Annotated in this window: 54 protein-coding genes (1 of these 54 only partly in view); 35 read left to right on the forward strand and 19 right to left on the reverse strand. The window is 72.4% G+C overall.

Annotation, left to right across the window (positions count from 1 at the left end):
- Window positions 1-51: 51 nt before the first annotated feature.
- Window positions 52-228 carry a hypothetical protein gene (locus ACWGJ5_RS23285; RefSeq protein ID WP_228622693.1) on the reverse strand — a complete coding sequence of 59 codons (177 nt, stop codon included), beginning with the start codon at window positions 226-228 and terminating at the stop codon, window positions 52-54.
- 225 nt (window positions 229-453) lie between these two features.
- On the opposite strand from ACWGJ5_RS23285, the gene ACWGJ5_RS23290 reads away from it, so the two are divergent.
- The 4 genes from ACWGJ5_RS23290 (at window position 454) to ACWGJ5_RS23305 (ending at window position 4331) form a co-directional block, all read left to right on the forward strand.
- A complete protein-coding gene (locus ACWGJ5_RS23290; RefSeq protein ID WP_453311601.1) occupies window positions 454-1671 on the forward strand; it encodes an NYN domain-containing protein in 1218 nt (405 codons plus the stop codon).
- Between the two features lie 81 nt (window positions 1672-1752).
- Window positions 1753-2766 (forward strand): ABC transporter ATP-binding protein, encoded by a 1014-nt coding sequence (locus ACWGJ5_RS23295; protein WP_453311602.1) that lies wholly within the window; start codon window positions 1753-1755, stop codon window positions 2764-2766.
- Window positions 2767-2842: 76 nt separating this feature from the next.
- A complete protein-coding gene (locus tag ACWGJ5_RS23300; RefSeq protein WP_453311698.1) occupies window positions 2843-3664 on the forward strand; it encodes an ABC transporter permease in 822 nt (273 codons plus the stop codon).
- A gap of 34 nt (window positions 3665-3698) precedes the next feature.
- A complete protein-coding gene (locus ACWGJ5_RS23305) occupies window positions 3699-4331 on the forward strand; it encodes an AAA family ATPase (protein WP_453311603.1) in 633 nt (210 codons plus the stop codon).
- Window positions 4332-4362: 31 nt separating this feature from the next.
- Here the strand turns inward: ACWGJ5_RS23305 and ybaK are convergent, their stop codons facing one another.
- From ybaK to ACWGJ5_RS23325, 4 genes are all read right to left on the reverse strand, one after another.
- Window positions 4363-4917: a Cys-tRNA(Pro) deacylase gene (ybaK, locus tag ACWGJ5_RS23310; protein WP_453311604.1), complete on the reverse strand. Its 555-nt coding sequence runs from the start codon at window positions 4915-4917 to the stop codon at window positions 4363-4365.
- A gap of 13 nt (window positions 4918-4930) precedes the next feature.
- A complete protein-coding gene (locus tag ACWGJ5_RS23315) occupies window positions 4931-5671 on the reverse strand; it encodes an LON peptidase substrate-binding domain-containing protein (RefSeq protein WP_453311605.1) in 741 nt (246 codons plus the stop codon).
- An 11-nt stretch (window positions 5672-5682) separates the two neighbouring features.
- Window positions 5683-6735 carry a hypothetical protein gene (locus ACWGJ5_RS23320; protein WP_453311606.1) on the reverse strand — a complete coding sequence of 351 codons (1053 nt, stop codon included), beginning with the start codon at window positions 6733-6735 and terminating at the stop codon, window positions 5683-5685.
- Between the two features lie 170 nt (window positions 6736-6905).
- Window positions 6906-8483 carry an oxidoreductase gene (locus ACWGJ5_RS23325; protein WP_453311607.1) on the reverse strand — a complete coding sequence of 526 codons (1578 nt, stop codon included), beginning with the start codon at window positions 8481-8483 and terminating at the stop codon, window positions 6906-6908.
- A 163-nt stretch (window positions 8484-8646) separates the two neighbouring features.
- Between ACWGJ5_RS23325 and hisD the strand changes: the two genes are divergently transcribed.
- The 10 genes from hisD to ACWGJ5_RS23375 all read left to right on the forward strand — a co-directional run bounded on the left by hisD (window position 8647) and on the right by ACWGJ5_RS23375 (window position 16284).
- Window positions 8647-9972: a histidinol dehydrogenase gene (gene hisD / locus ACWGJ5_RS23330; protein WP_228622677.1), complete on the forward strand. Its 1326-nt coding sequence runs from the start codon at window positions 8647-8649 to the stop codon at window positions 9970-9972.
- Window positions 9969-11069: a histidinol-phosphate transaminase gene (locus ACWGJ5_RS23335; RefSeq protein WP_453311608.1), complete on the forward strand. Its 1101-nt coding sequence runs from the start codon at window positions 9969-9971 to the stop codon at window positions 11067-11069. Before hisD ends, ACWGJ5_RS23335 begins: the two co-directional genes overlap by 4 nt.
- A gap of 2 nt (window positions 11070-11071) precedes the next feature.
- Window positions 11072-11665 carry an imidazoleglycerol-phosphate dehydratase HisB gene (gene hisB, locus ACWGJ5_RS23340; protein WP_030783530.1) on the forward strand — a complete coding sequence of 198 codons (594 nt, stop codon included), beginning with the start codon at window positions 11072-11074 and terminating at the stop codon, window positions 11663-11665.
- A 4-nt stretch (window positions 11666-11669) separates the two neighbouring features.
- Window positions 11670-11834 carry a hypothetical protein gene (locus ACWGJ5_RS23345; protein WP_228622673.1) on the forward strand — a complete coding sequence of 55 codons (165 nt, stop codon included), beginning with the start codon at window positions 11670-11672 and terminating at the stop codon, window positions 11832-11834.
- On the forward strand, window positions 11825-12475 hold the full coding sequence (gene hisH, locus ACWGJ5_RS23350; RefSeq protein ID WP_453311609.1) for an imidazole glycerol phosphate synthase subunit HisH: 651 nt from the start codon (window positions 11825-11827) through the stop codon (window positions 12473-12475). The genes ACWGJ5_RS23345 and hisH overlap by 10 nt, the downstream gene beginning before the upstream one ends.
- Window positions 12476-12478: 3 nt before the next feature.
- Window positions 12479-13204 (forward strand): bifunctional 1-(5-phosphoribosyl)-5-((5-phosphoribosylamino)methylideneamino)imidazole-4-carboxamide isomerase/phosphoribosylanthranilate isomerase PriA, encoded by a 726-nt coding sequence (gene priA, locus ACWGJ5_RS23355; RefSeq protein WP_453311610.1) that lies wholly within the window; start codon window positions 12479-12481, stop codon window positions 13202-13204.
- Window positions 13201-13596, forward strand: coding sequence for a RidA family protein (locus tag ACWGJ5_RS23360; RefSeq protein WP_365716670.1), 396 nt, complete (start codon window positions 13201-13203; stop codon window positions 13594-13596). The genes priA and ACWGJ5_RS23360 overlap by 4 nt, the downstream gene beginning before the upstream one ends.
- A gap of 6 nt (window positions 13597-13602) precedes the next feature.
- Window positions 13603-14358 carry an imidazole glycerol phosphate synthase subunit HisF gene (gene hisF / locus ACWGJ5_RS23365; RefSeq protein WP_453311611.1) on the forward strand — a complete coding sequence of 252 codons (756 nt, stop codon included), beginning with the start codon at window positions 13603-13605 and terminating at the stop codon, window positions 14356-14358.
- Window positions 14359-14442: 84 nt separating this feature from the next.
- Window positions 14443-15030 (forward strand): ArsR/SmtB family transcription factor, encoded by a 588-nt coding sequence (locus tag ACWGJ5_RS23370; RefSeq protein WP_453311612.1) that lies wholly within the window; start codon window positions 14443-14445, stop codon window positions 15028-15030.
- A gap of 12 nt (window positions 15031-15042) precedes the next feature.
- Window positions 15043-16284 carry an MFS transporter gene (locus ACWGJ5_RS23375; RefSeq protein WP_453311613.1) on the forward strand — a complete coding sequence of 414 codons (1242 nt, stop codon included), beginning with the start codon at window positions 15043-15045 and terminating at the stop codon, window positions 16282-16284.
- A gap of 160 nt (window positions 16285-16444) precedes the next feature.
- On the opposite strand, the gene ACWGJ5_RS23380 is transcribed toward ACWGJ5_RS23375, so the two are convergent.
- Window positions 16445-17080: a TIGR03085 family metal-binding protein gene (locus ACWGJ5_RS23380; protein ID WP_453311614.1), complete on the reverse strand. Its 636-nt coding sequence runs from the start codon at window positions 17078-17080 to the stop codon at window positions 16445-16447.
- Between the two features lie 83 nt (window positions 17081-17163).
- Here ACWGJ5_RS23380 and hisI point away from each other — a divergent pair, with 83 nt between their 5' ends.
- Window positions 17164-17628, forward strand: a complete 465-nt coding sequence (hisI, locus tag ACWGJ5_RS23385; protein ID WP_453311615.1) for a phosphoribosyl-AMP cyclohydrolase — start codon at window positions 17164-17166, stop codon at window positions 17626-17628.
- Between the two features lie 11 nt (window positions 17629-17639).
- A complete protein-coding gene (locus ACWGJ5_RS23390) occupies window positions 17640-19118 on the forward strand; it encodes an anthranilate synthase component I (protein WP_453311616.1) in 1479 nt (492 codons plus the stop codon).
- A 6-nt stretch (window positions 19119-19124) separates the two neighbouring features.
- On the opposite strand, the gene ACWGJ5_RS23395 is transcribed toward ACWGJ5_RS23390, so the two are convergent.
- Entirely contained in the window at window positions 19125-20342 is a 1218-nt protein-coding gene (locus ACWGJ5_RS23395) for a S53 family peptidase (RefSeq protein WP_453311617.1), read from the reverse strand.
- 260 nt (window positions 20343-20602) lie between these two features.
- Between ACWGJ5_RS23395 and ACWGJ5_RS23400 the strand changes: the two genes are divergently transcribed.
- From ACWGJ5_RS23400 to lgt, 9 genes are all read left to right on the forward strand, one after another.
- Window positions 20603-21241 carry a TIGR02234 family membrane protein gene (locus ACWGJ5_RS23400; protein ID WP_453311699.1) on the forward strand — a complete coding sequence of 213 codons (639 nt, stop codon included), beginning with the start codon at window positions 20603-20605 and terminating at the stop codon, window positions 21239-21241.
- 170 nt (window positions 21242-21411) lie between these two features.
- Window positions 21412-21672 (forward strand): HGxxPAAW family protein, encoded by a 261-nt coding sequence (locus ACWGJ5_RS23405; protein ID WP_351618557.1) that lies wholly within the window; start codon window positions 21412-21414, stop codon window positions 21670-21672.
- 200 nt (window positions 21673-21872) lie between these two features.
- Window positions 21873-22280, forward strand: a complete 408-nt coding sequence (locus ACWGJ5_RS23410; protein WP_453311700.1) for a DUF2752 domain-containing protein — start codon at window positions 21873-21875, stop codon at window positions 22278-22280.
- 136 nt (window positions 22281-22416) lie between these two features.
- Window positions 22417-23226, forward strand: a complete 810-nt coding sequence (gene trpC / locus ACWGJ5_RS23415; protein ID WP_453311618.1) for an indole-3-glycerol phosphate synthase TrpC — start codon at window positions 22417-22419, stop codon at window positions 23224-23226.
- 21 nt (window positions 23227-23247) lie between these two features.
- Window positions 23248-23472, forward strand: coding sequence for a tryptophan biosynthesis modulator TrpM (gene trpM, locus ACWGJ5_RS23420; protein WP_453311619.1), 225 nt, complete (start codon window positions 23248-23250; stop codon window positions 23470-23472).
- Between the two features lie 79 nt (window positions 23473-23551).
- Entirely contained in the window at window positions 23552-24835 is a 1284-nt protein-coding gene (trpB, locus tag ACWGJ5_RS23425; RefSeq protein ID WP_453311620.1) for a tryptophan synthase subunit beta, read from the forward strand.
- The gene (gene trpA / locus ACWGJ5_RS23430) at window positions 24832-25650 is read left to right on the forward strand and encodes a tryptophan synthase subunit alpha (RefSeq protein WP_453311621.1); all 819 of its coding nucleotides are present in this window, start codon (window positions 24832-24834) and stop codon (window positions 25648-25650) included. Before trpB ends, trpA begins: the two co-directional genes overlap by 4 nt.
- A 129-nt stretch (window positions 25651-25779) precedes the next feature.
- Complete coding sequence (locus ACWGJ5_RS23435) at window positions 25780-26556, forward strand: DsbA family protein (RefSeq protein ID WP_453311622.1); 777 nt, start codon at window positions 25780-25782, stop codon at window positions 26554-26556.
- A 101-nt stretch (window positions 26557-26657) separates the two neighbouring features.
- Window positions 26658-27659, forward strand: coding sequence for a prolipoprotein diacylglyceryl transferase (gene lgt / locus ACWGJ5_RS23440; protein WP_453311623.1), 1002 nt, complete (start codon window positions 26658-26660; stop codon window positions 27657-27659).
- A gap of 58 nt (window positions 27660-27717) precedes the next feature.
- Here the strand turns inward: lgt and ACWGJ5_RS23445 are convergent, their stop codons facing one another.
- The 7 genes from ACWGJ5_RS23445 to ACWGJ5_RS23475 are packed head-to-tail and all read right to left on the reverse strand — an operon-like array spanning window position 27718 to window position 35471.
- Complete coding sequence (locus ACWGJ5_RS23445) at window positions 27718-28530, reverse strand: HpcH/HpaI aldolase/citrate lyase family protein (protein ID WP_453311624.1); 813 nt, start codon at window positions 28528-28530, stop codon at window positions 27718-27720.
- Window positions 28527-29723 (reverse strand): CaiB/BaiF CoA transferase family protein, encoded by a 1197-nt coding sequence (locus tag ACWGJ5_RS23450; RefSeq protein WP_453311625.1) that lies wholly within the window; start codon window positions 29721-29723, stop codon window positions 28527-28529. Before ACWGJ5_RS23450 ends, ACWGJ5_RS23445 begins: the two co-directional genes overlap by 4 nt.
- A gap of 10 nt (window positions 29724-29733) precedes the next feature.
- Complete coding sequence (rbsK, locus tag ACWGJ5_RS23455) at window positions 29734-30627, reverse strand: ribokinase (protein WP_453311626.1); 894 nt, start codon at window positions 30625-30627, stop codon at window positions 29734-29736.
- Entirely contained in the window at window positions 30624-32006 is a 1383-nt protein-coding gene (locus tag ACWGJ5_RS23460; RefSeq protein ID WP_453311627.1) for an ADP-ribosylglycohydrolase family protein, read from the reverse strand. The genes rbsK and ACWGJ5_RS23460 overlap by 4 nt, the downstream gene beginning before the upstream one ends.
- Window positions 31994-33187 carry an ADP-ribosylglycohydrolase family protein gene (locus tag ACWGJ5_RS23465; protein ID WP_453311701.1) on the reverse strand — a complete coding sequence of 398 codons (1194 nt, stop codon included), beginning with the start codon at window positions 33185-33187 and terminating at the stop codon, window positions 31994-31996. The genes ACWGJ5_RS23460 and ACWGJ5_RS23465 overlap by 13 nt, the downstream gene beginning before the upstream one ends.
- Window positions 33188-33204: 17 nt before the next feature.
- The gene (locus ACWGJ5_RS23470; protein ID WP_453311628.1) at window positions 33205-34323 is read right to left on the reverse strand and encodes an ADP-ribosylglycohydrolase family protein; all 1119 of its coding nucleotides are present in this window, start codon (window positions 34321-34323) and stop codon (window positions 33205-33207) included.
- Entirely contained in the window at window positions 34320-35471 is a 1152-nt protein-coding gene (locus ACWGJ5_RS23475; protein ID WP_453311629.1) for an ADP-ribosylglycohydrolase family protein, read from the reverse strand. The genes ACWGJ5_RS23470 and ACWGJ5_RS23475 overlap by 4 nt, the downstream gene beginning before the upstream one ends.
- Before the next feature lie 257 nt (window positions 35472-35728).
- On the opposite strand from ACWGJ5_RS23475, the gene ACWGJ5_RS23480 reads away from it, so the two are divergent.
- The 3 genes from ACWGJ5_RS23480 to ACWGJ5_RS23490 all read left to right on the forward strand — a co-directional run bounded on the left by ACWGJ5_RS23480 (window position 35729) and on the right by ACWGJ5_RS23490 (window position 43015).
- On the forward strand, window positions 35729-36460 hold the full coding sequence (locus tag ACWGJ5_RS23480) for a VIT1/CCC1 transporter family protein (protein WP_228622628.1): 732 nt from the start codon (window positions 35729-35731) through the stop codon (window positions 36458-36460).
- A 581-nt stretch (window positions 36461-37041) separates the two neighbouring features.
- A complete protein-coding gene (gene gltB, locus ACWGJ5_RS23485; RefSeq protein WP_453311702.1) occupies window positions 37042-41559 on the forward strand; it encodes a glutamate synthase large subunit in 4518 nt (1505 codons plus the stop codon).
- Window positions 41552-43015, forward strand: coding sequence for a glutamate synthase subunit beta (locus ACWGJ5_RS23490; RefSeq protein ID WP_453311630.1), 1464 nt, complete (start codon window positions 41552-41554; stop codon window positions 43013-43015). Before gltB ends, ACWGJ5_RS23490 begins: the two co-directional genes overlap by 8 nt.
- Before the next feature lie 111 nt (window positions 43016-43126).
- On the opposite strand, the gene ACWGJ5_RS23495 is transcribed toward ACWGJ5_RS23490, so the two are convergent.
- Both ACWGJ5_RS23495 and ACWGJ5_RS23500 read right to left on the reverse strand, forming a co-directional pair.
- Window positions 43127-43804, reverse strand: a complete 678-nt coding sequence (locus tag ACWGJ5_RS23495) for a hypothetical protein (RefSeq protein ID WP_453311631.1) — start codon at window positions 43802-43804, stop codon at window positions 43127-43129.
- Window positions 43805-43860: 56 nt separating this feature from the next.
- A complete protein-coding gene (locus tag ACWGJ5_RS23500; protein ID WP_453311632.1) occupies window positions 43861-44727 on the reverse strand; it encodes a rhomboid family intramembrane serine protease in 867 nt (288 codons plus the stop codon).
- A gap of 136 nt (window positions 44728-44863) precedes the next feature.
- Here ACWGJ5_RS23500 and ACWGJ5_RS23505 point away from each other — a divergent pair, with 136 nt between their 5' ends.
- Together ACWGJ5_RS23505 and ACWGJ5_RS23510 are read left to right on the forward strand one after the other, a co-directional pair.
- Window positions 44864-45589 carry a VWA domain-containing protein gene (locus tag ACWGJ5_RS23505; protein ID WP_453311633.1) on the forward strand — a complete coding sequence of 242 codons (726 nt, stop codon included), beginning with the start codon at window positions 44864-44866 and terminating at the stop codon, window positions 45587-45589.
- Window positions 45590-45612: 23 nt separating this feature from the next.
- Window positions 45613-46224 (forward strand): TetR/AcrR family transcriptional regulator, encoded by a 612-nt coding sequence (locus ACWGJ5_RS23510; protein ID WP_453311634.1) that lies wholly within the window; start codon window positions 45613-45615, stop codon window positions 46222-46224.
- 12 nt (window positions 46225-46236) lie between these two features.
- Here the strand turns inward: ACWGJ5_RS23510 and ACWGJ5_RS23515 are convergent, their stop codons facing one another.
- On the reverse strand, window positions 46237-46719 hold the full coding sequence (locus ACWGJ5_RS23515; protein ID WP_453311635.1) for a MarR family winged helix-turn-helix transcriptional regulator: 483 nt from the start codon (window positions 46717-46719) through the stop codon (window positions 46237-46239).
- A 123-nt stretch (window positions 46720-46842) separates the two neighbouring features.
- On the opposite strand from ACWGJ5_RS23515, the gene ACWGJ5_RS23520 reads away from it, so the two are divergent.
- Window positions 46843-48282 carry an MFS transporter gene (locus ACWGJ5_RS23520; RefSeq protein ID WP_453311636.1) on the forward strand — a complete coding sequence of 480 codons (1440 nt, stop codon included), beginning with the start codon at window positions 46843-46845 and terminating at the stop codon, window positions 48280-48282.
- Window positions 48283-48327: 45 nt separating this feature from the next.
- On the opposite strand, the gene ACWGJ5_RS23525 is transcribed toward ACWGJ5_RS23520, so the two are convergent.
- Together ACWGJ5_RS23525 and ACWGJ5_RS23530 are read right to left on the reverse strand one after the other, a co-directional pair.
- On the reverse strand, window positions 48328-49209 hold the full coding sequence (locus tag ACWGJ5_RS23525; protein ID WP_453311637.1) for a hypothetical protein: 882 nt from the start codon (window positions 49207-49209) through the stop codon (window positions 48328-48330).
- Between the two features lie 58 nt (window positions 49210-49267).
- Window positions 49268-51025 (reverse strand): glycoside hydrolase family 35 protein, encoded by a 1758-nt coding sequence (locus ACWGJ5_RS23530; protein ID WP_453311638.1) that lies wholly within the window; start codon window positions 51023-51025, stop codon window positions 49268-49270.
- Between the two features lie 126 nt (window positions 51026-51151).
- Between ACWGJ5_RS23530 and ACWGJ5_RS23535 the strand changes: the two genes are divergently transcribed.
- The 4 genes from ACWGJ5_RS23535 to ACWGJ5_RS23550 all read left to right on the forward strand — a co-directional run.
- The gene (locus tag ACWGJ5_RS23535; RefSeq protein WP_453311639.1) at window positions 51152-52069 is read left to right on the forward strand and encodes a helix-turn-helix domain-containing protein; all 918 of its coding nucleotides are present in this window, start codon (window positions 51152-51154) and stop codon (window positions 52067-52069) included.
- Window positions 52070-52074: 5 nt separating this feature from the next.
- Complete coding sequence (locus tag ACWGJ5_RS23540; protein WP_453311640.1) at window positions 52075-52422, forward strand: chorismate mutase; 348 nt, start codon at window positions 52075-52077, stop codon at window positions 52420-52422.
- Between the two features lie 788 nt (window positions 52423-53210).
- Window positions 53211-55727 carry an aminopeptidase N gene (gene pepN / locus ACWGJ5_RS23545; RefSeq protein ID WP_453311641.1) on the forward strand — a complete coding sequence of 839 codons (2517 nt, stop codon included), beginning with the start codon at window positions 53211-53213 and terminating at the stop codon, window positions 55725-55727.
- Window positions 55728-55838: 111 nt separating this feature from the next.
- A protein-coding gene (locus tag ACWGJ5_RS23550; RefSeq protein ID WP_453311642.1) for an NAD(P)H-binding protein crosses the window boundary here: on the forward strand, window positions 55839-56426 show its 5' portion. The gene runs 243 nt beyond the window's last position; 588 of the gene's 831 nt are visible here — the first part of the coding sequence; its start codon is at window positions 55839-55841; its stop codon lies beyond the right edge, outside the window.

Consider the following 56426-nt stretch of genomic DNA (forward strand, 5'->3'; position numbering starts at 1 on the left):
CGCACCCGTCAAGGGTGCGCCCCTTCTGTGTGCCTGGGCTTCAACTGCCCGTTAGTTGTGGCCGAAGCTCTTCCGCTTCTTGCCGGCAACATCCGCTGGGCTGCCCTGGATGTGCGACACCGGCGACTCGTGCGCCTCCGTCTGCCGCTGCGCGTGCTCCTGGCTCTGCTCGGCGTGCGACGCGCGGTTCTGCGGGCCGGCCTGCTTGCGGTTCTTGTTCTTGGCCATGGTGATCTGCCTCCTGTGGGGGATCTAGGGGCCAGGGCCGGGACCAGATTCACATACGCTGACATCAATCGCATGTCGGATAATTACCGTGCGTGACAGGGTCGGTGGGCCGACGGGATCCGCAAACGCCACGCCGAAGATCGAGTTCGGGCCGTTAACCCCCGCGCCGTCGGGCAGACTCGAAGGAAGTCCGAAGCAAAACCTCCCGGGAAGAGGGTGAGTCGCGTGGACCGCTGCATCGTCCTGGTGGACGCCGGGTACCTGCTGGGAGCCGCCGCCAGCCTCCTCGCCGGTGAGCCCTCACGGTCCCGGATCACCGTCGACCACACCGCGCTGATCCAGGCCTTGCGGGTACGTGCCGAGTCGGAGACCGAGCGCCCGCTCCTGCGCATCTACTGGTTCGACGGCGCCCCCGACCGTGTCCCCCAACCGGAGCATCGTCGCCTGCGCGTGATGCCCCGCGTCACCGTCCGGCTCGGCGCCCTCACCCGCAGCGACGGACGCTGGGCGCAGAAGGGTGTGGACGCCGCCATGCACGCCGAGCTGACCGAACTGGCCCGCAACCGGGCCTGCTCCGACGTCGTCCTCGTCACCGGCGACGGCGATCTGCTGCCCGGCATGATGGCCGCCAAGGAGCACGGCGTCGCCGTCCACCTGTGGGCCGTACAGGCCGCCGACGGCGACTACAACCAGTCGGAGGACCTGGTCGCCGAGGCCGACGAGCGGCGCGTGCTGGACCGTGCCTGGATCACCCAGGCCGTCCGCGCCAAGGAACTGACCGGCGTCTGCGCCCCGCCGCCCGCACCCCGGCCCGAGATCGCCGCGATCCTCTCCGCCCCGCTGCCCGAGTCCGCGCTCGCGGCGGCGGCCGAGCGGCCGGCCGAACAGAGCGCGCCCCAGCCGGCCGCGGCGGTGACGGAGAACGGCACCCAGGAGCGGGCCGGCGGGCACAAGGGCGTCCCCACTCCCAAGGACCTCGCCGCACTGCGCGCCCCCGGCGCCCAGTCCGCCCAGCAGCCGGCGACGGCGACCCTGCGCTGGTCCTCCGACAAGGGCTGGGTGGACCGGCCGGGCGTGGTCGCCGAACCGCCCGAGGTCGCCTCCATGCCGACGCTCGCCCAGCTCACCACGGCGGAGCAGCGGTGGGCCGACCGCGAGGAGGACATCACCACCGTCGGCGGCGACCCCTACGAGGTGGGGCAGGTCTTCGCCCGCCGCTGGATGTCCCGGCTCGGCGACCCGGGCCAGCTGCAGAAGCTCTCCCAGCTGTATCCGCGCATCCCGCACCGCATCGACGGAGAGCTGCTGCGCTACGCCGCGCGGTTCGGGCTGCTCGCCCACAAGGACGACCAGATCGACGAGCACGACCGCTACGCCATTCGGGCGGGGTTCTGGCGGGAGATCGACGTGCCGGCGGCGGCGGAGAGCGCCACGGGGGAGTGACGGCGGGCAGTTCTTACCTGCCGAGTACAGAAGTGCCCCCAAAGGCGAGTAAAGGGCCACGACCCCGTACTCTCGTCCCTTGTGAGTACGCGCGCGGCACAGGCACCTCGGTATGACGAGGTCGTACGCGTGCGCGGGCTCAACAAGACCTATCCGGCGGTGAAGGGACGGCGCGGTGCGCCCGGCACCCCCGAGGTGCGGGCCACCGACGGGGTCGAACTGGACGTGCGGCGCGGCGAGGTCTTCGGGCTGCTCGGGCCGAACGGCGCCGGCAAGTCCACGCTCGTACGGCAGCTCACCGGGCTGCTGCGGCCGGACACCGGCAGCGTCGAGATCCTCGGGCACGACATCGTCAGGCACCCGGAGCGGGCCGCGCGCCTCCTCGCCTACCTGGGGCAGGAGTCCTCCGCGCTGGACGAGCTGACCGTCTCCCTCGCCGCCGAGACCACCGGACGCCTGCGCGGCCTGGACGTGAGGCGGGCCCGGGCCGAGCGGGACGCCGTGCTGGAGGAGCTGGGGCTCACGCCGATCGCCGGGCGGGCGCTGAAGAAGCTGTCCGGCGGGCAGCGGCGGCTCGCCTGCTTCGCCGCCGCACTGGTCGGTGAGCGGCCGCTGCTCGTGCTGGACGAGCCGACCACCGGCATGGACCCGGTGGCCCGGCGCGCGGTCTGGGCGGCCGTGGACCGGCGGCGCGCCGAGCACGGTACGACCGTGCTGCTGGTCACCCACAACGTCATCGAGGCCGAGACCGTGCTGGACCGGGTCGCCGTCATCGACCAGGGCCGGGTGATCGCCTGTGACACCCCGGCCGGGCTGAAGGAACGGGTCGCCGGGGAGGTGCGGGTCGAGCTGGTGTGGCGGGACCGGGCGCCGCTTCAGGTGCCCGAGGTCGCCGCGCTGCGCGAGCGCGCCGTGGAGTCCGGCCGGCGCTGGACGCTGCGGCTCGCGCCCGAGGAGGCCCGCGCCGCCGTCGCCACCGTGACCGGCGGTGCCGCCTTCGCCGCGCTGGACGACTTCACGCTCGCCACGCCCAGCCTGGAGGACGTCTACCTGGCCCTCGGTGGTGCGGCCCGGCAGGGGTTGGTGAAGGCGTGAGCGCCGCGGACGTACGGTGCGTATGGGTCTGTACGCCGGTCTGCGCGACTGCCGCAGGGAAGAGGAGCAGCTCGACGTGAGTGTCGTACCCGCGGAGGTCCTGCCGGGCGGTGCCCAGGCCGTGCCGGAGACGGCACGGGGCGCGGCCGAGCTCGGGCCGGCCGTGCGGCTGTGGCCGTCGCTGGCGGCCGTCTACCGGGCGCAGCTGTCCCGGGCCCGGGTGGCGCGGATCCCGCTGCTGTTCGTGGCCACCTTCCAGTCCGTCGGCATCGCCGTGATGATGCGGGGTGTCGTCGACAGCGGCAGTGAGGCCCAGTCCGTGGTGGCGGGGTCGTCGGTGCTGGTCGTCGCGTATGTGGCGCTGAATCTGCTGTCGCAGTACTTCGGGCAGCTGCGGGCGAGCGGCGGGCTCGACCACTACGCCACGCTGCCGGTGCCGCCCGCGGCCGTGGTGCTGGGCGCGGCGGCGGCGTACGCCTCCTTCACCGTGCCGGGGACGCTGGTGACCGCCGTCTTCGGGTGCGTGCTGTTCGGCCTGCCACTGGGCAATCTGTGGATCCTGCTGGCCGTGATCCCGCTCGCCGGGGCCGCGCTGGCCGGGCTCGGCGCAGCCTGCGGGCTGCTCGCCCCGCGGCCCGAGCTGGCCACGCTGCTCGGGCAGCTGGGCATGTCGGCGGCGCTGCTGCTGGGTGTGCTGCCGGCCGACCGGATGCCGGAGATCGTACGGCTGGCACGCGATCTGCTGCCGTCGACGTACGGCGTGGAGGCGTACGCCCGCACCTTCGGGGCCCATCCGGACTGGGCCGTCGTCCTGGTCGACCTGGGGGTGTGCGCGGGTGTCGGAGTCGTCTCGCTGGCCGTGGCGGCCCGGGCGTACCGCAGGGCCGCCGTCCGGTGACGCGGCCCACAGCGCGACCTGGCACGATGTCAGGGTGACCGCACCGCTGACTCCACCACCGCACGAGAACTCCGCACACGACGTCCGGCAGGCGCCGCCGCCTGTCGGGGCGCCGGGCTCGGGCGGGTACGAACAGGACGGCCCCGGGATGAAGACCGAACTGCGGGACGCCGCCGTGATAACGGTGGCCATGGCGTTGGCCGGGGTGCTGCTGGGGCTGCTGTGGTGGTGGCTCGCGCCGCATGTACCGCTGGTCGGCGACGTGGCCGACAAGAGCTGGGTCGTGTACCTCAAGGACAGCGAGGGTGAGCAGGCGGTGGGGGTGGACGGCACGTTCGCCCTGCTGGGCCTGGGGTTCGGGCTCGTCAGCGCGGTGGCCGTCTTTCTGCTGCGGCGGCGCGGGGGCGTGCCGCTCGTGGTGGCACTCGGACTCGGGGCGCTGCTCGGGTCGGTGGTGGCGTGGCGGCTGGGGATGTGGCTCGGGCCCACGTCCGACGTGCTGGCGCACGCCAAGCAGGCGGGGAAGGGGATCACCTTCTCGGCGCCGCTGAAGCTGGGAGCCAAGGGGGCGTTGCTGGCTTGGCCGCTGGGTGCGCTGCTGGTCCACCTCGGGCTCACGGCGCTGTTCGGGCCCCGCGACCCCGAGATGCCGTACCCGCAGGCGTAGCCCGGGGCCGGGCCCCGGGCCCCGTGTCGCTTCAGCCCCGCCCGACGGGCGCCAGCACCGCTCCCGTCAGCTTGGCCAGGTCCGTCGGAGCCAGTTCCACCTCGAGGCCCCGACGGCCCGCCGACACGCAGATCGTCTCGTGGGCCTCGGCCGAGTCGTCCAGGACCGTCGCCAGCCTCTTGCGCTGGCCGAGGGGCGAGATGCCGCCCCGCACGTACCCCGTCGTCCGCTCGGCGAGCGTCGGGTCGGCCATCGTCGCCCGCTTGCCGCCCACCGCCGCGGCGAGGGCCTTCAGGTCCAGGGAGCCGGACACCGGGACCACCGCCACGGTCAGGGTGCCGTCGACGTCGGCCACCAGGGTCTTGAAGACGCGGTCGGGGGACACGCCCATCGCCTCCGCCGCCTCCTCGCCGTAGGAGGGATGGGAGGGGTCGTGGTCGTAGGAGTGCACCGTGAAGGCCACGCCGGCCGAGGACAGGGCGACCGTAGCGGGGGTGCGGCCCGCCCGTCGCCCGCCACCATCCCTGTTCGAATGCGCTTCGCGCGCCCCTTCGATTCCGTGCTGCTTCTTCGGCTTCTTCGCCATCGGCCGTCTTTCCTCAGTTCAGGCTCGTCGGCGCCCGCGTCAGCTCGAACGCGGGCAGCGACGGAAGACTACGGATGATGGCCGTCTCGGCGCGAAGGAGTTTCAGCTCGTCACGGAGCCGGGACGCGGTGTCGGGGGCTTGGAGAAGCCGCTGCTTGGTAGGCGTGTCGTGCACCATTGCCGCCGCCACCAGGTAGGAGACCACCGACGGGTCGTCGGGCAGCTCCGCGCCCGTCGACAGCGAGCGCTCGCGGGCGCCCGCCAGCCGCTTCTGGTACTGGCGGAAGGAGCGCAGCACCCCCTCGGCCAGCGCGCCCGCCTCGTCGCCCGGCTCCTCCGGCAGTTCCTCCAGCTCCGCCGTCAGGAACGGGCCCGACGCGTCGACGGAGAGCAGCCGTACCCGGGTCGTGCCCGTCGCCAGCACCTCGAACGTGCCGTCGGCCCGCTCCCGGATGGTCGCCGCGTCCGCCACACAGCCCACCTGCTGGAAGGCCTTGAGGGGGTCGGGGCCGAAGCCCGCGGCCGGTCCCCGGTCGGGCTGTGCCGTGGGATCCGGCATGCCGGGGGCGCTCGGCGCCACCTCGTAGCCGTCGCGGATGGCCACGACGGCGAACCGGCGCGGCTCGTCCTCCGGTGTCTTGAGCAATTCGCGCATCATCGCGCGATAGCGCTCCTCGAAGACGTTCAGCGGCAGCACGAGCCCCGGGAACAGCACCGTGTTCAGCGGGAAGAGCGGGAGACGGACGGTGGTCACGACGCACCAGCCTAGTGGTCACCGGCACCGGCGTGTCCGCCGTGTTCGCCGACGCGGTCGGGGGAGACCGGGATCAGCCCGGCCGGGGCGGGCGGGGAAGCCGCCGTCAGCAGGTGCTCGCGCAGCCGCAGGAAGTGCCCGAGCGGATCCTCGGAGAACCGCTCCCAGGGGAAGGACGTGGCATACGGCCCGATCAGGCGCAGCTGGTCGCGTGCGTCCTCCCAGCGGTCCAGGCGCATCAGGACGTACAGGAGCTTGTTGCGGATCTCGGCGGGCCACGGGTCGGTCGCCGGGAAGCGCGCGGAGAGCGCGATCGCGCGGTCGGCGGCCGTGTGCAGACGGGCGCGTGCCAGCTCGGGGCCGTGGCCGTCGGTCAGGTAGCCGAAGGCGGCCCGGGCCGGCAGCGCCTGGAGGGGCGAGTCGGCCGGGGCGTCCTGGGCGGCCCGCTCGGCGAAGTCGAAGCAGGCGCCGTGGGAACCGCGCCGGAAGGTGGCCAGGTAGCGCAGGGCGGCCACATGGCAGCCGTAGTGGTGCGGGGCGCGCCGCACCGCCGCCTCCCACAGCTCCTCGAAGTACCGGTGCCCGGCGCGCGAGCCGCGCGCGTGGTCCAGCGCGATCCGCCAGGGCACCGGGTCGCGGTCGTCGGCACGGGCGGCGGCGGTGATCAGCGGGCTGACCTCGCGCAGCAGCTCGGCGCGGGCCGGCGAGGGCCAGGCGCGGTTCACCGCCAGCTGGGCCCCGACCAGCAGCGCGCCGGGGTCCTCGGAGGCGTTCGCGCGCCAGGCCTCGAACCACTCCGGGCGCGAGCGGGCGAAGGCGGCCAGGCGCCGGGCGTACCGGTCGTGGTTCTCCCACTCGGCGCCGGCGCGGGTGGTCGCGAGCAGGTCGGCGGCGGCCCGGTACTCGCCCCGGCCGGCCCCGACCAGCGCGGGCGAGAGCCGGTCGTCGGGCGCGTCGAGCACGACCTCGTCCCCGGCCGGCTGTCGGCCGGCCGGGCGCGCGGAGCGTTTGGTCATCCGGGTCGGGCGGATGAACGAGGGAAGCGCAACCATGGTGCCGACCATTGAAAGACCGCAGGTCGGCGCAGCGCCAGAGGGTGTGGGGAAGTCGCGGAAAGTTGTACGGTCCAGGGTCAAGGACCGGTAAAAGGTGACTGTTCAACTTTTGTTCGGGTCGTCCGGATCCGCGTGGTCCCGGTCGGTTTCGTCCCGGTCCGGTTCGTCTCCCGTCCGCGTCAGCTCCGCCGCAGCAGTCGGGTCGCCCCCGCCGCCACCGTCGTGGCCAGGATCCAGCCGAGCAGGATCATCACCGCCGCCAGCCACTGCCAGCCGCCGCGCAGCTGCCACTGGCCGACCTGGCCCAGGTCGATCACCGGCAGCAACAGGTCCAGGGTGAACAGGGCCGGGCTCCAGTACGGGTGGGTGTCATGGTTCATCGGCGGATGGTCCGCATGGGTGAACGCCAGCGTGCCCGCCGCCCACAGCACCGCCATCCACACCGCGGCCCGGCCGGGCCGGTAACCGTAGGCGACCGTCCAGTCCTGGACGTATCCCCAGACCTTCGCGGCCGGCGGCAGCGTCTCGCGGCGCCGGCGCTGCTTGGCGAGCAGCACCTCCCGCGCGTCCTCGTCCTCCCCTGCGCCCCGCAGCACGGCCGCCAGCCGCTCGTACGGCTCCGGGGCGTACTCGGCGGTGGCCGCCGCCACCCAGTCCAGCCGGCCGGTCAGCGGGAACGGACCGCGCGGGACGAGGTTCTCGTAGACGAACCCGCCCATGTGCAGACTGCCGGGGCCCGGCCAGCTCGCCGCCCGGTCCACCAGGCTGACGATCCGCGCGCCGGACAGCACCACCTTGCCGCGCTGCGGCCCGTCCCCGAGGAAGCGCAGCTCCGAGGCGTGCACCCGGCGCAGCGACAGCTCCTGGTCGTCGGTGAGGGTGAACCAGGCCCGTTCGAAGTCGACGGCGTCCCCGAACCGTCCGTCGTCCAGCCGTATCCCACCCCGGCACTCGAAGCGCTGGATCCGCGTCCCGCGCGCCGGTGTCGTGCCGCTCAGCAGCGGGCTGCCCACGCCGGCCGGGGTCAGGTACAGGGTGCGCTCGACGGTCAGCTGGGGTGCGTTCAGGGCGTAGCGGGAGTAGGGGTTGTCCAGGTTCGCGCCGCGCAGGCTGAGCGACACGCCGACCTTGGCGCCGCGCAGCCGCAGCTCGCCGTGCGACTGCAGCATCTCCGCCTGCAGGTCCTGGCCGACGGTCATGCCGTCCGCCGAGATCGACCGCCCGCTGCGGTCCCGGTACGCCACCGCCTCGTTGAGCATCAGATCGGTGCCGATGCGCGCGTCCGTCAGCCGGGCCCCGTTCTGGAACCGGCAGCGCGGCAGGTGCAGGTCGCCCTCGGTGTGCACCCGGGCCGCCTCCAGCCGGGGCACCGCGCAGTCCACCATGCGCAACGTCGTGAACCGGGCCTCCGGCAGCAGGACCTCCTCGTCGAAGCGGCAGCCGCGCAGCTCGACGTACGGCCGTACGGTGCCGCCCGAGAGGTCCAGCGTGCCGGCGATCCGCACGCCGGTCAGCTTCAGCGAGGACACCCGGCCCGCGAGCGCCGGCGGGCCGTCAAGCAGCAGCCAGGCCACGATCCGCGCCCGCACCGTGCGCTCCGGACCCCAGGGGTGTCCGCCGTGCGGATCGTCCACCACGGCGTCCCCGCAGCCCAGGTCGTACACGCTGCCGTTGCGGAAAGCCTGCCACATGCCCGCCTCGGCCGCGGTCAGCTCGTCCGGCAGGTCCCCGGCGACGATGCCGGCCCCCTCGGTCACCTTTGTCCTCTCCCGGTCCAGTGCTTTCGTACAGCCGTTCATGCCCGCTCAGTGACTGCCGGAACACTAGAGGTGAAGAAGATCTTCCGAGTTCCGCCACGTTCTGTATCAGCCATTGATACGCGCCCACGGCTCGTGACGGCGGTCTGAGAGAATTGGGACTGTGATTTCCCGAATCGATCTGCGCGGCGACGCCCTTCCCGAGGGCCTCGCCCTGCGCGACCTGCTGCCCCGAGCCGACTTCGACGTATCGGCCGCCCTGGAGAAGGTGCGCCCGATCTGCGAGGCCGTGCATCATCGTGGCGACGCGGCGCTGATCGACTTCGCCGAGAAGTTCGACGGAGTACGGCTGGAATCCGTCCGTGTCCCGGCCCGGGCGCTCACCGATGCCCTCAAGGCCCTCGACCCGGCCGTGCGCGCCGCGCTGGAGGAGTCCATCCGCCGCGCCCGCCTGGTCCACCGCGAGCAGCGCCGCAGCACGCACACCACCCAGGTGGTGCCCGGCGGCTCGGTCACCGAGAAGTGGGTGCCGGTCGAGCGGGTCGGGCTGTACGCGCCGGGCGGCCGGTCCGTGTACCCGTCCTCCGTGATCATGAACGCCGTACCCGCCCAGGAGGCCGGGGTCGGGTCGATCGCGCTCGCCTCCCCGCCGCAGGCCGACTTCGGCGGGCTCCCGCACCCGACGATCCTCGCCGCCTGCGCGCTGCTCGGCGTGGACGAGGTCTACGCGGCCGGCGGTGCCACCGCCGTCGCGATGTTCGCGTACGGCACCGAGTCCTGCCGGCCGGCCAACATGGTCACCGGCCCCGGCAACATCTGGGTCGCCGCCGCCAAGCGCTTCTTCACCGGCAGGATCGGCATCGACGCCGAGGCCGGCCCCACCGAGATCGCCGTCCTCGCGGACGACACGGCCGACCCGGTGCACGTGGCCTCGGACCTGATCAGCCAGGCCGAACACGACCCGCTCGCCGCCGCCGTCCTGGTCACCGACTCCGTCGAGCTGGCGGAGGCGGTGGAGAAGGAGCTGGAGCCGCAGGTCGCCGCCACCAAGCACGTGGAGGACCGGATCGTGCCCGCGCTCAGGGGCCGGCAGTCCGCGATCGTGCTGGTCGACGGCATCGAGGAGGGTCTGCGCGTGGTCGACGCCTACGGCGCCGAGCACCTGGAGATCCAGACCGCCGACGCGGCCGCGGTGGCCGACCGGGTCAAGAACGCGGGCGCGATCTTCATCGGCCCCTGGGCGCCGGTCTCGCTCGGCGACTACGCGGCCGGGTCCAACCACGTCCTGCCCACCGGCGGCTGCGCCTGCCACTCCTCGGGCCTGTCCGTCCAGTCCTTCCTGCGCGGTATCCACATCGTGGACTACACGCAGGACGCGCTCGCCGAGGTCGCCCATCACGTGGTGACGCTGGCGGAGGCGGAGGACCTGCCGGCGCACGGCGCCGCGATCAAGGCGAGGTTCGGCTGGAAGGTACCCGAGAGCAAGTGACCGGCATCGACGATCTCCCCGTACGGGACGAGCTGCGCGGCAAGTCCCCTTACGGCGCGCCCCAGTTGGACGTCCCCGTACGGCTGAACACCAACGAGAACCCCTACCCGCTGCCCGAGCCGCTGGTCGAGCGGATCGCGGAGCGGGTGCGCGAGGCCGCCCGCGACCTGAACCGCTACCCGGACCGGGACGCGGTCCAGCTGCGCACCGAACTGGCCAAGTACCTGACGAAGACGGGCAAGTACCCGCTCGGCATCGAGAACGTGTGGGCCGCCAACGGCTCCAACGAGGTCATCCAGCAGCTGCTGCAGACCTTCGGCGGGCCGGGCCGTACGGCCATCGGCTTCGAGCCGTCGTACTCGATGCACGCGCTCATCGCGCGCGGCACCGGCACGGGCTGGATCTCCGGTCCGCGCAACGAGGACTTCACGATCGACGTCGCGGCTGCCGTCGAGGCGATCGCCGAGCACAAGCCGGACGTCGTCTTCATCACCACCCCCAACAACCCCACCGGCAACGCGGTCCCGCCTCGGACGGTCCTCGCGCTGTACGAGGCGGCGCAGGCGGCCAAGCCGTCGATGGTGGTCGTGGACGAGGCGTACATCGAGTTCAGCCACGGCGCCTCGCTGCTGCCGCTGCTTGAGGACCGGCCGAACCTGGTCGTCTCCCGCACGATGTCCAAGGCGTTCGGCGCGGCGGGCCTGCGCCTCGGCTATCTCGCCGCCGACCCGGCGGTCGTGGACGCCGTCCAGCTCGTCCGGCTGCCGTACCACCTGTCGGCGATCACCCAGGCGACCGCCCTGGCCGCGCTGGAGCACACCGACACCCTGCTGGGGTACGTCGAGCAGCTGAAGGCGGAGCGGGACCGGCTGGTCGCCGAGCTGCGTGCGATCGGCTACGAGGTCACCGAGTCCGACGCGAACTTCGTGCAGTTCGGGCGGTTCGCCAACGCCCACGAGGCCTGGCAGAAGATCCTCGACCGGGGCGTCCTGGTCCGGGACAACGGCGTGCCGGGGTGGCTGCGGGTGTCCGCCGGCACCCCGGAGGAGAACGACGCGTTCCTCGACGCGGTACGGGATTTGAAGAAGGAGCTGTGAGCATGAGCCGCGTAGGACGCGTGGAGCGTACGACCAAGGAGACCTCCGTCCTGGTCGAGATCGACCTCGACGGCACCGGCAGAACCGACATCGCCACCGGCGTCGGCTTCTACGACCACATGCTCGACCAGCTCGGCCGGCACGGTCTGTTCGACCTGACCGTGAAGACCGACGGCGACCTGCACATCGACTCCCACCACACCATCGAGGACACCGCCCTCGCCCTCGGCGCCGCCTTCAAGCAGGCGCTCGGCGACAAGGTGGGGATCTACCGCTTCGGCAACTGCACCGTGCCGCTGGACGAGTCGCTCGCCCAGGTGACCGTGGACCTGTCCGGCCGCCCGTACCTCGTGCACACCGAGCCCGAGAACATGGCGCCGATGATCGGCGAGTACGACACCACGATGACCCGGCACATCCTGGAGTCCTTCGTCGCCCAGGCGCAGATCGCGCTGCACGTGCACGTGCCGTACGGGCGCAACGCGCACCACATTGTGGAGTGCCAGTTCAAGGCGCTGGCCCGGGCGCTGCGTTACGCCTCCGAGCGCGACCCGCGCGCGGCCGGCATCCTCCCCTCCACGAAGGGCGCGCTGTAAACCCATGAACGGTCTGTCGACCCTCCTGATCGTCGTCGGTCTCTTCCTGGCCGGCGGCATCATCTCCTTCGTCAAGCAGAAGATGCCGACGAGCCTCATCGTGCTGCTCTCGATCGGCGCGGCCATGTGCCTGGTCGCGGGCGTCATGCGGCTGGGGGTGTGGAATTGAGCAGTGGCAGCAAGAAGGTCGTGGTCTTCGACTACGGCTTCGGCAACGTCCGGTCCGCCGAGCGTGCCCTCGCGCGCGTGGGCGCCGATGTCGAGATCACGCGCGACTTCGACAGGGCGATGAACGCCGACGGGCTGCTCGTGCCGGGCGTGGGTGCCTTCGCCGCCTGCATGCAGGGCCTGCGCGCCGCCCGCGGTGACTGGGTGGTGGACCGCCGGCTGTCCGGAGGCCGGCCCGTGATGGGCATCTGCGTCGGCATGCAGATCCTGTTCGCGCGCGGCATCGAGCACGGCGTGGAGGCCGAGGGCCTGGACGAGTGGCCCGGCACGGTCGCACCGCTCCAGGCCGACGTCGTGCCGCACATGGGCTGGAACACCGTCGAGGCGCCCGCCGACTCGGAGCTGTTCGCCGGCCTCGACGCCGACGCCCGCTTCTACTTCGTGCACTCCTACGCCGTCCACGACTGGCAGCTGGAGTCGCACAACCCGCTGATCGCGGCCCCCAAGGTGACCTGGTCGACGCACGGCAAGCCGTTCGTGGCCGCCGTGGAGAACGGTGCCCTGTGGGCCACGCAGTTCCACCCCGAGAAGTCCGGCGACGCCGGCGCCCAGCTCCTCACCAACTGGATCGGAACCCTGTAGACCATGGCCAAGCTCGAACTCCTCCCCGCCGTCGACGTCCGCGACGGCCAGGCCGTCCGCCTCGTGCACGGCGAGTCCGGGACCGAGACGTCCTACGGCTCCCCGCTGGAGGCCGCCCTCGCCTGGCAGCGGTCCGGCGCCGAGTGGCTGCACCTGGTCGACCTGGACGCGGCCTTCGGCACCGGTGACAACCGTGAGCTGATCGCCGAAGTCACCAAGGCGATGGACATCAAGGTGGAGCTGTCCGGCGGCATCCGCGACGACGCCTCGCTGGCGGCCGCCCTGGCCACCGGCTGCACCCGCGTGAACCTCGGCACGGCCGCCCTGGAGACCCCCGAGTGGGTCGCCAAGGTGATCGCCGAGCACGGCGACAAGATCGCCGTCGGCCTGGACGTGCGCGGCACCACCCTGCGCGGCCGTGGCTGGACCCGCGACGGCGGCGACCTCTACGAGACGCTGGAGCGCCTCGACAAGGAGGGCTGCGCCCGCTACGTCGTCACCGACATCGCCAAGGACGGCACTCTCCAGGGCCCGAACCTCCAGCTGCTGAAGAACGTGTGCGCGGCGACGGACCGCCCGGTCGTGGCGTCCGGCGGCGTGTCGTCCCTGGACGACCTGCGGGCCATCGCCGAGCTGGTACCCCTCGGTGTCGAGGGCTCCATCGTGGGGAAGGCCCTGTACGCGAAGGCGTTCACCCTGGAAGAGGCCTTGGAGGCTGTGTCGTCATGACGTCCGAAGCCGTGCGGCGCGTGCAGAGCGGAAGTCCCTGGGAAGAGAGTTTCGGTTTCGCACGTGCCGTCGCGGCGGGGGACCGGGTGCTGGTGGCGGGCACGACGTCTTTCCGGGGCGATGTGCTGTACGGCGAGGGCGACCCGTACGAACAGGCCAAGGTGGCCTTCACCAGCGCCATCGAGGCGATCGCCGAGTTCGGGCTCGGCATCGGGTCCGTGATCCGGACGCGGATGTACCTGACCCATGTGCGGGACGTGGACGCCGTTGGCCGGGCACACAAGGAGATCTTCGACTCCGTACGCCCGGTCTCGACCCTGCTGGTCGTGGAGGGGTTCGTCGATCCGCGCATCCTGGTGGAAGTAGAACTTGAAGCATTCAGAGGAGCCTGAGCAGTCATGACCCTGGCGGTCCGAGTCATCCCCTGCCTGGACGTGGACAACGGCCGGGTCGTCAAGGGCGTCAACTTCCAGAACCTGCGCGACGCGGGCGACCCGGTCGAGATGGCCAAGGTGTACGACACCGAGGGCGCCGACGAGCTGACGTTCCTGGACATCACCGCGTCCTCGGGCAACCGGGAGACGACGTACGACGTGGTGCGGCGCACCGCGGAGCAGGTGTTCATCCCGCTCACGGTCGGCGGCGGCGTCCGTACGGCCGAGGACGTGGACAAGCTGTTGCGGGCGGGCGCCGACAAGGTGGGCGTGAACACCGCGGCGATCGCCCGGCCCGAGCTGATCCGCGAGATCGCCGAGCGCTTCGGCCGACAGGTGCTGGTGCTGTCGGTGGACGCCCGCCGCACCGAGTCGGGCTCCTTCGAGGTCACCACGCACGGCGGCCGGCGCGGCACCGGCATCGACGCCGTCGAGTGGGCCCACCGGGCGGCCGAGCTGGGCGCGGGCGAGATCCTCCTCAACTCCATGGACGCGGACGGCACCAAGGACGGCTACGACCTGGAGATGATCGCGGCGGTCCGCAAGCACGTGACCGTCCCGGTGATCGCCTCGGGCGGCGCGGGCAAGCTGGCCGACTTCCCGCCGGCGATCGCCGCCGGCGCCGACGCGGTCCTGGCGGCCTCCGTCTTCCACTTCGGCGACCTGCGTATCGGCGAGGTGAAGCGGGCGCTGCGGGAGGCGGGGCATCCCGTGCGCTGACGCCGCGCTGAGCTTGGGCAGACACGAAAGAGAAGTTGCGCAAAATCTGTTGTGCAACTTTTCTTTCGTATCTACGGTGAGCGCATGCCGAGCAAAGAGAACCGCCGGATCACGGACGTGGGCACCCTCAAGGCCCTTGCGCACCCGCTGCGCGCCAACCTGTACCGGCTGCTGTGCATGGAGCGGGTGGCCACCGCCTCCCAGTTGGCCGAGCACGTGGACGAGGCGGTGTCGCTGGTCAGCTACCACCTGCGCAAACTCGCCGACCACGGGCTGATCGAGGAGGCCCGGCCGCAGACGGCGGACGGGCGGGAGCGCTGGTGGCAGCCGGCGTCGGACGGGGTGAGCATCCGGGACGAGGACTTCCGGGGTGAGCCGGGAAAGGCCGCCGCACACCTCGCGGCCACGCGTCTCTTCCACGACCAGCGGGCCGATCAGTACCGCCGCTACCTGGACGAACGCCCCACCTGGGGGCCCGAGTGGAACACCGCGTCCGTGGACACGGAGTCGTGGCTGCGGCTGACGCCGGCGGAACTCACCGCGCTGAAGGACGAACTGGAAGCGGTCCTGCGCAGGTACGACGAGCGGGGTCAGGCCGCCGAGGCCGCGGGCGAGACCGGGGGACGCGAGCACGTCGCCCTCTACCTGTACGGCTTCCCGTTCCGCGGCTGAGAGGCCCCTCCCGTGACCGCCACGCTCCCACCGCCGGCGACCGCGCCGCAGGCCCACCGCGACCCCGACGTCCGGCGCTGGCTCGCCGCCTACACCTCCTCGATGCTCGGCGACAGCGTGTACTACCTCGCCCTGTCCTGGGCCGCCGTACAGGCCGGAACGCCCGCGCAGGCCGGTCTCGTGATGTCCGCGAGCGCGCTGCCCCGGGCCGTGCTGATGCTCGGCGGCGGAGTGCTCGCCGACCGGTTCGGGCCGCGCCGGGTCGTCATCTGCAGCGACGCCGTGCGCTGTGCGGCCGTCCTCGCCGTGGCGGCACTGCTGTTCCTGACCAGCCCGGGGCTGTGGCCGCTCGCCCTGCTGGCGCTGGTCTTCGGCACGGTCGACGCCGTGTTCATGCCCGCCGTGGGCGCCCTGCCGGCCCGTCTCACCGAGAAGGGCCAGCTCGCCCGGGTCCAGGGGATGCGCGGCCTCGCGATCCGGTTCGCCGGCGTGGTCGGCGCCCCGCTCGGCGGGCTCGGCGTGGCCGTCGGTGGTGCCGCGGCCGCGTTCGCCCTCGCCGGTCTGCTCATCGCCGTCTCGGTGCCGCTGCTGCTCTCGGTGCGGGTACGGGAGCTGCCGAAGGACGACACGCCGGAGGTGGCGGGAACCGCCTGGAACGACCTCCGCGCCGGTCTGCGCTACATCCGCCGCCACCGCGTCCTCGCCCCGCTGATGCTGGCCATCGCCCTCGGCGACCTCGGTTTCGTCGGCCCCCTGAACGTCGGTCTGACCCTGCTGGCCGAGCGGCGAGGCTGGGGTGCCTCCGGCATGGGCTGGGTGCTGGCCGGGTTCGGGGTCGGGGCCGCAGCCGCCTCGCTGCTGCTGACGGTCCGGGGGCGGGTGCCGCGTGCGGGGCTCGTCACCGGGGCGGCGTGTGTCGCGGGGGCCGTGGCCATCGGCGCTCTCGCCTTTGTGCCCGCACTCGTCGCCGCCGTCGGTGTGGCCCTGCTCGTGGGCCTGCTCGCCGGGCTCAGCGGCGCCCTGTGCGGGGCCCTGCTGCAGACCCAGGCCGACCCCGCCTACCTGGGGCGGGTCACGGCCGTCTCCAGCTTGGTCAGCCTCGGCCTGGCCCCGCTCAGCATGCCGCTCGCGGCCGCCGCGACCGGCGCCTTCGGACTCGGGCCGGTCTACGCCGTCAGTGCCGGCGTCTGCGGTCTCGGCGGGGTCGTCGCCCTCGTCGTACCGTCCCTGCGCCGCGCGGAACTCCCGGGCTGAGCACGGGACACTCCTTCGGCCGGACCAGCTGTACCAGATGGCCGGAGGTGTCCACGAACACCGCCGCCGGCACCGGCTTCTGCTCCTGCGGATGCACGGGTCCGGCCGGGCGCCCGGCCCTGGTCGCCGGGCGGCCGCTCTCGGCTGCCCGTTCGCGGGCTCAGATACCCAGTTGCCTCGACTCGTTCAGCTTGGTGATCGCGTCCGCCTCGCCCTCGACCTCCACCTCGGCCGTGTTCTGCCGGCCGAAGGCGAACATCAGCAGCTCCGACGGCTCGCCGGTCACCGTCACCACCGGTGCGCCCCGGTGCGCCACCGCCGTCTGGCCGTCCGGGCGGCGCAGCACCAGACCCGTCGGCACACCCCGGGCCACCAGGCGCGCCGTGCGCTCCAGCCGGGACCACAGGGCGTCCTGGAAGACGGAGTCCAGCTCGCGCGGGGTCCAGTCCGGCTGCGCGCGGCGGACGTCCTCGGTGTGGACGTAGAACTCGACGATGTTGGCCGCCTCGTCGACCTGCTTGAGCTGGAACGGGGAGAACCGCGGCGGGCCGGTACGGATCAGCTGGATCAGCTCCTCGTACGGCTTCGCGGCGTACTCGGCCATCACCTTCTCCAGGCGCGGCGCGAGCTGCTTGATCAGCGTGCCCCCGGCCGCGTCCGGGCGGCGCTCGCGCACGATGACATGCGCGGCCAGGTCCCGGGTCCGCCAGCCCTCGCAGAGGGTGTCGGCGTCCGGACCGACGGTTTCCAAGAGGTCGGCGAGCAGAAGCCGTTCACGCTTGGCGAAGGTCGACATGGGATCAGCCTACGACCAGCCGCTCAGTCCGCGCAGTGGACACGGCACCGGCGTTGTCGTACCCGCGCGGCACAATGGCACCCATGACCAGTACGACCGGGACTCCCGCCCGTCGCCCGACCACGGCCCCTCAACGAGGCGCTTCGCGCCACAGTGTTCCCCCCAGCAGCCTCGACCCGGAGATCGCCGCCCGCCTCAAGCGCAGCGCGGACGGTCTCCTGCCCGCCATCGCCCAGCAGTACGACACCGGTGAGGTGCTCATGCTCGGCTGGATGGACGACGAGGCGCTGCACCGCACGCTGACCACCGGCCGCTGCACGTACTGGTCGCGCAGCCGCCGGGAGTACTGGGTCAAGGGCGACACCTCGGGCCACGTCCAGTGGGTGAAGTCGGTCGCGCTGGACTGCGACGCCGACACCGTCCTGGTCAAGGTCGACCAGGTGGGCGCGGCCTGCCACACCGGCGCACGCACCTGCTTCGACGAGGACGTGCTGCTGAAGGACGCCGACACCGACGCCGATTCCGCCGCTCCGGCATCTGATCAGTAAGGTCGGCCGCCATGGACCTCGAGACCTTCCGCAAGCTCGCCACCGACCGGCGCGTCATCCCGGTGACCCGCAAGCTCCTCGCCGACGGCGACACCCCGGTCGCGCTGTACCGCAAACTGGCCGCCGAGCGCCCCGGCACCTTCCTGCTGGAGTCCGCGGAGAACGGCCGCTCCTGGTCCCGCTACTCCTTCGTCGGCGTCCGCTCCGCCGGGACGCTCACGGAACGCGACGGACAGGCCCACTGGCTCGGCACCCCGCCGGTCGGTGTCCCCGTCGACGGCGACCCCCTGGCGGCCCTGCGCGCCACGATCCAGGCCCTGCACACCCCGCACGAGGACGGCCTGCCGCCCTTCACCGGCGGCATGGTCGGCTATCTGGGCTACGACATCGTCCGCCGTCTGGAGAAGATCGGCCCCGGCGAGCGCGACGACCTGCGGCTGCCCGAGCTGACCATGCTCCTGACCAGCGACCTCGCCGTCATGGACCACTGGGAGGGCTCGGTCCTGCTGATCGCCAACGCGATCAACCACAACGACCTCGACACCGGCGTGGACGAGGCCTACGCCGACGCGGTGGCCCGGCTCGACGCCATGGAGGCCGACCTCACGCGAGCGGTCGCCCAGCCGCCGGCCGTGCTGCCGCCGTCCGAACTGCCCGAGTACACCGCGCTGTGGGGCGGCCCGGACTTCCAGGTGGCCGTGGAGGACATCAAGGAGCGCATCCGCGCGGGCGAGGCCTTCCAGGTCGTGCCCTCCCAGCGCTTCGAGACCCCGTGCACGGCGAGCGCGCTGGACGTCTACCGGGTGCTGCGGGCCACGAACCCGTCCCCGTACATGTACCTGTTCCGCTTCGACGGCTTCGACGTCGTCGGCTCGTCCCCCGAGGCCCTGGTGAAGGTCGAGGACGGGCGGGCGATGGTCCACCCCATCGCCGGCACCCGGCCACGCGGGACCACCCCGCAGGAGGACCAGGCCCTCGCCGAGGAGCTGATGGCCGACCCCAAGGAGCGTGCCGAGCACCTGATGCTCGTCGACCTCGGCCGCAACGACCTCGGCCGGGTCTGCGAGCCCGGCTCGGTCGAGGTGGTCGACTTCATGTCGATCGAGCGCTACTCGCACGTGATGCACATCGTCTCGACCGTCACCGGCAAGGTGGCCGAGGGCCGCACCGCCTTCGACGTCCTGACCGCCTGCTTCCCGGCGGGCACCCTCTCCGGCGCCCCCAAGCCCCGCGCGATGCAGATCATCGACGAACTGGAGCCGTCCCGCCGCGGCCTGTACGGCGGCTGCGTCGGCTATCTGGACTTCGCGGGCGACTCCGACACCGCGATCGCCATCCGCACCGCCCTGCTGCGGGACGGCACGGCATACGTGCAGGCCGGAGCCGGCATCGTCGCCGACTCCGACCCGGTGGCGGAGGACCAGGAGTGCCGCAACAAGGCGGCGGCGGTCCTCCGCGCGGTGCACACGGCCAACAGGCTCAACTCATAGCAGAGTTCAGCCGGTGAACGCGGCGGTGCCGTTCGGGGTGCCGAGCCCCGTCGGCCCGTCGTACCCGGTGGCGCCGGTGCACAGGTACGAGCCGCCGCAGCTGCCGTTGGAGCCGCTGGTGACGTCGTTCAGCGCCGAGGTGTGGGCGTACGGGAAGGACGCCGGGTAGGAGCCGGCGGACGGGGTGCCGGCCAGCGCGTAGGTCGCCGCGATCAGCGGGGAGGAGGCGCTGGTGCCGCCGAAGACCATCCAGCCGGAGCCCTGCTGGTAGGTGTCGTACACCGCGACACCGGTGTTGGGGTCGGCGACCGCCGAGACGTCCGCGACCGTACGGTTCGCGCAGCCGGAGTCCGTCTGCCAGCTGGGCTTGGCGTCGTACGCGGAGCAGCCGGAGCCCGCCCCGCTCCACACCGTGTCCGTCCAGCCCCGGGAGTTGGAGGCCGTCTTCAGGGACGTACCGCCCACCGCCGTCACGTACTTGGACGCCGCCGGGTACTCGACGCCGTAGCCGTTGTCACCGGAGGAGACGGTGATGGCGACGCCCGGGTGGTTGAAGTAGCTGGAGTCGTAGGTCGCGTCGCTGGAGGACTCGGAGCCGCCGTAGCTGTTGGAGACGAACTTCGCGCCCAGCCTGACCGCGGTGTTCACGCTCGTGCCCAGGTTGGTCATGCTCGCCGAGCTGGCCTCCACCAGCATGATCTTGCAGTTCGGGCAGGCCGCGCTGACCATGTCGAGGTCGAGGGAGATCTCCTCGGCCCAGCCGGAGTTGCCGCGCGGGTACTTGGTGCCGCCGTTCTGGTCCACCTTCTTGAAGCAGCCATTGGCGGTGGTGCAGGCGGACAGGCCGTACTGGGAGCGGTAGACGGCGAGGTCGGACTCGGCGTTCGGGTCGTCGTAGGCGTCGACGATCGCCACCGTCTGGCCCGAACCGCCGCCGGCGGAGGGCAGGTTGTACGCCGCCTGCAGCGAGGCGGGGCCGTAGCCGGAGGGTGCGGCGGCCGCCGTCAGGTCGCTCTCGGCGTGCGCCGACTTCGGGGTGCCCGAGGTGACCTTGAGGGCGTTACAGGCCATCTCGCCCTTCTTCGTCGGGGCGGCGCAGGCGTGCGCGACGCTGACGCCGTGGGACGAGGTGGTGGCCTGTGCCGCCTGGCCGACCGGGGCGGCCAGGGCGAGAGCGGCCGTGGCGAGCGTGGCCACGGCGGTGAGGGAAGTGGTTCTGCGCAACGTACGTCCTCCACGAAATGGGTGAACCGGGAAGGGCTGTGGGGGGTGCGCGGTGCCACCACGGCGCGGGGTGTCGCGCCGAGGTCGCGCAGAACGTACGGATGTCGGGGCCGCGTCAACAAGATGGATGTTGAAGCACGAACGTTGCTTTGCCCTTCCTGGCGAATTCATGTGCCGTTCCTGGGCGCGTCATGCCCAAGATCTGGGACACCGATGGGTTGACGGACCCGGGTGTCGGTTCGCCCGGGGTTCAGGCGATAGTGGTGTACGTGACTGCCGTACCTGACCCCCGTACCGAAGCCGCCGGCTCCGCCCGGTCCGGCCGGCGGAGCCTCGCCGTGGCCCTCCTGTGCGGTGCGCTCGGCGCGGCCGTGGCGCTGCTCGCGACCCGGCAGCGCTGGGCGGAGGGCACCGCGACGGTGGCCGGCGGCGCGTTCCCGCTCACCGTCAAGGGCAGCGACGTCACGGGCGTCCCCGCGGCCCTCGCCATAGTGGGCCTCGCCGCGCTCGTCGCCGTCTTCGCCGTCCGGCGGGCGGGCCGCCTGGTCGTCGCCGGACTGCTCGCCCTCTCCGGCGCCGGCATCGTGGCCGCCGCGCTCGTGGCCGCCTCCGACACCTCCGCGCTGGACGACAAGGCCGCCCAGGCCAGCGGCGACACCTCCGCCACCGTGGCCGCGCTCAGCCACACCGGGTGGCCCTACGTCGCGGCCGCGGGCGGCCTGCTGATCCTGCTGGCCGGTCTGCTGGCGCTGCGCTACGGCAGCCGGTGGCCCGCCATGTCCGGCCGCTACGAGCGCGGCACCGACCGTCCGCGCCGCACGGCCCGCCCGGTCGACCCGGAACGGCCCGAGGAGATGTGGAAGGCGCTGGACCGGGGCGAGGACCCGACGGGCGCCTGACGCTCGCCGCGGGTGTGGCGAAACAGACGCCACCCCCACGTCCGGCACACGCTCGGGTACGGGACAATGGACGAAGAGCGTCCGGCTCGAACAGTGACGGTCGGGCTCGGAGCCGTACGACACGTACGCCGCTCTTCTGGGACACGTACACAGCAACGAGGAGCACAGACATGGCGGGCAGCAGCCACGGCCACGGTCACACCCCGGCCGCCTGGACCGGTGTCATCATTTCCTTCATCGGTTTCCTGGTCGCGGGCGCCTTCATGGTGATGGGCCAGCCGGTCGGCTTCTGGGCCGGCATGGCGCTCATCCTCGGCGGCGCGGTGGTCGGCGGCATCATGCGCGCCATGGGTCTCGGCAACACCCCGAAGCCCCTGAAGATGGTCGGCGCCCCCCTCACGACCGGTGAGCCGGCCGGCGCGGAGAGCTGAGCGCACACACCGCTTCCCAAGGGGCGGCCCGGTACTCGGACAGAGTGCCGGGCCGCCCCTCGTGTTCTTGGGGACCCCACCCGGCGGACCGGCGCGCGTGCTGCCGCCCTGCCGGGGACAATGTTCATGTGAACGCCGAGAGCAGCACGGTCGCGCCCACCGCCCCGTACCCGGTCGCGCCGACCACCCCGTACCCGGCCGTGCCACCGGGCCCGGCGTGGCGGCGGCTCGCCGTCCCCGCAGGGCTGTTCGTGGCCGTGGCCGGGGCCTTCGCGTACGTGGGCGCCGTCGACCCGAACGAACCCGGTCACTACCCCGTCTGCCCGCTGTACCGGCTCACCGGCCTGTACTGCCCCGGCTGCGGCGGACTGCGCAGCGCGCACGCCTTCGTCCACGGTGACCTGCTCACCGCGCTGCGGGACAACGCGCTCGGCGTGGCCGCCTACCTGGGCTTCGCGGCGCTGTGGACCGTATGGGTGGTGCACGCCGTACGCGGTCGGCCGGTGCGGCTGGAACCGCGGCCGGCGCACCTGTGGGCGATCGGCGCGTTGCTGCTGGTGTTCACGGTCGTCCGGAACCTGCCGTCGGGAGGCTGGCTGCATCCTTGACCACAACCCGGGAACGTCCAGCTGATGGGACCGGCGTCCACCGGATGCGAGGGGTCCGCGCTCCTGCGGATACCATCGCAGTGACCACGGGTTTTCAAAACCTGAAGGAACCACCGTCTGAAAGGGGGCCGCTCGCGTGAGTGTGCTCGACGAGATCATCGACGGAGTCCGTGCCGACCTCGCGGAGCGGCAGGCACGCGTCAGCCTCGACGAGCTCAAGGAGCGCGCGGCCAAGGCTCCCGCCGCCAAGGACGGGGTGGCCGCGCTCAAGGGCGACGGCGTCAAGGTGATCTGCGAGGTCAAGCGCTCGAGCCCCTCCAAGGGCGCGCTGGCCGCGATCGCCGACCCGGCCGGGCTGGCCGCGGACTACGAGGCGGGCGGTGCGGCCGTCATCTCGGTCCTCACCGAACAGCGCCGCTTCGGCGGCTCGCTCGCCGACCTGGAGGCGGTCCGCGCGCGCGTGGACATCCCGGTGCTCCGCAAGGACTTCATCGTCACGTCGTACCAGCTGTGGGAGGCCCGGGCGTACGGCGCCGACCTCGCGCTGCTGATCGTGGCCGCCCTGGACCAGCCGGCCCTGGAGTCGCTGATCGAGCGCGCGGTGTCGATCGGGCTCACCCCGCTCGTCGAGGTGCACGACGAGGACGAGGTGGAGCGGGCCGTGGACGCGGGCGCCAAGGTCATCGGCGTCAACGCGCGCAACCTGAAGACGCTGGAGGTCGACCGCGGCACGTTCGAGCGGGTCGCGCCGGAGATCCCGGACCACGTCGTCAAGGTCGCCGAGTCCGGTGTCCGTGGCCCGCACGACCTGATCGCATACGCCAACGCCGGCGCCGACGCGGTCCTGGTCGGCGAGTCCCTGGTCACCGGGCGCGACCCCAGGACCGCCGTCGCCGACCTGGTCGCCGCGGGTGAACATCCCGCGCTGCGGCACGGGCGGGGCTGATCACCCGGTAGGCTGATCCCGATGACTCTCACCGTGACGACCGTCGACCGGTACGCCCGCCTGGCGCGAGGCTGCCGCCCGAGGGGCTGCCGCGCCCCGGCGAGGCGCGTCCACGGTCGTCGCGTGCGTTACGTCATCGGTGACGAACCCGGGCAGGTGAACGGACGTCGATGGCAGCGCCCCGTCAGGGGCGCGGAGCTCTGTTCGATGAGCGGCTACCGCTGCGCGGGCGCGAGAGGCCACTGACGGCCCGCAGTCAACGGACAAATCCCCGCCCCCACGGCGAATAGTGTTTTTTCACACGCACTCACCGTGAGGTTTCGGCATGCCCAGCAACTTCTTCTTCCCTGACCCACAGGGTCAGGTCCCCACGGCCGAAGGCTACTTCGGCGTGTTCGGCGGCAAGTTCATCCCGGAGGCCCTCGTCGCCGCCGTGGACGAGGTGGCCGTCGAGTACGACAAGGCCAAGCACGACCCCGAGTTCGCCCGCGAGCTCGACGACCTGATGGTCAACTACACCGGCCGCCCCAGTTCCCTCACCGAGGTCCCGCGCTTTGCCGCGGAAGCGGGCGGTGCCCGGGTGTTCCTCAAGCGCGAGGACCTCAACCACACCGGCTCCCACAAGATCAACAACGTCCTCGGCCAGGCACTGCTCACCAAGCGGATGGGCAAGACCCGGGTCATCGCCGAGACGGGCGCCGGCCAGCACGGCGTCGCGACCGCCACCGCCTGCGCCCTCTTCGGCCTCGACTGCACCATCTACATGGGCGAGGTCGACACCAGGCGCCAGGCCCTGAACGTGGCCCGCATGCGCATGCTCGGCGCCGAGGTCGTCTCCGTGAAGTCCGGCAGCCGCACCCTGAAGGACGCCATCAACGAGGCGTTCCGCGACTGGGTCGCGAACGTCGACCACACCCACTACCTGTTCGGTACGGTCGCCGGCCCGCACCCCTTCCCCGCCATGGTCCGCGACTTCCACCGGGTCATCGGCGTCGAGGCCCGCCGCCAGCTGCTGGAGCGCGCCGGGCGCCTCCCGGACGCCGCCATCGCCTGCGTCGGCGGCGGCTCCAACGCCATCGGCCTCTTCCACGCCTTCATCCCCGACGAGGGCGTCCGGCTCATCGGCTGCGAGCCCGCCGGGCACGGCATCGAGACCGGCGAGCACGCGGCCACCCTGACCGCGGGCGAGCCGGGCATCCTGCACGGTTCCCGCTCGTACGTCCTGCAGGACGACGAGGGCCAGATCACCGAGCCGTACTCCATCTCGGCCGGTCTGGACTACCCGGGCATCGGCCCGGAGCACTCCTACCTCAAGGACTCCGGCCGCGGCGAGTACCGCGCGATCACCGACGACGCGGCCATGCAGGCGCTGCGTCTGCTGTCCCGCACCGAGGGCATCATCCCGGCCATCGAGAGCGCCCACGCCCTCGCCGGCGCCCTGGAGGTCGGCAGGGAGCTGGGCAAGGACGGCCTGATCGTCGTCAACCTGTCCGGCCGCGGCGACAAGGACATGGACACCGCCGCCCGCTACTTCGGCCTGTACGACACCGACGCCGAGGTGGCCGCCGACGAAGCCGACACCGCCGAGATCGAGGGGGACGCCAAGTGAGCGGGAACATCCAGCTGCTGTCGGACACCCTGGCCGCCGCCGAGGCGGAGGGCCGCTCCGCGCTCATCGCCTACCTACCGGCCGGGTTCCCGACCGTGGACGGCGGCATCGAGGCGATCAAGGCCGCCTTCGACGGCGGGGCGGACGTAGTCGAGGTGGGCCTGCCGCACAGCGACCCCGTCCTCGACGGCCCGGTCATCCAGACCGCCGACGACATCGCCCTGCGTGGCGGGGTCAGGATCGCCGACGTGATGCGTACGGTGCGCGAGACCTACGCGGCGACCGGCAAGCCGGTGCTCGTCATGACCTACTGGAACCCCATCGACCGCTACGGCGTCGAGCGGTTCACCGCCGAGCTGGCCGAGGCGGGCGGCGCGGGCTGCATCCTGCCCGACCTGCCCGTCCAGGAGTCGGCGCTGTGGCGGGAGCACGCCGAGAAGCACGGTCTCGCGACCGTCTTCGTGGTGGCGCCGAGCAGCAGGGACGAGCGGCTCGCCCAGATCACCGCGGCGGGCAGCGGCTTCGTCTACGCGGCCTCCCTGATGGGCGTCACCGGCACCCGCGAATCCGTCGGCGCGCAGGCCCAGAACCTGGTCGAGCGCACCCGCGCCACCGGCACCGAGCTGCCCGTCTGCGTCGGACTCGGCGTCTCCAACAGCGCCCAGGCCGCCGAGGTCGCCGGCTTCGCCGACGGCGTCATCGTCGGCTCGGCGTTCGTGAAGCGGATGCTCGACGCCCCGGACCACGCCGCCGGCGTGGCGGCGGTCCGCGAGCTGGCCGGAGAGCTGGCGAAGGGCGTGCGCGGACAGGCGTGAAGTGCGTTACCGTCCGTAACTAGACGTAAGAATCGACTGCGGTCAGTCACAACGGACGATTCGGTCACTCGAACGGGTGGACCTGGGACCGGGGAGGCGCGCTGCGCCTCCCCGGTTCGTTCTGGGGGTGTGAGCGAGAAGAACCGTGACGGAAAGCGCACCGCCAGGGAGCGGCTGGCGGTCGAGCGCGAGAAGCAGAAGGCCTCGGAGAAGCGACGGCGCACGCTGATCGTGGGCGCGAGCATCGTCTGCGTCCTGGGCCTTGCGGCGGTGATCGGCGTCATCGCCGCGAACACCGGCAAGAACAAGGGCAGCAACAAGGCGGGCCCGGTCGTGGCGCCCTCGGGCGCGCAGGGCAAGGACGCCCTCGCGATCCCGGTGGGCAAGGACAGCGCCAAGTCGACGCTCACCGTCTGGGAGGACATGCGCTGCCCGGCCTGCCAGGCCTTCGAGATCACCTACCGCCCGACGCTCCACCAACTGGTCGACTCCGGCAAGCTCAGAATCGAGTACCACCTGGTCCGGCTGATCGACGGCAACCTTGCGGGCACCGGCTCGCTGCGCGGCGCCAACGCCGTGGCCTGCGCCCAGGACGCCGGAAAGTTCCGCGACTACCACGACGTGCTGTTCGCGAACCAGCCCAAGGAGACGGACGACGCGTACAGCGACAACGCCAAGCTGATCGACCTGGCCGGCAAGGTCGGCGGCCTGGACACCCCCGCCTTCCAGAAGTGCGTCAAGGACGGCACCCACGACAGCTGGGTGAACAAGTCCCACAAGGCCTTCCAGACCGGAGGCTTCAGCTCCACGCCCACGGTCCTGCTCGGCGGGAAGAACATCTACCAGAACCAGACCCTGACCCCGGCCAAGCTCAAGCAGATGGTGGAGGCGGCCGACCACGGGTAAGGATCTTCCTTCCGCGCCCGTTTTTCTCACGCCCCCGTTATGGACCCGTAGCCGGGCTGCTTGCCGTCCCCACGGCCCGGCACGGTAGCGTCGGACTTGCCATGGAACTTGCCTACATTCCCAGCCCGTCGCGCGGGGTGCTGTATCTCGGCCCCATCCCGCTGCGCGGCTACGCCTTCTGCATCATCATCGGTGTCTTCGTCGCCGTCTGGCTCGGCAACAAGCGCTGGATCGCCCGCGGCGGTCGTGCCGGCACCGTCGCCGACATCGCGGTCTGGGCTGTGCCGTTCGGCCTGGTCGGCGGCCGGCTCTACCACGTGATCACGGACTACGAGCTGTACTTCAGCCCCGGCCGTGACTGGGTGGACGCCTTCAAGGTGTGGCAGGGCGGCCTCGGCATCTGGGGCGCGATCGCGCTCGGCGCACTCGGCGCGTGGATCGGCGCGCGCCGCCGGGGGATCCCCATGCCCGCGTACGCCGACGCCGTCGCGCCCGGTATCGCCTTCGCGCAGGCCATCGGCCGCTGGGGCAACTGGTTCAACCAGGAGCTGTACGGCCGCGAGACGCATGTTCCCTGGGCCCTGCACATCACCTCCTCCGAGGGCGGCCGGGTGCCGGGCTACTACCACCCGACCTTCCTGTACGAGTCCCTGTGGTGCGTCGGCGTGGCGCTGCTGGTCATCTGGGCCGACCGCCGCTTCAAGCTGGGCCATGGCCGGGCGTTCGCCCTGTACGTCGCCGCGTACTGCGTCGGCCGCGGCTGGATCGAGTACATGCGCGTGGACGACGCGCACCACATCCTGGGCCTCCGCCTGAACGACTGGACCGCGCTGATCGTCTTCCTGCTGGCGGTGACGTACATCGTGGTGTCGTCGAAGATGCGGCCTGGCAGGGAAGCCGTCGTCGAGCCGGGTGTCTCCGACGGTCCGGCAGAGGGTACGGAAGGCGAGGGTACGGAAGGCGAGGGTACGGAAGGCGCCGACGAGGCCGAGGACAAGGCCGCGGACAAGGCCGAGGACAACGCCGAGGACAACGCCGAGCCGGAGGCCGCGGAGGCCGTGGAGGCGAAGGACGAGGCCGAGTCGGCCACCAAGAAGAGCTGACGCTGGTTCACGGCACCGAGGGCGCCCGGAGATCTTTCCGGGCGCCCTCGGCGTGCAACTAGTTCCTGCACGCCAGCGACAGGGTGCGCCGGGCCATGGCCACCACCGCCGCGTCGATGAAGCGGCCGTCGGGGAGGGCCTGGGCGCCCTCTCTCGTGGCCGCTGCCTTGAGGATCGTTTCCGCGTGTTCGATCTCCTCCGGAGTGGGCAGGTAGGCCCGTTCGATCACCGGCAGCTGGCGGGGATGGATCGCGGCGCGGCCCAGGAAGCCGAGGGAACGGCCGTGGGCGCAGGAGGCGGCGAGGCCGTCCAGATCGCGGATGTCGGGGTGGACCGACTGGGGCGGTGGCGCGAGGCCGGCCGCGCGGGCGGCGACGATCACCCGGGAGCGCGGCCAGTCGAGGCCCGCGCCGGCCCGTACCCCCAAGTCGGCCCGCAGGTCCGCCTCACCGAGCGCGATGCCCCGCAGGGCGGGGTGGGCGGTGGCGATGGCGTAGGCGCGCTCGATGCCGAGGGCCGTCTCCAGCAGGGCGTACAGCGGCACGGGGGTGGCCACGGCGACCTGGCCGATCTCGGCCGGACCGGTCACCTTGGGCAGCCGCAGGCCCGCCAGGCCGGGGACTGCGGCCAGGGCGGCCAGGTCACCGGCGGACCAGGGGCTGTCCAGCGCGTTCACGCGGACGTGGACCGGGACCGGCGGGGGATCGGTGAGCAGCTCGGCCGTGGCCGCACGGGCGTACTCCTTGCGGCCCGGCGCGACGGCGTCCTCCAGGTCGATCACCACCACGTCGGCACCCGCCGCCAGCGCCTTGGCGACCACGGGCGGGCGGTCGCCGGGGACGTACAGCCAGGTGAGCGGGTGCGCGGTCACCGGGCGCCCTCCTCGCGCAGGGCGCGCAGCTCGGCCGGGGTGAGGCCCAGCTCGGTGAGCACGGCCTCGGTGTCGGCGCCGTGCGGGCGGCCGGCCCAGCGGATCGCGCCGGGCGTCGCGGAGAGCCGGAAGAGGACGTTCTGCATGCGCAGCGGGCCCAGCTCGGGGTCGTCGACGGTGGTGACCGTGTGCAGTGCCTGGTACTGGGGGTCGGTCAGGACGTCCCGGACGTCCTGGACCGGGGCCACCGCCGCCTCCGCCTTCTCGAAGGCCGCGACGACCTCGGCGCGGGTGCGGGCGGCGATCCAGGAGCCGACCGCCTGGTCCAGGACGTCGGCGTGGGCGGCGCGGTCCGCGCCGGTGGCGAACCACGGCTCCTCGGTCAGCTCCGGGCGGCCCACCAGGCGTATCACCCGCTCCGCGACCGACTGCGCGGAGGTGGAGACGGCGACCCAGTGTCCGTCGGCGGTGCGGTAGGTGTTGCGCGGCGCGTTGTTCGCGGAGCGGTTGCCGGTGCGTTCCTGGACGTGGCCGAGCTGGTCGTACCAGGTCAGGTGGGGGCCGAGGACCGACAGGATCGGCTCGATGATCGCCATGTCGACGACCTGCCCGGCGCCGGTGCGCTCCCGCGCGGCCAGCGCGGTGAGCACGGCGAAGGCGGTCGCCAGGCCCGCGACCGAGTCCGCGAGCCCGAAGGGCGGGAGGGTGGGCGGCGCGTCCGGCTCGCCGGTGATCGCGGCGAAGCCGCTCATCGCCTCGGCGAGCGTGCCGAAGCCGGGGCGGTGTGCGTACGGCCCGAACTGGCCGAAGGCCGTCACCCGGGCGAGGACCAGCCGGGGGTTGGCGGCGGCCAGCTCCGCCCAGCCCAGCTCCCACCTCTCCAGGGTGCCCGGGCGGAAGTTCTCGATCACGACGTCGGCGGTGGCGGCGAGCCGGAGCAGAGCGGCACGGCCGCCGGGCCTGGACAGGTCCAGGGTGATGGCCCGCTTGTTGCGGCCGAGCACCTTCCACCACAGGCCGACACCGTGCTTGGCCGGGCCGTGCCCACGGGAGGGGTCGGGGCGCCGCGGATGCTCGACCTTGATCACCTCGGCGCCGAAGTCGCCGAGCAGTGTGGCGGCCATGGGGCCCGCGAACAGGGTGGCCAGGTCCAGCACCCGCAGACCGGCGAGGGGCGGTGTCGTCGTACTCATGCCTCGTACCTCATGCGGTGAACTGTGCGTCGATCTCCGGGCGGTACGGCATCGACACCGAGGCCCCGGCACGCTGGACCGAGATCGCCGCGGCGGCCGCCGCCCAGGACAGGGCCTCCCGCACCGGTTTCTCCTCGGCGAGGGCCACCGCGAGCGCGCCCACGAAGGTGTCACCGGCGCCCGTGGAGTCGACGGCGGTCACCTGAGGTGCCGGGATCACCAGCGGGTCGGTGCCCCGGGCCAGAAAGAGGCTGCCCGTGGCGCCCAGGGTGACGACGACCTCCGGCACCAGGTCCAGCAGGGCGGCGGCGGCCTCGCGCGGGTCGGTGCGGCCGGTGAGGGTGACCGCCTCGTACTCGTTGGGCACCAACAGGTCGGTGGCGGCGAGGAGTTCGGGCGGCAGCGGCCGGGCGGGCGACGGGGTGAGCACCGTACGGATCCCGTGCCGGCGCGCCGCCTGGGCGCCCGCGACGACCGCGGCCAGCGGGATCTCCAGCTGCAGCAGCAGGGCGTCGGCGGAGGCGATCAAACCCTCGTCGCCGGGGGAGAGGTGGTCGACGGTGCCGTTCGCGCCGGGGATGACGACGATGGAGTTGGCGCCTTCGTCGTCCACCACGATGTGCGCGGTGCCGGACGGGCCCTCCACCGTCCGCAGGAAGTCGGTGTCGACGCCCGAGTGTTCGAGGGTGTCGCGCAGCCGCAGGCCGAAGGCGTCGTTGCCGACCGCGCCGATCATCGAGACGGTGGCGCCGGCGCGGGCCGCGGCGATCGCCTGGTTGGATCCCTTGCCGCCGGGGATCGTGTGGAACTCCCGCCCCGTCACCGTCTCGCCGCGCTGCGGGGCCTTCGCGACATAGGTGACGAGGTCCATGTTCGTGCTGCCGAGGACGACGATGTGGGTCATGGGCGGGTCGCCTCCAGGTGGGTGAGATGGGCGAGGGTGTCGAAGCCGGTGCCGTCGAAGTCGGCGACGGTGGTGGCGAGCCGGTTCTTCAGCGGGGCCCGCCAGCGCTCGGGGAGCGCGGCGGGCTCGCCCGCGAGCAATCCCGCGATGCTGCCGGCCGTGGCGCCGTTGGAGTCCGTGTCCAGGCCGCCCGATACCGCACGGCAGACGGAGCCGGTGAAGTCGCCGTCCGCGTGCGTGAGGGCCGCGGTGAGCAGGGCGGTGTTGGGGATGGCGTGCACCCAGTGGTGGGCGGGGGAGTAGCGGGCGTGGAGCTCGTCCACGACGTCGTCGAAGTCCTCGTGGTACTCGGCCAGTCGGACGGCGTGGTCGACCGCCCCCGCGAGCCGGGAGCGGGGCGGGATCACCCGGCGGCCGGTGCGCAGGCAGGCGTGGACGTCTTGGCCCTGGGTGGCGGCGGTGGCGATGACGGCGGCTGTGAACATCGCCGCGTAGACGCCGTTGGCGGTGTGGGTGAGGACCGCGTCGCGGTGTGCCTGTTCGGCGGCGGCGGCCGGGTCGCCGGGGTTGGTCCAGCCGTGCATGTCGGCGCGGATCCGGGCGCCGATCCACTCGCGGAAGGGGTTGCGGTGGCGGGCGGTGTGCGGGGGTTCGATGCCGTTGAGGAGGTTGCGGTAGGCGAGGCGTTCGGCGGTGAAGGTACGGCCGGGCGGGAGTTCGTCCAGCCAGAGCCGGGCCACGTCCGCGGTGCTGAAGGTTCTTCCGTGACGGCGGAGGAGCAGGAGGTTCAGCAGGGGGTAGTTGAGGTCGTCGTCCTCCGGCATTCCGTCGATGTTCTCGGCCAGGGAGGTGGGGGCCGAGCGACGGTTCCAGGGATGCGCGGCGAGGAGGTCCTCCGGGACGCCCTGTGCCGTGAAGTACGTGCCGAGGGGCCAGTTGCCGGCTGCCCGGGCGAGGGCGCGGATGCCGTCGAGGGGGAGTTTTTCGACGGGTTTGCCGAGGAGACAGCCGATGGCTCTGCCGAGCCAGGCGGCTTCGAGTGCCTCCTGGGTCGGTGCCGGCCGGGTGTGGGTTTCACTTGCCCGCGCCGGCGGGTCCGGCCAGTTCGGGCACAGGGACTTGATGCGGGCCAGGTCGGTCGGCTCGTCGTGGGACAAGCCGCTGGGGAGGTCGGCCAGCTCGTCCAGGAGGTCTTCTGCCAGGAGGCGCAGATACCGCGAGACGCCGTGGGCGGACGCACCGGCTCGGTCCGGTGCGTCCGGGCCGCCCGCGGCCCGCCAGCGCGCCTCGATCGCCGACGGTTCCCGCCCGTCCAGGCGGGCCTGGCGGAGCTCGTGGCCGAGCAGGTCCTCCGGCTGGACCCAGGTCAGTCGGAGCATGCGGTGCCTCCGAGGGCCGTGAACGCCCGCTCGTGCGCGCGCCGCCGCCGTACGTCCCGTTCGAAGACCTCCCGCGCTACCTCGGCGAGCGTGCGGGCCGGCTCCCACAGGTCCAGCCGGCTGGCCTCCGCCACCGTCTTCGCCCAGTCCTCCGGGACGGCCGAGCCCAGGGCGCCCGCGAGGGCACCGGCCATCGTCGCGATCGAGTCGCAGTCGCGGCCGTAGTTGACCGCGCCGAGCACGGCGTGCCGGTAGTCGCCGCCGGAGACCAGCACCATGCCGAGGGCGATGGGCAGTTCCTCGATCGCGTGCAGCCGGGAGGGACGGCGGGCGGCCGGCGAGGGGGCGCGGTAGTCCGGGCCGACGGTGTCGTACGGGGCCACCGCCGCACGCAGCGGACGGAGTGCCGACTCGAAGTCGCTGTGGCCGCGGGCCACTTCGCAGACCTTCTCGATCGCCTCGCGCGTGCCGTCCTTCGCCAGCGACAGGCACGCGGTGACCACCGAGTCCGGGGTCGCGCCCGGGGCCGCGGCGGCGGCGACGGCCGCGGCGAGGACACCGGCCGCCTCACGGCCGTACGACGACTGGTGCGCACCGGCGATGTCCAGCGCCTCGGCGTAGGCGGCGGCCGGGTCGGCCGCGTTGACCAGGCCGACGGGGGCCATGTACATCGCCGCGCCGCAGTTGACGATGTTGCCGACGCCCGCCTCGCGGGGGTCGGCGTGGCCGTAGGCCAGCCGGGCCACGAGCCACTTCTCGGCGAGGAAGAGGCGGTGCAGCGGCAGGGTCTCGGTCTCCAGCTCCGGGATCCAGCGCGGGTTCGTCATCAGGTCCGGGACCAGGTGGTCGGCGATCGCGTAGGCGTCGAGGTGGTCGCGGACGCGGGCGTACACCCGGACCAGCGCATGCGTCATCAGGGTGTCGTCGGTGACGTGGCCGTCGCCCTTGTGGTAGGGGGCGAGGGGGCGGGCGGTGCGCCAGGCGTCGCCGTGCCAGGGGCCGACGACGCCGTGGACACGACCGCCGTGGCGCTCGGCGATCTGGTCGGGGGAGTACCCCTCGACCGGGCCGCCGAGGGCGTCGCCGACGGCGGCTCCCACGAGCGCCCCGGTGATCCGGTCGTCGAGACCGGGCAGGGATGATCGTCTGCTTTCTTCTTCTTTGAGTCCTTTGGACTCCATGGGCGTCATGCCCCGAATCATCCTCCTGGGCGGGCCGGTTGCGCGGCTTCCAGGAGTCCGGCGAGTTCCACCAGGTCGGTGTCGGCGAGGCGGGGCAGGGCGCAGCCGGACAGGGTGCGGCAGGCGTCCCGCCAGGTCTGGGGGATGGCCGCGCCGCCGCCGAGGGCTCCGGTGAGGGCGCCCGCGAGGGCGGGGGCGGAGTCGGCGACCCGGGACAGACAGGCGGCGGCGGGGACGGCCTCGGCGATACGGCCGTGGGCGGCGGTGGCCAGGGCGAGGGCGACCGGGACGGTCTCGGCGGCGGCGATGCCGTAGCTGTAGACGTGGTCCACGATCTGGTGCTCGAGGAGCGGGACGAGGGCGAAGGCGGAGTCGCTGTCCGCGGCGAGGGTGAGCGCGTGGCGGGCGTTGCGGCCGATCTCGGTGTCGGGCGGGAGTTCGGCGAGCGCGGCGGTCACGCAGGTGTGCGTCTGCGCGCCGGTGAGGGCGACCGCGAGGGCGGCGGCCATGGCGCGGGCGCCGTGCACGCCGTCGCCGTCCTGGGTGTAGCGGGCGTCGAACTCGGCGAGGGCGGCGGCGCGTTCGGGGTCGCCGGGGTGCGCGACGGCGAGGACGCAGGCGCGGACGCAGGCGGCGTCGTCGAAGTAGTGCGGGTTGTCGTGGCCGGTGGCGGGCGGGCGCAGGCCGGCGGCGAGGTTGCCGAGGCCGGCGCGGACGGAGATGCGGGCGCGCAGGGGGAGTACCGCGGACTCGATCTCGGGGGCGCGGTCCGCCGCGGCGGCGACCTCCGCGGCCACGGCGGTCCAGGTGAGGTCGATGGCGGCGCGGGTACGGCGCTCCCGGCTGAGGTCGCCGAGGGCGTCGTCGTCGCCGGCCCGCAGGACCGCCTCCGCGGCGAAGGCCGCCCACTCGGCGTCGTCGGAGGGGCCGAGGCGGAGGGGTTCGGGGGGTTGGTTGAGGGCGATCGGTACCGGGAGGGTGGTGGTGGCGTTCTGCTCGGCGAAGGTGTCCAGCTCGCGGGTGAGGCGGCGGGTCCACTCGGGCATACGGCTGGCTCGGTGCCGTGCGGCCGGCCAGCCGGCGGCGTCGCCCGCGGCGAGGCCCAGCAGGAGCCCCTCGACACGGCGCGCCGTCATGACTGACCCTCGCCGTCCGCCTGCCCGGCGTTCCCCGCCCCGACCAGGGGGCTCCGCTCCCTGGACCTCCCGTCGCCGACCCATCCGACCGGCTCGGTCGGACGAGAGGCGGGTGAGAGGGGCGGGGACGGTCTGGTCCCCCACTTCCCGCCCTCGCCCGGGACCAGTAGCTCGGCCACGTCCAGGACGTGGTGGCCCGCCATGGACGGCAGGCAGCGGCCGCGGGCGGGACCGATGGGGCCGGCCCAGTGGGCGGGGATCGCGGAGATGCCGTGGGTCGCGCCGGACAGGGCGCCGGCCACCGCCGCCGTCGTATCGGCGTCGCGGCCCATGTTGACGGCCGTCAGGACGGCCTGGACGAAGTCGCCGTCGGCCGCCGCGTACGCGCCGAAGGCCAGGGCCACGGCCTCGGGGGCCAGGTCGGTCCAGGGGTAGCCGCCGATGACGACCGCGGAGCGGACCGCGCGTTCGCCGCGGTGGGCGACGGCCGCCGCCCGGCGCAGGGAACGCGCCGTCCAGGAGTCCTCGGGGATCACCGCGAGGGCGGAGGCGATCACCACCGGAACCGGGGCGCCCGTCATCGCCGCCGCCACCCCCGCCGCGACCGCCTGGCCGCCGTAGATGCCCTCGCCCTCGTGGCTGACCGAACCGTCGATCGCCACCAGGCGGGCCGCTTCGGCGGGGCGGCCGGCGGCGAAGACGCCGAAGGGGGCCGCCCGCATGGCCAGACCGTCGCTCCAGGCGTGCCGGTGCTGGGCCGAGATGGGGGCGGCGAGGCCCCGGCGCAGGTTCTCCAGGGTGCCGCGCTCGCTGAAACCGGCGCCCCGGAAGGGGCCCTCGGCGCGGTCGGCGATCCACTCGTGCCAGGCCGCCTCCACATGCGCCGGAGTCAGCGCCGAGCCGTGCCGGGCGAGCAGCAGTCCGGAGAAGATCGCGTACTCCGTGTCGTCCGTGCCGCACGGAGTCTCGGCCACGTATCCCGTGATGCGGCCCCAACGGGCGCGGATCTCGGACGGCTTGAGGTTCTCCGCGGGCGCGCCCAGCGCGTCTCCGACGGCCAGGCCGAGCAGCGCGCCGCGGGCCCGGCCGCGGAGCCCGGTGGCGTCGTCGGGCGCCGGAACCGGGGGAGTGCAGGCGATCGATGCCATGGGCGGACTCCTTCGGGGCCGGGAACGCGCTTTGCGGATGTGTGCCACGGGGTGCGCCCCCGCGAGCCTCCACGAGTCGAAGTCACCCGCTTGGCAACTGAGCAAGATCATGCACGGATGAGCGCAAACGGGTAAAGCTGCAGGTTAGCCCAGCCTTTCCTTGCTGGCGGGAGCCGACGAAGGGGCGTAGGTTCAGTGGCGTCGAAAAGTAGAACTCGTCCAAAGTTAGCTTTGGCTAAGCTATCCGGGGGGCCCGCATGGCCATCATCGAGACCCAGGCCGCGCTGCACGAAGCGCACCGCGACAACCACACGCACCGCGATGTCAACGGCGGCTGGCTGCGCCCCGCCGTCTTCGGCGCCATGGACGGGCTCGTCTCCAACCTCGCCCTGATGACCGGTGTGGCCGGCGGATCCGTGAGTCAGCAGACCATTGTCATCACCGGGCTCGCCGGGCTGGCGGCGGGTGCCTTCTCCATGGCGGCCGGCGAGTACACCTCGGTCGCCTCCCAGCGGGAGCTGGTCGAGGCCGAGCTCGATGTCGAGCGCCGTGAGCTGCGCAAGCACCCGCAGGACGAGGAGGACGAGCTCGCGGCACTGTATGTCGCCCGGGGTGTGGAGCCCGCCCTGGCCCGGGAGGTCGCACGGCAGCTGTCCAAGGATCCCGAGCAGGCCCTGGAGATCCACGCCCGCGAGGAGCTGGGCATCGACCCCGGCGATCTGCCCTCGCCGCTGGTCGCCGCGGTCTCCTCCTTCGGGTCCTTCGCCCTCGGCGCCCTGCTGCCCGTACTGCCGTTCCTGCTCGGCGCGAGCGCACTGTGGCCCACCGTGCTGCTGGCCCTCGCCGGGCTCTTCGGCTGTGGTGCCGTGGTGGCCAAGGTGACCGCGCGGAGCTGGTGGTACAGCGGCCTCAGGCAGCTCGCGCTGGGCGGAGCGGCGGCCGGTGTGACGTACGCCCTGGGTACCCTGTTCGGAACGGCCGTAGGATAGCGCCGCCGGTACTTATGCGTTGGACCGCATAAGTAGCCGAGAAAGCCCGTTACTCGCTGGTTTCGACCATGTGACCACCGGGCATGAGCCGTAAGCGCTGTGGGCAATGACGCCCGCCGCACCCCCGCGGGATGAGCGAAGACGCTCCCCCGCCCCCCCATCGGGCCGCCGGACGCCGATCCGACCGATCACGTCCGTCCGGTCCCCCTCACACGTTCGCCGCCACCACGCGGCACCCGGACCGTCACGCACGGTCCCGCCGCGACCGTGCGGCACCCTGCCGCCATGAGCGGCACTCCGCCGCTCCGCGCGGCACCCCGCCGTCACCGTGCGGCGCCTGCGCCACGGACCCCGTGGCGTCCGCATGTTGGAACGGGGTATCCGGTTCCCGAGAACCGCTCCATCATGTAACCTGCACGAAATTTTGAGATCACGCAGAGGGCCAACGTCGTCCCTCGGCACCTGCCACATGCCTCATGACGACGACGGGAGAGCCGATGCGTACGCCGCGCCAGCCGTCCCAGCACTCCGCGAATGGCCAGAACTGGTCCTTCATGGATGCTCGCCCTGCTGCGCAGGGTATGTACGACCCCCGCAACGAACACGACGCCTGTGGTGTCGGTTTCGTCGCCACCCTCACCGGCGAGGCGTCCCACACGCTGGTCGAGCAGGCACTCACCGTCCTGCGCAACCTGGAGCACCGCGGCGCCACCGGCTCCGAACCCGACTCGGGCGACGGCGCCGGCATCCTCTCCCAGGTACCCGACGCCTTCTTCCGTGAGGTGGCCGGATTCGACCTTCCCGCGGCGGGCTCCTACGCGGTGGGCATCGCCTTCCTGCCGGAGGAGGCGACCGCGGACGCCGTCTCGAAGATCGAGACGATCGCCGGCGAGGAGGGCCTCACCGTCCTCGGCTGGCGCGAGGTCCCGGTCGCGCCCGAGCTGCTCGGCGCCACCGCCCGCTCCACCATGCCGGTCTTCAAGCAGATCTTCGTCGCCGACGGCGCCAGCGAGGGCATCGCGCTGGACCGCAAGGCGTTCGTGCTGCGCAAGCGCGCCGAGCGCGAGGCCGGTGTCTACTTCCCGTCGCTCTCCGCGCGCACGATCGTGTACAAGGGCATGCTGACCACCGGCCAGCTCGAGCCCTTCTTCCCGGACCTGTCCGACCGCCGCTTCGCCTCCGCGATCGCGCTCGTGCACTCCCGGTTCTCCACGAACACCTTCCCGTCGTGGCCGCTCGCCCACCCGTACCGGTTCGTCGCCCACAACGGTGAGATCAACACCGTCAAGGGCAACCGCAACTGGATGCGCGCCCGCGAGTCGCAGCTGGTCTCGGACCTGTTCGGCGAGCAGAAGCTGGACCGCGTCTTCCCGGTCTGTACGCCGGACGCCTCCGACTCCGCCTCCTTCGACGAGGTGCTGGAGCTGCTGCACCTGGGCGGCCGCTCGCTGCCGCACTCCGTGCTGATGATGATCCCGGAGGCGTGGGAGAACCACGACTCCATGGACCCGGCCCGGCGCGCCTTCTACGGCTTCCACTCCACGATGATGGAGCCCTGGGACGGCCCCGCCTGCGTCACCTTCACCGACGGCACCCAGGTCGGCGCCGTGCTCGACCGCAACGGCCTGCGCCCCGGCCGCTACTGGGTCACCGACGACGGCCTCGTCGTCCTCGGCTCCGAGGTCGGCGTCCTCGACATCGACCCGGCCAGGGTCGTCCGCAAGGGCCGGCTGCAGCCCGGCAAGATGTTCCTCGTCGACACCGCCGAGCACCGCATCATCGAGGACGACGAGATCAAGGCGGCCCTCGCCACCGAGATGCCGTACGCCGAGTGGCTGGAGGCCGGCGAGATCGAGCTGGGCGACCTGCCCGAGCGCGAGCACATCGTCCACACCCACGCCTCGGTCACCCGCCGCCAGCAGACCTTCGGCTACACCGAGGAGGAACTGCGCGTCATCCTGGCGCCGATGGCCCGCGCCGGCGCAGAGCCGATCGGTTCCATGGGCACCGACTCGCCGATCGCGGCCCTGTCCGAGCGTCCGCGGCTGCTCTTCGACTACTTCACCCAGCTGTTCGCGCAGGTCACCAACCCGCCGCTGGACGCGATCCGCGAGGAGCTGGTCACCTCCCTGCGCTCGTCGCTGGGCCCGCAGGGCAACCTGCTCGAGCCGACCGCCGCCTCCTGCCGGTCCGTCGTCCTGCCCTTCCCGGTGATCGACAACGACGAGCTGGCCAAGCTCATCCACATCAACGCCGACGGCGACATGCCCGGCTTCAAGGCCGCGACCCTGTCCGGCCTGTACCGGGTCTCCGGCGGCGGTGACGCCCTCGCCGCGCGCATCGCGGAGATCTGTGCCGAGGCCGACGCCGCCATCGACAACGGCGCCCGCCTGATCGTCCTGTCGGACCGCCACTCGGACGCCGAGCACGCGCCGATCCCGTCGCTGCTGCTCACCGCGGCCGTCCACCACCACCTCATCCGCACCAAGCAGCGCACCCACGTGGGCCTGCTGGTCGAGGCCGGTGACGTCCGCGAGGTCCACCACGTCGCCCTGCTCATCGGCTACGGCGCCGCCGCCGTCAACCCGTACCTGGCGATGGAGTCGGTCGAGGACCTGCTGCGCGCCGGCACCTTCCTGAACGGCCTGGAGCCGGAGAAGGCCATCAAGAACCTGATCTACGCCCTCGGCAAGGGCGTCCTGAAGGTCATGTCGAAGATGGGCATCTCCACCGTCGCCTCCTACCGCGGGGCCCAGGTCTTCGAGGCCGTCGGCCTGGACGAGGCCTTCGTCGAGAAGTACTTCAACGGCACCGCCACCAAGATCGGCGGCGTCGGCATCGACGTCATCGCCCGGGAGGTCGCCGCCCGCCACGCCAAGGCCTACCCGGCCTCCGGCATCGCCCCGGCGCACCGCGCGCTGGAGATCGGCGGCGAGTACCAGTGGCGCCGCGAGGGCGAGCCGCACCTGTTCGACCCGGAGACGGTCTTCCGCCTGCAGCACTCCACCCGCTCGGGCCGGTACGACATCTTCAAGAAGTACACGTCCCGCGTGAACGAGCAGTCCGAGCGCCTGATGACGCTGCGCGGCCTGTTCGGCTTCAAGACGGACCCGTCGACCCGTCCCCCGATCTCCATCGACGAGGTCGAGCCGGTGAGCGAGATCGTCAAGCGGTTCTCGACGGGCGCCATGTCGTACGGCTCCATCTCCAAGGAGGCGCACGAGACCCTCGCCATCGCCATGAACCAGCTGGGCGGCAAGTCCAACACCGGTGAGGGCGGCGAGGACCCGGAGCGCCTGTACGACCCGGCGCGCCGCTCGGCGATCAAGCAGGTCGCCTCCGGCCGCTTCGGTGTCACCTCCGAGTACCTGGTCAACGCGGACGACATCCAGATCAAGATGGCCCAGGGCGCCAAGCCCGGCGAGGGCGGCCAGCTGCCCGGCCACAAGGTCTACCCGTGGGTCGCCAAGACCCGGCACAGCACCCCCGGTGTCGGCCTGATCTCCCCGCCGCCGCACCACGACATCTACTCCATCGAGGACCTGGCCCAGCTGATCCACGACCTCAAGAACGCGAACCCGCAGGCGCGGATTCACGTCAAGCTGGTCTCCGAGGTCGGCGTCGGCACGGTCGCCGCGGGTGTCTCCAAGGCGCACGCGGACGTGGTCCTGATCTCCGGTCACGACGGCGGTACGGGTGCCTCCCCGCTGACCTCCCTGAAGCACGCCGGTGGTCCCTGGGAGCTCGGTCTCGCCGAGACCCAGCAGACCCTGCTGCTCAACGGCCTGCGCGACCGCATCGTCGTGCAGACCGACGGCCAGCTGAAGACCGGCCGCGACGTGGTCATCGCCGCGCTGCTCGGCGCCGAGGAGTTCGGTTTCGCGACCGCGCCGCTCGTCGTCTCCGGCTGCGTGATGATGCGCGTCTGCCACCTGGACACCTGCCCGGTCGGCATCGCCACCCAGAACCCGGTCCTGCGCGAGCGCTTCGTCGGCAAGGCCGAGTACGTGGTGAACTTCTTCCAGTTCATCGCCGAGGAGGTCCGCGAGCTGCTGGCCGAGCTGGGCTTCCGCTCCATCGAGGAGGCCGTCGGCCACGCCGAGGCGCTGGACGTCGAGCGCGCGGTGGACCACTGGAAGGCGCAGGGCCTGGACCTGGAGCCGCTGTTCCACGTGCCCGACCTGCCCGAGGGCGCGGTGCGCCACCGGCTGATCGAGCAGGACCACGGCCTGGAGAAGGCGCTGGACAACGAGCTGATCAAGCTCGCCGCCGACGCCCTGGCCGCGAACGACGCGACCGAGGCCCAGCCGGTGCGCGCCCAGGTCGCCATCCGCAACATCAACCGCACGGTCGGCACCATGCTCGGCCACGAGGTGACGAAGAAGTTCGGCGGTGCGGGCCTGCCCGACGACACCATCGACATCACCTTCACCGGCTCCGCCGGCCAGTCCTTCGGCGCGTTCCTGCCGCGCGGTGTCACGCTGCGCCTGGAGGGCGACGCCAACGACTACGTCGGCAAGGGCCTGTCCGGCGGCCGGGTGATCGTGCGTCCCGACCGGGCCGCCGACCACCTCGCCGAGTACTCGACCATCGCGGGCAACACCATCGCCTACGGCGCCACCGGCGGCGAGCTGTTCCTGCGCGGCCGTAGCGGTGAGCGGTTCTGCGTCCGCAACTCCGGCGCGCTGGTCGTCTCCGAGGGCGTGGGCGACCACGGCTGCGAGTACATGACCGGCGGTCGCGCGGTGGTCCTCGGCCCGACCGGCCGCAACTTCGCGGCGGGCATGTCCGGCGGCATCGCCTACGTCATCGACCTCGACCGCGACAACGTCAACGCCGGCAACGCCGGGTCGGTCGAGGCGCTCGACGAGTCGGACGAGCAGTGGCTGCACGACGTGGTGCGCCGCCACGCCGAGGAGACCGGCTCCACGGTCGCCGAGAAGCTGCTCGCCGACTGGGACCGGGCCGCGGCACGGTTCAGCAAGATCATCCCCAGCACGTACAAGGCAGTGCTCGCCGCCAAGGACGCCGCCGAGCGAGCCGGTCTGTCCGAGACCGAGATCACCGAGAAGATGATGGAGGCGGCGATCAATGGCTGACCCGAAGGGCTTCCTGAACCACGGCCGTGAGGTCGCCAAGACCCGCCCCGTCGGTGAGCGGGTCAAGGACTGGAACGAGGTCTACGTCCCCGGCTCCCTGCTGCCGATCATCAGCAAGCAGGCCAGCCGGTGCATGGACTGCGGCATCCCGTTCTGCCACAACGGCTGTCCGCTGGGGAACCTGATCCCCGAGTGGAACGACTACGCCTACCGCGAGGACTGGGCCGCCGCCCAGGAGCGGCTGCACGCGACCAACAACTTCCCGGAGTTCACCGGTCGCCTCTGCCCGGCCCCCTGCGAGTCGGCGTGCGTGCTCGGCATCAACCAGCCGCCGGTCACCATCAAGAACGTCGAGGTCTCGATCATCGACAAGGCGTGGGAGACCGGGGACGTCGCCCCGCAGATCCCCGAGCGCCTGTCCGGCAAGACGGTCGCGGTCATCGGCTCGGGCCCGGCGGGTCTCGCCGCCGCCCAGCAGCTGACCCGGGCCGGTCACACGGTCGCCGTCTACGAGCGCGCGGACCGCATCGGAGGCCTCCTCCGGTACGGCATCCCCGAGTTCAAAATGGAGAAGCGGCACATCAACCGCCGTATCGAGCAGATGCGAGCGGAGGGCACCCGCTTCCGTACCGGCGTCGAGATCGGCCGCGACATCAACGCCCGCGACCTGAAGAAGCGCTACGACTCGATCGTCATCGCCGCCGGCGCCACCACCGCCCGTGACCTGCCGGTCCCCGGACGCGAGCTCAAGGGCATCCACCAGGCGATGGAGTACCTGCCCCTGGCGAACAAGGTGCAGGAGGGCGACTACGTCACCGCGCCGATCTCGGCCGAGGGCAAGCACGTCGTCGTCATCGGCGGCGGTGACACCGGCGCGGACTGCGTGGGCACCGCCCACCGGCAGGGCGCGGCCTCCGTCACCCAGCTGGAGATCATGCCCCGCCCGAACGACGAGCGGCACCCGACCAACCAGCCCTGGCCGACCTTCCCGATCCTGTACAAGGTCACCTCGGCCCACGAGGAGGGCGGCGAGCGGATCTACTCCGCCTCCACCACCCACTTCGAGGGCGACGAGGACGGCAACGTGCAGTGGCTGCACCTCGCCGAGGTTCAGTTCGTGGACGGCAAGCTGACCTCCAAGCCGGGCACCGAGCGCAAGATCCCCGCCCAGCTGGTCACCCTCGCCATGGGCTTCACCGGCACCGACCGGGAGAACGGCCTGGTGGAGCAGTTCGGCCTGGACCTCGACGAACGCGGTAGCATCGCCCGCGACGCCGACTTCCAGACCAACGTGCCGGGTGTGTTCGTCGCCGGTGACGCCGGCCGCGGCCAGTCCCTCATCGTGTGGGCGATCGCGGAGGGCCGCTCGGCCGCCCGTGGTGTCGACCGGTTCCTGACCGGTGCCAGCGACCTGCCGGCCCCGATCCGCCCGACCGACCGCGCCCTGGCGGTCTGACGGCACCCCGAAAAGCGTCCCGTACAACGGCGTACGGAACACCGACGGCGCCTGCCCAACTGTCCCCGACCGGACGCCGGGCAGGCGTCGTTGCATGTCCGGCTGTGGGCGCTACTCGTACCAGACGCCCGCGAGCGGCCCGCGCTCGGTGACGGCCCGCACCCCGGAGGGCAGGACGGCCCTGCCCAGATCACCGCGGATGTGCTGGTAGAGCGTGGGTACGGGCAGCCCGGCGGTCTGGATCCAGCCCCGGCCGTGCACATGGCCGGCCGCGACCAGTTCCTCCGCCTGCCCCGCCGGAGCGAGGTCCCTGCGGTACAGCTGGCTGATCGTCCGGTCGTCGTCGGCGAAGGCGAAGCGTGCCGCGTAGGCGTACCGGTCGTCGTTCAGCCAGACGTACAGCACCACGGGCTTGTCCAGGACCGTACGGAACCACCCGGCCGACCGGTCGGCCAGCTCCTCGACCGTGCCGGTGGCCTCCAGCGCCCAGTTCGACGGGCGGTCGGTCAGTGCGAACAGCTGGTTGTGCAGACGGTCTCCGCGGACCCGGTCGCCGTAGAGGTGCACGCCGATGTCGACGAGGTGGCGCGGGGCCCGAGGGTCACTGAAGCTCAGGCAGGCGACCAGCGAGTCCCAGGCGTCCGGCCGCAGGAGCTCGCCGCCGACGTGGGGCTCGGCCCAACCGGCGGTCCGCTCGCGCAGGGCGGCCGCGAAGGCGCGCTCGTCGTCGGTGTACTCGAACTCCTCGACGTCTTCCGGTTCGATGACGAACCACGGATGCTCAGGCATGGCCGGAAGCGTACGGTCGGCTCCACGGGCCGGACACCTGGTTTTCCCGCGCCTGCTCAGGCCGTCAGCGATGTCACCTTCATCCAGGTGAGCACCAGCAGCAGCGCCAGGACGGCCACGCACACCCCCGCCTGGACCAGCGTGCGCCGGCCGTCGCGGGGCGCGTACGCGTAGGCCAGCGTCACCACTCCGCCCGTGAGCAGGCCGCCGAGGTGGGCCTGCCAGGAGGTCAGCCACGCGGAGATCACCAGCCATGCCAGCAGCCCGCCCATGTACTGGTTGACCGCCCGCATGTCGTGGCCGAGGCGACGGCCCATCACGTAGTACGCCGCCCCCAGGCCGAAGATCGCGCCGGACGCGCCGACCGTGAACTCCGTGGGGGCGAGCAGCAGCACCAGCACCGAGCCGCCCAGCGCGGACAGCAGATACAACGCGAGACAGCGGACCCGGCCCAGCTGTGCCTCGACCACCCGGCCGATGTTCCACAGCGCGAGCATGTTGAACAGGACGTGCGTGATGCCGAACGTGCCCTCGCCGGGCGTCAGATGCAGGAAGGCGCCGGTCAGCAGCCGGTACCACTCGCCGTGCGCGACGCCCTGCGGGAGATAGCCCGCCGGCACCGTGCCGAGCATGGCGAAGCGGTCCTCGACCGACGGCCGGGCCAGCTCGGCCAGGTAGGCGAGCACGTTGAGCCCGATGAGGACGTACGTCACCAGCGGTATCGCACTGATCCGGCCGCCGAACGCCGTGCGCGCCTGCCGGACCGTCCGGGCACCCTCCTTCACGCACTCCACGCACTGGTGCCCGACGGCCGCCTCGCGCATGCAGTCCGGGCAGATGTAGCGGTCGCAACGGGTGCAGCGGACGTGGGACTCCACCTTGGGATGACGAAAGCAGGTGGTGACGGCGGACTCGGCGGTCACGGCCGGCTCCTTGGAGGAAGGTCGGGACGGGATGAGCCGGTGGGGACGGCGGCGAACAAAATAGCGAACTGGTGTGACGGGAGCGACAACAGGGGCCAGGGATCACATAAGCTTCCCGGAAATCCGAGGGGGGACGATGGCCGCGATCAGTCTCAGCAAGGTGGCGGAGACCGCGCCAGCGCTCGTCGGCGCCTACAGGTCGGCCGGGGTCTCGCTCGCCAAGCACGGCCTGGACGGCCTGCGCGCCGCCGTCTACCTGGTGGTCGACCACTCCGGCTCGATGAAGCCGTACTACGCGGACGGCAGCGTGCAGGCGCTCGCCGACCGGGTGCTGTGCCTGTCCGCGCACCTGGACGACGACGGCCGGGTGCCGGTGGTGTTCTTCTCCACGGACGTCGACGCGGTCACCGGCATCGCCCTCGACGACCACGAAGGCAGCGTCGAGCGGATCGTGGCCGGGCTCGGTCACATGGGCAGGACCAGTTATCACCTGGCCATGGACGCCGTCATCGACCACTACCTGGACAGCGGCGCCACCGACCCCGCCCTGGTCGTCTTCCAGACCGACGGCGGCCCGGTCAGCAAGCCCGCCGCCGAGCGCCATCTGTGCAAGGCGGCGAGGCTCCCGCTGTTCTGGCAGTTCGTCGGCTTCGGCGACCCGGGCAGCCGGCAGTTCGAGTTCCTGCGGAAGCTGGACGAGCTGGCCGTGCCGGACAAGCGGATCGTGGACAACGCCGGGTTCTTCCACGCCGGCGAGGATCCGCGCCGCGTCTCCGACGCCGAGCTGTACGACCGGCTCGTCGGCGAGTTCCGGAAGTGGCTGGCCGCCGCGCGCGCCGCGGGCGTCGTACGGATTCCCTAACAAGCGTTTGAAACAATGGGGTCGTGCCGACCAAGAAGAAGCCTCAGGTGACCGTGGCGGCGGCCCGGCGCGGTGAACTCCTCGGCATCGCCGCCGAGGTCTTCGCCGAGCACGGCTACAACGCCACCACCGTCCGCAGGATCGCCGACCACGCCGGGATGCTCGCGGGCAGCCTGTACTACCACTTCGACTCCAAGGAGTCGATGCTCGAGGAGATCCTGCGGACCTTCCTCGACGAGCTGTGGGACGGCTACGACACCGTCCTCGCCTCCGGACTCGGGCCCCGCGAGACGCTTCAGGCGCTGGTCACCGAGTCCTTCCGGGAGATCGACCGGCACCGCGCGGCCGTCGCGATCTACCAGAAGGAGAGCAGGCAGCTCGTCGCCCAGGAGCGGTTCGCGTTCCTCGCCGAGTCGCAGGTGCGGTTCGAGAAGGCCTGGCTCGGCACGCTGGAGCGCGGGGTCGCCGAGCATGTCTTCCGCGCCGACCTCGACGTCCGCCTCACCTACCGGTTCGTGCGCGACACCGTGTGGGTCGCCGCCTCGTGGTACCGGCCCGGCGGCGGGTACAGCCCCGAGGAGATCGCCCGCCAGTACCTGTCGATGGTGCTGGACGGGATCGCCGTACGCGCCTAGAAGCGCCTGCGTTCAGCCGGTCAGGCGGGCCGCGGCGGCGCGCTGGCGCTCGCTCATCACGGACAGGAAGCGGATGACGGTCCGCAACTCGTCCGTGCTGAACTCCTCGCAGGCCTCGACGATGTCCCGCGCCCAGTCCTCGAAGAACGCCGCCAGCTCGGCGAGTTTCTCCTCGTTCAGTTCGACCAGCACCCGGCGCCTGTCGGTCGGGTGCTTGACCCTGCGGACGAAGTCCTTGGTCTCCAGCCGGTCGAGCAGTCCGGTGACGGAGGCGGGCGCGAGTCCGGTCAGCTCGGCGAGGTCCTTCGCGGTGAGCGGGCCGTGCCGCTGGAGGAGGTCGAGCGTCTTCTCCTCCGTGGCGTTCAGCCCCTGCTTGGCGGCGACGGCCGAGTGGAACATGACCGTGACCCCGCTGTGGGCCCGGCCCACGTCCATGAGCTGCTGCAACGTCTCGGAGCGCGCCGTCTCGTCCGGTTTCTCGTCTGCCTGGGCCATGTCCCCAGACTAGCAAAAATTTCGTTCGGTCGAACTAACGACTTGCGGGGGTGGTGGCGTCGGTGCAACTCTTTCGTTAGGTCGAACGAAACAAATCTGCGCCGAGTAGCCGAGGAGACCTCCATGTCCGCAACGCTCGCCGACCCCGCCCCCACAACGGCGGAACCCCGTCCGCGCCGCTGGGCGGCCGCCGTCGTGATGATGATCGCGGCGCTCATGGACCTGCTGGACGGCACGATCGTCAACGTGGCCGTGCCGTCGGTCAGCCGGGATCTGCACGCCTCGGCCAGCGACCTGCAGTGGCTCGTCTCCGCCTATCTGCTGGGCTTCGCCGCCGCCCTGATCGTCTCCGGCCACCTCGGGGACCGCATCGGCCGCCGCCCGCTCTTCCTCACCGGCACCGCCGGCTTCGGGCTGGCCAGTCTGGCCTGCGGGATCGCCCAGTCGCCGGGACAGCTGATCGCCGCACGGGCGGTCCAGGGCGTCCTCGCCGCCGTGCTGGTGCCGCAGGTGATCGGCTCGTTCCGCACCCTCTTCCAGGGCAAGGAACGCGGCGCCGCCTTCGGGATGTACGGCGCCGTCGCCGGCTTCGCCTCCGCCGTCGGGCTGCTGCTCGGCGGGGTGCTCACCGACGCCGACCTGTTCGGCTGGGGCTGGCGCTCGGTGTTCCTGGTGAACGTGCCGGTGGCCGCGGCGACCTTCGTCGGCGGACTGCTGCTGGTGCCGGCCACGCGTGAACGGTCGGCGGGCCGGCCGGACGTCCTGGGCAGCCTGCTGCTGGCCGGCGGCCTGGTCGCCATCGTGCTGCCGCTCGTGCAGGGCCGGGAGAACGGCTGGCCGCTGTGGGGCTGGATCTGCCTCGGGGCGGGTGTGGCGGCGGTCGTGGGGCTCGGCGTGTACGAGGCGCGACGCCACCGGCCCGGCACCGTGCCGCTGCTGCCGGCCCGCGCCTTCCGGCTCCCCGCGTTCTCCGTGGGCGTGCTCGTCCAACTGCTGTTCTCCGTCGGCATGCAGGGCTTCTTCCTGGTCTTCGCGGTCTGGCTGCAGGCCGGTGAGCGGTACACACCGATGCAGGCCGGGCTGGTCACGGTCGCCTTCTCGGCCGGCGGTTTCCTCACCGCGCCCGCCGCGGACGGGCTCGCCGTACGGTACGGGCGGCTGGTCCTCGGTGCCGGGGCGCTGCTGATGGCGGGCGGCTTCGGCTGGGTCGGAGCGGTGGTCGACGGCGCGCCGGCCGCGCACACCGGGGCGTGGCCGATGGTGCCGGGGCTGCTGATCGCCGGGGCCGGGCTCGGGTTCCTGGTGGTGCCGCTGGTGAACGTGGTGCTGTCGGCGGTGCCGGGGGAGTTGGCCGGCGGGGCGTCCGGGATCTTCTCGACGGCTCAGCAGTTCGGGGGAGCGCTGGGGGCCGCCGTGGTCGGCACGGTGTTCTTCGGGCGGGTGTCCACGGGGATGACCGGGGCGTTGGGTGCTGCGATGCCGTGGGTGACCGGGGCGTTCGTGGTGTGCGCGGGGTTGTGTGCGGCGCTTCCCCGGCGGGCGGTGTCCGAGGACCTCGGCTGACACCGGCCCACCTGGGGGCGGAGCCCCCGGCGTGGTGCCGTGAACCTAGGTGTCGCACTCCAGCACCGTCCGGCACAGACCGCAGCGCGCCCGTACCCGCCCCTTCACCGGGATCCGGATCCGCTGGTGGCAGGTCGGGCAGGGGAAGGACACACGGAGGCGGCCGGAGGGGTCGGGGCTGAAGGCGTAGGGGCCGGCCGGCTGGACACCGGGCGCGTGCCGGCGGTCGTGGGCGTACCGTCGGCGCCCCGCCCAGCCGGCCCCGGTCAGCGGCGGCTGCTGCTCGTCCCGACGGGCCAGGGCCATCCCCTTGCCGTACGCGTCGTAGGCCTGCGGGCTGGTGAACCACACCGAGGGGTCCTCGTGGAAGAGCAGCGCCCGCTTGGCCAGGACGTACCCGAACTCCTCCGGGGTGAGGTAGCCGAGCTTCTGCGAGGAGACCGCGTCCTCCCGGAAGGCGTCCAGCAGCAGCCAGCCCGCGCCCAGATACGTCGTCACCGTGTCCGTGAGGATCTCGTTCTCCGCCGTGGTGGGGAAGGAGAGGTCCAGGCGGTGGAGGTACACGTGCGCCACCTCGTGGGCGAGTGCCGCGCCGATGTCCCGGCGGTGGGTGCGGAAACGGTCGTTCAGCTCCACGAAGTACTCGGGTCCCGCCGCCAGTTCGACGTTCGCCGCGTGGGTCATCTCCCGGAAGCCGACGATCAGCCGCGCGTCCGGCAGCCGGAAGTGCCGCACGATCTCGCGGGCCACCCGCTGCGCGCCCAGATGCAGGTCGTCGGTGTCGCAGAAGGCCACGTCGGCCGGGGCCAGGCTGGTCGAGAACGTCTCGACGGTGGTCCACGACAACCTCTTGTACAGCGCCGTGACGGCGGCCCGCACCGTCTCCAGGTGCGGATAGCCGTGCTGGACCGGTCCGCCGTTCGCCACGCCCGCACCCCCAAAGACGCCGGAACTCCTCTCCACTGTAGGCGCGGCGGGCGGCCGGTCACACGGGAAGGAGACGGGGCGCGGGGCGGTCCGGGCCGGTCTCCTGCAGCTCCAGCACCCACACCTCGTTCTCGCCCTCCCGCAGCACCGGGCCGGGCACGTACAGGGACCGCTGGGGGCCCACCGACCAGTAGCGGCCCAGGTTGAAGCCGTTGATCCAGACGAACCCACGCGTCCAGCCGGGCAGCTCCAGCCGGGCGTCCCCGGCCCCGTGGAGCGCGACAGTACCCCGGTACAGCCCGGAAGCGCCCTCCTGAGGCAGCGCGCCGAACCGCACCGCGTCCACGCCGTCGTCGAACGCGCACAGATCCAGCCCACACGCGCGTACCCCGTGCAGATACTGCCGCTCGTGCAGGATGCCGCCGGTGATCCCCTTCGCCTCGCCGAAACGCGGACCGTAGTTCACCCGCCCGAGGGACTCCACCCACACCTCCACGTGCGCGGGGCCCGCGACGGGCTCCTTCAGCCGCGGCTCCTCCTCGGTGAGCACCCCGGCCCGCTCCCCGTCGACGTACACCACCGCGAGGTCCCGCAGCCCGCGCAGGGTCAGCGGGTACGGCCGCCGGGGGCCGGGCACGTCCACCTCGTAGCGCACCAGGCCCCGGGTGACGTGCAGTTCCTCGAACGTGGGCGGCAGGGGGGCGACTCTCTCCTCGCCGCCCAGCGACTCCAGGACGTCTCCCAAGGGCGCCCAGGCGTCCAGCGTCACCTCCGCCGGGCGGCCCAACGGGGCGGGCACCGGCGGCAGTTCGGGCAGCGGTCCCGAATGGTACGCGGCCAGCACCTCGCGGAAGCGCCAGAACTTCTCGGTCGGGCGGCCGTACTCGTCCACCGGGGCGTCGTAGTCGTAGGAGGTCACGTCCGGCTCCAGCAAGCCCTCGTGCAGCTCCCCGCCGCCCCGGTTGGCACCCGCCCAGCCGCCGAAACTCGTGCCGCCGTGCGCCATGTAGAGGTTCACCGACGCCCCGCACTCCAGGATCTCCCGCAACGCCCCGGCGGCCTCCGCCGGGTCCCGTACGACGTGCCCGCCTGCCCAGTGGTCGAACCAGCCGCACCAGAACTCCATGCACATCAGCGGGCCCTCGGGGTGGTGGCGGCGCAGCGTCTCGAAGGCCACGCGCGCGTGGGAGCCGAAATTCACCGTGGCGAGCACCCCGGGCAGCGAACCGCCGGTCAGCATGTGGTCCTCGGGGCCGTCCGAGGTGAACAGCGGGACCGTGACCCCCTCGGCGCGCAGCAGAGCGGCCAGGTGCTCCAGATAGCCGGTGTCGCTGCCGTAGCTGCCGTACTCGTTCTCCACCTGCACCAGGATCACCGGGCCGCCGCGGTCGATCTGCCGGGGCACGACCTCGGGCATCAGGCGGTGGAACCAGCGCTCCACGCGCCCCAGATACCGCTCGTCACGCGCGCGCACGCGCGTGCCCGGCTCGCCCGTCACCCAGGGCGGCAGCCCGCCGTTCTCCCACTCGGCACAGATGTAGGGGCCCGGCCGGACGATCGCCCACAGACCGGCCTCCCGGACCGCGTCCAGGAACCGGCCGAGCGCCTGCACGTCCCGGTACCCGCCCGGGACCGGCCGGTGCAGGTTCCAGGGCACGTACGTCTCCACGCAGTTCAGGCCCATCGCCCGCAGCATCGCCAGCCGGTGCCGCCAGTGCCCCTCGTGCACCCGGAAGTAGTGCAGCGCCCCGGACAGCAGCCGTACCGGCCGCCCGTCCAGCAGGAAGTCCGATTCCCCCACCGTGAACTCGCTCATGCGCCCCACCCTCACCCCTTCCGGCGGTCCACACCATGGACGAAGATCGTCGCTGCTTGGACAAAACGTCTGGACAAAAACGTCTGGACGGAAGTCCGCCGTGGAGCACGCCCGGGAGGAGCGCCGATGTACCAGACCTGGATGCGGTTCTTCAGCCCCGGCCCCGCCCACCACCGCCTCGGCCTGGTCTGCCTCGGCGTCGGCCTCCAGTACGGCGCCCTGCCCACGGTCGGCCCCCGCACCCTGGACCACCACGTGGCCGTCGTGATCAGCGCGGGCCGAGGCTGGTACCGGGGCGCCGACGGCCGCCGTACGACCGTCACCGCGCCCGCGCTGCTCTGGCTCACCCCCGGCGTGCCCCACCACTACGCGCCCGATCCCGGCACCGGCTGGGACGAGGGCTTCGTGGACTTCGCCGGGCCCGCCACCGCGACGTACACCGAGCTCGGCTACATCGAACCCGAGCGGCCCGTCGTCCCGCTCTCCGAGGCCTCCGGGCCCCGCGCGGTCGTCGCCCGCATCGCCCGTGCCGCCCGCCGCGGCAACCCGCTGCTGGAGGTCGAGACGGGCGCCGCCGTGCACGAGCTCCTCGTCGCGCTGCGCCGGGCCCGCGCCGACCTCGCGCCGGACGGCGACCAGGTGCTCCAGGCGCTCGCACGGGACGCCTGCACGCCGATGAGTGTCGCCGACCACGCGCGCGTGCACGGCATGACCCCCGCCGAGCTGCGCGGCGCCGTACGCCGGGCCGCCGGCTGCAGCCCCAAGGACTACCTGCTCGGGATCCGCCTCGGCCGCGCCAAGGAACTCCTCGCGGCCACCGAACTGCCCGTCGCCGCCGTCGCCCGCCGCGTCGGGTACGACGACCCCGCGTACTTCTCCCGGTTGTTCACCCGCCGGGTGGGCCTCGCCCCGGTCCGCTTCCGCGCCCAGCAGGGCCGCAGCGTGCCCGGCGGCTGGAGCGACCGCGTACCGGACCCGGACGATCCGCCGATGATCCACTCTCCGGACAGCCCGGAGGACGGGCCCGCGGAACCCATAGGGTGACGTGCATGACCACCAGCAACACCGGAAGCGGTGACGTGGACCCCGAGGTCCGTCAGGAACTGGAGCGGCTGCGCGACAGCATCGACAACATCGACGCGGCCGTCGTCCACCTGCTCGCCGAACGGTTCAAGGCCACGCAGCAGGTGGGCCGGCTCAAGGCGGTGCATCAGCTGCCGCCCGCCGACCCGGCCCGCGAGGCCCGCCAGATCGCGCGGCTGCGCCGCCTCGCCGAGAACGCCAAACTCGACCCGGCGTTCGCCGAGAAGTTCCTGAACTTCATCATCGCCGAGGTCATCCGGCACCACGAGCGCATCGCCGAGGACACCGCCAACGGACAAGAGACGGACGACTGAACCCGGCCGGTGCCGGCCGATGCCTGGCCGGCAGCGGCGAGGGAGCCGACTCGGATGGTCGGGCGCGGCGGGGGCGGTGGGGGTCGCAATGGGGGCAGGCGCCGGCGGCGGGAGCGGGGATCGGGGCCGGGACGGGCGTCTTGGATGGGCGCGTGGATCGGGTCCGGAGCAGGGCGGGCGCCGTGCGTGGGCGTGGATGGCCGAGGGCCGGAGCAGAACGGGCGCCCTGGGCGGGCCCGGGGGGTCGGGGCGGGACTTGGACGGTCGCCGTGGGCGGGTGCGGGGGCCGAGGGCCGGAGAAGGGCGGGTGCCCTGGGCGGGCCCGGGGGCGCAGTCGGGCATGGACGGCGCCGTGCGTGGGCGTGGATGGTCGGGGGTCGGAGTAGAACGGGGGCCCTGGGTGCGGTGGAGGATCGTACGGGGACGGCCGGCCGGGAGCGGGCGTGGGCCGTCCGGGCCGGACGGGCGCGGTCGAGAGCGGGCGGGGACCCTGTACGCGATCGGACGCGAACGGCCGGGAGGTGCTCACGCGGCCGCGGGTGGCCGGGAGCGGGCCACCGTCCAGGAGCTACCCGGAGCGGCCAGGAACGATCCCGGAGTGGGCAGGAGTGGTCCGTAGCGCGCAGAGACAAGCCTGGTCCGGCCAGGTGCAGTCGGCGGAGAAACGGGCGAAGGGACGGACGGAGACAGCCGGACCACGGGCGAGGGCCGGGGCAACGAGTCGGACATATGTCGTGAAGCCGTCCACCCCCTGTGCGCTGTCAGTGCGATCAGGCAGCATGGCCTGCATGTCCGTACTCATGCGCGACGAAGCGCAGCTCCGAGCACAGTTCCTCGACGTCCACCGCTACACGGTCGAACTGGACCTCACGACCGGGGACGAGACCTTCGACTCCCGCACCGTGATCCGGTTCACCGCGCGGTCCGCCGGGGACACGTTCGTGGAGCTGAAGCCCGCCGAGTTGCGCGCCGTCACGCTCGACGGGGAGCCCCTGGAACCCGAGTCGCTCGACGACGGCCGGCTGCCGCTGAAGAACCTCTCCGCCGGGGAGCACGAGCTGCGCGTGGACGCGGCCATGCGCTACTCCCGCACCGGCGAGGGCATGCACCGCTTCACCGACCCGAGCGACGGTGAGACGTACGTCTACACGCAGATGTTCATGGACGACGTCCAGCGCGTCTTCGCCGCCTTCGACCAGCCCGACCTGAAGGCCGTCTTCGAGGTGTCCGTCCGGGCGCCGGAGGGCTGGACCGTGCTCGCCAACGGCATCACCGAGCGGCGCGCGGACGGCGTCTGGCAGGCCGCACCCACCCCGCTGATCTCCACCTACCTGGTGGCCGTTGCCGCCGGCCCCTGGCACTCGGTGCGCACCGAGCACCGCGGACTGCCCTTCGGCATCCACTGCCGCCGCTCCCTCGCCCCCCACCTGGAGGCCGACGCCGAGGAGATCCTCGACGTCACGCGCGCGTGCTTCGACCGCTACCACGAAAAGTTCGAGGAGCCGTACCCCTTCGACTCCTACGACCAGGCGTTCGTCCCCGAGTTCAACGCCGGCGCCATGGAGAACCCGGGCCTGGTCACCTTCCGCGACGACTTCGTCTACCGCTCCGCCGTCACCGACGCCGAGCGGGAGACCCGCGCCATGGTCATCGCGCACGAGATGGCCCACATGTGGTTCGGCGACCTCGTCACCCTCAAGTGGTGGGACGACATCTGGCTGAACGAGTCCTTCGCCGAGTACATGGGCTACCAGACCACCGCCGAGGCCACTCGCTTCACCGGCCCCTGGACCGAGTTCGGCGTCACCCGCAAGGCCTGGGGCTACGACGCCGACCAGCGGCCCACCACCCACCCCGTCGCCCCCGAGAAGGTCGACGACACGGCCTCCGCACTGCTCAACTTCGACGGCATCTCCTACGCCAAGGGCGCCTCCGCCCTGCGCCAACTGGCCGCCTGGCTCGGCGAGAAGGACTTCCTCGCCGGCATCAACACCCACTTCGCCCGCCACAGGTTCGGCAACGCCACCCTCGCCGACTTCATCGACTCCCTCGCCTCCGCCACCGACCGCGACGTGCCCGCCTGGGCCGACAGCTGGCTGCGCACCACCGGCGTGGACACCCTCACCCCCCGCGTCACCTCCGCCGACGGCACCTGCAGCCTGACCGTCGACCGCGCGGGCAGCCGCCCGCACCGCCTCACCGTCGGCCTGTACGACCACGACGTCGCCGACGAAGGCCGGCTGGTGCTGCGCGAGCGCCTCGACCTCGACGTCCCGCAGAGCGCCCCGCAGCCCATCGGCAAGCGCCCCGCGCTGCTCGTGCCCAACGACGGCGACCTCACCTACGCCAAGGTCCGCTTCGACGCCGAGTCCTTCGAGACGGTCCGCGCCGGCCTGTCGCGCCTCCCCGACCCGCTCACCCGCGCGGTCGTCTGGAACGCCCTGAGGGACGCCGTACGCGACGGTGAACTCGCGCCCGCCGCCTACCTGGAGACGGCCCGCGCCCACCTCCCGCGCGAGACGGACCTCGCCCTGGTCCAGGGCGTCCTCGCTTTCGCCTCCGGCCAGATCGCCGACCAGTACCTGAAGCCCGAGGACCGCCCGGCCGCCCTGTCGGCCCTCACCGCGCTCTGCCGCGACCTGCTGCGACGCACCGAGGACGGCGACCACCCCGGCCTGCGCCTGATCGCCGTACGGCACCTGATCGGCGTGGCCGCCCACCCGGACACCATCACCGCCTGGCTCGCCGACGGCACGGTGCCCGGCGGACCGGAACTCGACCCCGAGCTGCGCTGGCGCATCCTCGGCCGGCTCGCCGTCCTCGGTGCCACCGACGAGGCCGCCATCGCCGCCGAGCTGGAGCGCGACCCGAGCGCCACCGGCCAGGAGGGCGCCGCCCGCTGCCGCGCCGCGCTGCCCGACCCGGAGGCCAAGCGGACGGCCTGGGAGGCGATGTTCGCCGGCGACGACCTGTCCAACTATCTCTTCACGGCCACAGCCCAGGGCTTCTGGCAGCCCGAACAGGCCGATCTGGCACGGGAGTACGTGCCGCGCTTCTACCAGGACGCCGTCGCCGTCGGAGCCCGGCGCGGACCCGCCATAGCGGTCGCGGCCGGCCGCTGGGCCTTCCCGGCCCATGCCGTCGACACCGAGAACCTGCGGCTCGGCGAGGCCTGTCTGCGCGACGCCGACCCCACGCCGGCCCTGCGCCGCACCCTCGCCGACCGCCTCGACGACCTGGCCCGCGCCCTGCGGGTGCGCGGCGAGCAGGAGGAACCGGTGACACAGGGAGCACCGGTGGAGTAGGTCCGTGGGCCTAGGGCGCGGCTGGTCCCTGCCGACGATGCGGCGACCCGGACGGCCTTCCTAGGGTCGAGCTGTCAGGAACGACCAGCCGAGCCTTGGGAGGCACCCTCCATGATCGTAGTGACCGGCGCGACCGGCAACGTCGGCCGTGCCCTCGTCGACCGACTCCTCGCGGCGGGCCGGCCCGTGCGGGCGCTCACCCGCGACCCGCAGCGGGCCGCCCTGCCCGAGGGCGCCGAGGTGGTCCGGTTCCAACCGGACGACCCGGCCGCCCTGTTCGACGGCGCGACGGCCCTGTACCTCTACGCCCAGGCCGGCTCCCCCGCACTCCTGGAGGCGGCCCGCGCCCACGGGGTGCGGCATGTCGTGCTGCTCTCCAGCGGCATCATCCAGGAGGGCGCCGACGAGACCCACCCCATCCACGTCATGCACGCCACCGTGGAACAGCAGATCCGCGACAGCGGGCTCGACTGGACCTTCCTGCGCCCGAACGCCTTCGCCACCAACGCCCTGCAGTGGGCGCCGCAGATCCGCGCCGGGAACACCGTCCGCGGGGTCTTCGCGAACGGGCTGTCCGCGCCGATCCACGAGGACGACATCGCGGCCGTCGCCGAGCGGGTCCTGCTCGACGGCGGACACGAGGGTGTGGCGCACCGGCTGACCGGCCCCGAGGCGACCACCAACGCCGAGCAGGTCGCG

This window comes from Streptomyces sp. NPDC054783, from assembly GCF_053611725.1.

Bases quoted from the DNA above. Each gene is read 5' to 3' on its own strand.
- pepN (WP_453311641.1), top strand. From the start codon at position 53,211: ATGTCCGTACTCATGCGCGACGAAGCGCAGCTCCGAGCACAGTTCCTC.
- ACWGJ5_RS23285 (WP_228622693.1), bottom strand. From the start codon at position 228: ATGGCCAAGAACAAGAACCGCAAGCAGGCCGGCCCGCAGAACCGCGCG.
- ACWGJ5_RS23515 (WP_453311635.1), bottom strand. From the start codon at position 46,719: ATGGCCCAGGCAGACGAGAAACCGGACGAGACGGCGCGCTCCGAGACG.
- ACWGJ5_RS23530 (WP_453311638.1), bottom strand. From the start codon at position 51,025: ATGAGCGAGTTCACGGTGGGGGAATCGGACTTCCTGCTGGACGGGCGG.
- ACWGJ5_RS23540 (WP_453311640.1), top strand. From the start codon at position 52,075: ATGACCACCAGCAACACCGGAAGCGGTGACGTGGACCCCGAGGTCCGT.
- ACWGJ5_RS23370 (WP_453311612.1), top strand. From the start codon at position 14,443: ATGCCGAGCAAAGAGAACCGCCGGATCACGGACGTGGGCACCCTCAAG.
- ACWGJ5_RS23535 (WP_453311639.1), top strand. From the start codon at position 51,152: ATGTACCAGACCTGGATGCGGTTCTTCAGCCCCGGCCCCGCCCACCAC.
- ACWGJ5_RS23390 (WP_453311616.1), top strand. From the start codon at position 17,640: ATGGACCTCGAGACCTTCCGCAAGCTCGCCACCGACCGGCGCGTCATC.
- hisI (WP_453311615.1), top strand. From the start codon at position 17,164: ATGACCAGTACGACCGGGACTCCCGCCCGTCGCCCGACCACGGCCCCT.
- priA (WP_453311610.1), top strand. From the start codon at position 12,479: ATGGCCAAGCTCGAACTCCTCCCCGCCGTCGACGTCCGCGACGGCCAG.
- ACWGJ5_RS23405 (WP_351618557.1), top strand. From the start codon at position 21,412: ATGGCGGGCAGCAGCCACGGCCACGGTCACACCCCGGCCGCCTGGACC.
- ACWGJ5_RS23495 (WP_453311631.1), bottom strand. From the start codon at position 43,804: ATGCCTGAGCATCCGTGGTTCGTCATCGAACCGGAAGACGTCGAGGAG.
- ACWGJ5_RS23490 (WP_453311630.1), top strand. From the start codon at position 41,552: ATGGCTGACCCGAAGGGCTTCCTGAACCACGGCCGTGAGGTCGCCAAG.
- ACWGJ5_RS23470 (WP_453311628.1), bottom strand. From the start codon at position 34,323: ATGACGGCGCGCCGTGTCGAGGGGCTCCTGCTGGGCCTCGCCGCGGGC.
- trpM (WP_453311619.1), top strand. From the start codon at position 23,248: ATGACTCTCACCGTGACGACCGTCGACCGGTACGCCCGCCTGGCGCGA.
- ACWGJ5_RS23320 (WP_453311606.1), bottom strand. From the start codon at position 6,735: ATGGTCGGCACCATGGTTGCGCTTCCCTCGTTCATCCGCCCGACCCGG.
- gltB (WP_453311702.1), top strand. From the start codon at position 37,042: ATGTACGACCCCCGCAACGAACACGACGCCTGTGGTGTCGGTTTCGTC.
- ACWGJ5_RS23380 (WP_453311614.1), bottom strand. From the start codon at position 17,080: ATGTCGACCTTCGCCAAGCGTGAACGGCTTCTGCTCGCCGACCTCTTG.
- rbsK (WP_453311626.1), bottom strand. From the start codon at position 30,627: ATGACCCACATCGTCGTCCTCGGCAGCACGAACATGGACCTCGTCACC.
- lgt (WP_453311623.1), top strand. From the start codon at position 26,658: ATGGAACTTGCCTACATTCCCAGCCCGTCGCGCGGGGTGCTGTATCTC.
- ACWGJ5_RS23475 (WP_453311629.1), bottom strand. From the start codon at position 35,471: ATGGCATCGATCGCCTGCACTCCCCCGGTTCCGGCGCCCGACGACGCC.
- ACWGJ5_RS23360 (WP_365716670.1), top strand. From the start codon at position 13,201: ATGACGTCCGAAGCCGTGCGGCGCGTGCAGAGCGGAAGTCCCTGGGAA.
- ACWGJ5_RS23460 (WP_453311627.1), bottom strand. From the start codon at position 32,006: ATGCTCCGACTGACCTGGGTCCAGCCGGAGGACCTGCTCGGCCACGAG.
- trpB (WP_453311620.1), top strand. From the start codon at position 23,552: ATGCCCAGCAACTTCTTCTTCCCTGACCCACAGGGTCAGGTCCCCACG.
- ACWGJ5_RS23345 (WP_228622673.1), top strand. From the start codon at position 11,670: ATGAACGGTCTGTCGACCCTCCTGATCGTCGTCGGTCTCTTCCTGGCC.
- hisF (WP_453311611.1), top strand. From the start codon at position 13,603: ATGACCCTGGCGGTCCGAGTCATCCCCTGCCTGGACGTGGACAACGGC.
- ACWGJ5_RS23465 (WP_453311701.1), bottom strand. From the start codon at position 33,187: ATGGAGTCCAAAGGACTCAAAGAAGAAGAAAGCAGACGATCATCCCTG.
- ybaK (WP_453311604.1), bottom strand. From the start codon at position 4,917: ATGGCGAAGAAGCCGAAGAAGCAGCACGGAATCGAAGGGGCGCGCGAA.
- hisB (WP_030783530.1), top strand. From the start codon at position 11,072: ATGAGCCGCGTAGGACGCGTGGAGCGTACGACCAAGGAGACCTCCGTC.
- ACWGJ5_RS23480 (WP_228622628.1), top strand. From the start codon at position 35,729: ATGGCCATCATCGAGACCCAGGCCGCGCTGCACGAAGCGCACCGCGAC.
- ACWGJ5_RS23520 (WP_453311636.1), top strand. From the start codon at position 46,843: ATGTCCGCAACGCTCGCCGACCCCGCCCCCACAACGGCGGAACCCCGT.
- ACWGJ5_RS23505 (WP_453311633.1), top strand. From the start codon at position 44,864: ATGGCCGCGATCAGTCTCAGCAAGGTGGCGGAGACCGCGCCAGCGCTC.
- ACWGJ5_RS23450 (WP_453311625.1), bottom strand. From the start codon at position 29,723: ATGAGTACGACGACACCGCCCCTCGCCGGTCTGCGGGTGCTGGACCTG.